General features: G+C 65.0%; 57 protein-coding genes (2 of these 57 only partly in view). 28 read left to right on the top strand and 29 right to left on the bottom strand.

Annotated features, from left to right (window positions below):
• From CIW53_RS13675 to CIW53_RS13665, 3 genes are all read right to left on the bottom strand, one after another.
• A protein-coding gene (locus tag CIW53_RS13675; protein ID WP_207105466.1) for an MBL fold metallo-hydrolase crosses the window boundary here: on the bottom strand, positions 1-369 show its 5' end (the start). It extends 552 nt beyond the left edge of the window; the window shows 369 of its 921 coding nt (coding positions 1-369); it begins with the start codon at positions 367-369; the stop codon falls past the left edge of the window.
• 154 nt (positions 370-523) lie between these two features.
• Entirely contained in the window at positions 524-1303 is a 780-nt protein-coding gene (locus CIW53_RS13670; RefSeq protein ID WP_242451913.1) for an alpha/beta hydrolase, read from the bottom strand.
• Between the two features lie 351 nt (positions 1304-1654).
• Positions 1655-2587: an MBL fold metallo-hydrolase gene (locus CIW53_RS13665; protein ID WP_149365258.1), complete on the bottom strand. Its 933-nt coding sequence runs from the start codon at positions 2585-2587 to the stop codon at positions 1655-1657.
• 347 nt (positions 2588-2934) lie between these two features.
• On the opposite strand from CIW53_RS13665, the gene CIW53_RS13660 reads away from it, so the two are divergent.
• From CIW53_RS13660 to CIW53_RS13645, 4 genes are all read left to right on the top strand, one after another.
• Positions 2935-4164: a hypothetical protein gene (locus tag CIW53_RS13660; RefSeq protein ID WP_149365257.1), complete on the top strand. Its 1230-nt coding sequence runs from the start codon at positions 2935-2937 to the stop codon at positions 4162-4164.
• A 437-nt stretch (positions 4165-4601) separates the two neighbouring features.
• A complete protein-coding gene (locus tag CIW53_RS13655; protein ID WP_149365256.1) occupies positions 4602-4847 on the top strand; it encodes a type II toxin-antitoxin system prevent-host-death family antitoxin in 246 nt (81 codons plus the stop codon).
• Positions 4837-5121, top strand: coding sequence for a type II toxin-antitoxin system RelE/ParE family toxin (locus CIW53_RS13650; RefSeq protein WP_149365255.1), 285 nt, complete (start codon positions 4837-4839; stop codon positions 5119-5121). Before CIW53_RS13655 ends, CIW53_RS13650 begins: the two co-directional genes overlap by 11 nt.
• A gap of 215 nt (positions 5122-5336) precedes the next feature.
• On the top strand, positions 5337-5678 hold the full coding sequence (locus CIW53_RS13645; RefSeq protein ID WP_149365254.1) for a YciI family protein: 342 nt from the start codon (positions 5337-5339) through the stop codon (positions 5676-5678).
• Positions 5679-6233: 555 nt separating this feature from the next.
• Here CIW53_RS13645 and CIW53_RS13640 read toward each other — a convergent pair.
• Positions 6234-7103 (bottom strand): hypothetical protein, encoded by an 870-nt coding sequence (locus CIW53_RS13640; protein ID WP_149365253.1) that lies wholly within the window; start codon positions 7101-7103, stop codon positions 6234-6236.
• 692 nt (positions 7104-7795) lie between these two features.
• On the opposite strand from CIW53_RS13640, the gene CIW53_RS13635 reads away from it, so the two are divergent.
• Entirely contained in the window at positions 7796-8533 is a 738-nt protein-coding gene (locus CIW53_RS13635) for a hypothetical protein (RefSeq protein ID WP_149365252.1), read from the top strand.
• Between the two features lie 199 nt (positions 8534-8732).
• On the opposite strand, the gene CIW53_RS13630 is transcribed toward CIW53_RS13635, so the two are convergent.
• Positions 8733-8954, bottom strand: a complete 222-nt coding sequence (locus CIW53_RS13630) for a hypothetical protein (protein WP_149365251.1) — start codon at positions 8952-8954, stop codon at positions 8733-8735.
• 186 nt (positions 8955-9140) lie between these two features.
• Here CIW53_RS13630 and CIW53_RS17690 point away from each other — a divergent pair, with 186 nt between their 5' ends.
• Positions 9141-9410: a hypothetical protein gene (locus tag CIW53_RS17690; RefSeq protein ID WP_172969675.1), complete on the top strand. Its 270-nt coding sequence runs from the start codon at positions 9141-9143 to the stop codon at positions 9408-9410.
• A 96-nt stretch (positions 9411-9506) separates the two neighbouring features.
• Here the strand turns inward: CIW53_RS17690 and CIW53_RS13620 are convergent, their stop codons facing one another.
• Positions 9507-10547: a cytochrome-c peroxidase gene (locus tag CIW53_RS13620; RefSeq protein ID WP_149365249.1), complete on the bottom strand. Its 1041-nt coding sequence runs from the start codon at positions 10545-10547 to the stop codon at positions 9507-9509.
• A gap of 449 nt (positions 10548-10996) precedes the next feature.
• On the opposite strand from CIW53_RS13620, the gene CIW53_RS13615 reads away from it, so the two are divergent.
• From CIW53_RS13615 to CIW53_RS18090, 3 genes are all read left to right on the top strand, one after another.
• A complete protein-coding gene (locus CIW53_RS13615; RefSeq protein WP_242451912.1) occupies positions 10997-11899 on the top strand; it encodes an alpha/beta hydrolase in 903 nt (300 codons plus the stop codon).
• Positions 11886-13031: a PAS domain-containing sensor histidine kinase gene (locus CIW53_RS13610; RefSeq protein WP_149365248.1), complete on the top strand. Its 1146-nt coding sequence runs from the start codon at positions 11886-11888 to the stop codon at positions 13029-13031. The genes CIW53_RS13615 and CIW53_RS13610 overlap by 14 nt, the downstream gene beginning before the upstream one ends.
• A gap of 162 nt (positions 13032-13193) precedes the next feature.
• The gene (locus tag CIW53_RS18090; RefSeq protein WP_277949640.1) at positions 13194-13328 is read left to right on the top strand and encodes a hypothetical protein; all 135 of its coding nucleotides are present in this window, start codon (positions 13194-13196) and stop codon (positions 13326-13328) included.
• A gap of 182 nt (positions 13329-13510) precedes the next feature.
• On the opposite strand, the gene CIW53_RS13600 is transcribed toward CIW53_RS18090, so the two are convergent.
• On the bottom strand, positions 13511-14518 hold the full coding sequence (locus tag CIW53_RS13600) for a zinc-dependent alcohol dehydrogenase family protein (RefSeq protein ID WP_149365247.1): 1008 nt from the start codon (positions 14516-14518) through the stop codon (positions 13511-13513).
• A gap of 93 nt (positions 14519-14611) precedes the next feature.
• On the opposite strand from CIW53_RS13600, the gene CIW53_RS13595 reads away from it, so the two are divergent.
• From CIW53_RS13595 to CIW53_RS13580, 4 genes are all read left to right on the top strand, one after another.
• Entirely contained in the window at positions 14612-15487 is an 876-nt protein-coding gene (locus CIW53_RS13595; RefSeq protein WP_242451911.1) for a LysR family transcriptional regulator, read from the top strand.
• Positions 15488-15970: 483 nt separating this feature from the next.
• The gene (locus CIW53_RS13590; protein ID WP_172969673.1) at positions 15971-18859 is read left to right on the top strand and encodes a PAS domain S-box protein; all 2889 of its coding nucleotides are present in this window, start codon (positions 15971-15973) and stop codon (positions 18857-18859) included.
• On the top strand, positions 18856-19248 hold the full coding sequence (locus CIW53_RS13585) for a response regulator (RefSeq protein WP_149365245.1): 393 nt from the start codon (positions 18856-18858) through the stop codon (positions 19246-19248). Before CIW53_RS13590 ends, CIW53_RS13585 begins: the two co-directional genes overlap by 4 nt.
• The gene (locus CIW53_RS13580) at positions 19245-22451 is read left to right on the top strand and encodes an EAL domain-containing protein (RefSeq protein WP_149365244.1); all 3207 of its coding nucleotides are present in this window, start codon (positions 19245-19247) and stop codon (positions 22449-22451) included. Before CIW53_RS13585 ends, CIW53_RS13580 begins: the two co-directional genes overlap by 4 nt.
• A gap of 249 nt (positions 22452-22700) precedes the next feature.
• Here CIW53_RS13580 and CIW53_RS17685 read toward each other — a convergent pair whose 3' ends face one another.
• Positions 22701-22907, bottom strand: a complete 207-nt coding sequence (locus CIW53_RS17685; protein ID WP_172969672.1) for a hypothetical protein — start codon at positions 22905-22907, stop codon at positions 22701-22703.
• Here CIW53_RS17685 and CIW53_RS13570 point away from each other — a divergent pair.
• The 3 genes from CIW53_RS13570 to CIW53_RS13555 all read left to right on the top strand — a co-directional run bounded on the left by CIW53_RS13570 (position 22906) and on the right by CIW53_RS13555 (position 25869).
• A complete protein-coding gene (locus CIW53_RS13570) occupies positions 22906-23415 on the top strand; it encodes a DUF1993 domain-containing protein (RefSeq protein ID WP_149365243.1) in 510 nt (169 codons plus the stop codon). The genes CIW53_RS17685 and CIW53_RS13570 overlap by 2 nt on opposite strands.
• A 499-nt stretch (positions 23416-23914) precedes the next feature.
• Positions 23915-25354 (top strand): diguanylate cyclase, encoded by a 1440-nt coding sequence (locus CIW53_RS13560; RefSeq protein WP_149365242.1) that lies wholly within the window; start codon positions 23915-23917, stop codon positions 25352-25354.
• A gap of 137 nt (positions 25355-25491) precedes the next feature.
• A complete protein-coding gene (locus CIW53_RS13555) occupies positions 25492-25869 on the top strand; it encodes a TonB-dependent receptor (RefSeq protein ID WP_149365241.1) in 378 nt (125 codons plus the stop codon).
• A gap of 265 nt (positions 25870-26134) precedes the next feature.
• Here CIW53_RS13555 and CIW53_RS13545 read toward each other — a convergent pair whose 3' ends face one another.
• Positions 26135-26374 (bottom strand): hypothetical protein, encoded by a 240-nt coding sequence (locus CIW53_RS13545; RefSeq protein ID WP_149365240.1) that lies wholly within the window; start codon positions 26372-26374, stop codon positions 26135-26137.
• Between the two features lie 395 nt (positions 26375-26769).
• On the opposite strand from CIW53_RS13545, the gene xth reads away from it, so the two are divergent.
• Positions 26770-27597, top strand: a complete 828-nt coding sequence (gene xth / locus CIW53_RS13540; protein WP_149365239.1) for an exodeoxyribonuclease III — start codon at positions 26770-26772, stop codon at positions 27595-27597.
• Between the two features lie 258 nt (positions 27598-27855).
• Here the strand turns inward: xth and CIW53_RS13535 are convergent, their stop codons facing one another.
• The 5 genes from CIW53_RS13535 to CIW53_RS13515 all read right to left on the bottom strand — a co-directional run bounded on the left by CIW53_RS13535 (position 27856) and on the right by CIW53_RS13515 (position 32357).
• Entirely contained in the window at positions 27856-28335 is a 480-nt protein-coding gene (locus CIW53_RS13535) for a VOC family protein (protein WP_149365238.1), read from the bottom strand.
• Between the two features lie 530 nt (positions 28336-28865).
• Entirely contained in the window at positions 28866-29447 is a 582-nt protein-coding gene (locus CIW53_RS13530; protein ID WP_172969671.1) for a DsrE family protein, read from the bottom strand.
• Between the two features lie 182 nt (positions 29448-29629).
• Positions 29630-30676, bottom strand: coding sequence for a hypothetical protein (locus tag CIW53_RS13525; protein WP_149365236.1), 1047 nt, complete (start codon positions 30674-30676; stop codon positions 29630-29632).
• Positions 30673-31683, bottom strand: a complete 1011-nt coding sequence (locus CIW53_RS13520) for a c-type cytochrome (protein WP_149365235.1) — start codon at positions 31681-31683, stop codon at positions 30673-30675. The genes CIW53_RS13525 and CIW53_RS13520 overlap by 4 nt, the downstream gene beginning before the upstream one ends.
• A complete protein-coding gene (locus tag CIW53_RS13515) occupies positions 31680-32357 on the bottom strand; it encodes a c-type cytochrome (protein WP_242451910.1) in 678 nt (225 codons plus the stop codon). Before CIW53_RS13515 ends, CIW53_RS13520 begins: the two co-directional genes overlap by 4 nt.
• 188 nt (positions 32358-32545) lie before the next feature.
• Between CIW53_RS13515 and CIW53_RS13510 the strand changes: the two genes are divergently transcribed.
• Positions 32546-33595 carry an NUDIX domain-containing protein gene (locus CIW53_RS13510; RefSeq protein ID WP_149365234.1) on the top strand — a complete coding sequence of 350 codons (1050 nt, stop codon included), beginning with the start codon at positions 32546-32548 and terminating at the stop codon, positions 33593-33595.
• Between the two features lie 17 nt (positions 33596-33612).
• Here CIW53_RS13510 and CIW53_RS13505 read toward each other — a convergent pair whose 3' ends face one another.
• From CIW53_RS13505 to CIW53_RS13480, 6 genes are all read right to left on the bottom strand, one after another.
• Positions 33613-34467, bottom strand: a complete 855-nt coding sequence (locus CIW53_RS13505) for a diguanylate cyclase (RefSeq protein WP_149365233.1) — start codon at positions 34465-34467, stop codon at positions 33613-33615.
• Positions 34468-34815: 348 nt separating this feature from the next.
• Positions 34816-35262, bottom strand: a complete 447-nt coding sequence (locus CIW53_RS13500) for an SRPBCC family protein (RefSeq protein ID WP_149365232.1) — start codon at positions 35260-35262, stop codon at positions 34816-34818.
• A gap of 68 nt (positions 35263-35330) precedes the next feature.
• Complete coding sequence (locus CIW53_RS13495) at positions 35331-35687, bottom strand: DUF1428 domain-containing protein (protein ID WP_149365231.1); 357 nt, start codon at positions 35685-35687, stop codon at positions 35331-35333.
• Between the two features lie 208 nt (positions 35688-35895).
• Positions 35896-36081, bottom strand: a complete 186-nt coding sequence (locus CIW53_RS13490; RefSeq protein ID WP_172969670.1) for a hypothetical protein — start codon at positions 36079-36081, stop codon at positions 35896-35898.
• Positions 36082-36160: 79 nt separating this feature from the next.
• Complete coding sequence (locus tag CIW53_RS13485) at positions 36161-36958, bottom strand: hypothetical protein (protein ID WP_149365229.1); 798 nt, start codon at positions 36956-36958, stop codon at positions 36161-36163.
• Complete coding sequence (locus CIW53_RS13480; RefSeq protein WP_149365228.1) at positions 36955-37446, bottom strand: RNA polymerase sigma factor; 492 nt, start codon at positions 37444-37446, stop codon at positions 36955-36957. Before CIW53_RS13480 ends, CIW53_RS13485 begins: the two co-directional genes overlap by 4 nt.
• Positions 37447-37567: 121 nt before the next feature.
• On the opposite strand from CIW53_RS13480, the gene CIW53_RS13475 reads away from it, so the two are divergent.
• From CIW53_RS13475 to CIW53_RS13465, 3 genes are all read left to right on the top strand, one after another.
• Positions 37568-38821 (top strand): S8 family serine peptidase, encoded by a 1254-nt coding sequence (locus CIW53_RS13475; RefSeq protein ID WP_149365227.1) that lies wholly within the window; start codon positions 37568-37570, stop codon positions 38819-38821.
• Between the two features lie 106 nt (positions 38822-38927).
• Positions 38928-39968, top strand: coding sequence for a hypothetical protein (locus tag CIW53_RS13470; RefSeq protein WP_149365226.1), 1041 nt, complete (start codon positions 38928-38930; stop codon positions 39966-39968).
• A gap of 280 nt (positions 39969-40248) precedes the next feature.
• Entirely contained in the window at positions 40249-42396 is a 2148-nt protein-coding gene (locus CIW53_RS13465; RefSeq protein WP_172969669.1) for a prolyl oligopeptidase family serine peptidase, read from the top strand.
• A 13-nt stretch (positions 42397-42409) separates the two neighbouring features.
• Here the strand turns inward: CIW53_RS13465 and CIW53_RS13460 are convergent, their stop codons facing one another.
• The gene (locus tag CIW53_RS13460; protein WP_149365224.1) at positions 42410-42757 is read right to left on the bottom strand and encodes a metalloregulator ArsR/SmtB family transcription factor; all 348 of its coding nucleotides are present in this window, start codon (positions 42755-42757) and stop codon (positions 42410-42412) included.
• Positions 42747-43220, bottom strand: coding sequence for an SRPBCC family protein (locus CIW53_RS13455; protein ID WP_149365223.1), 474 nt, complete (start codon positions 43218-43220; stop codon positions 42747-42749). Before CIW53_RS13455 ends, CIW53_RS13460 begins: the two co-directional genes overlap by 11 nt.
• 143 nt (positions 43221-43363) lie before the next feature.
• Between CIW53_RS13455 and CIW53_RS13450 the strand changes: the two genes are divergently transcribed.
• On the top strand, positions 43364-43936 hold the full coding sequence (locus CIW53_RS13450; RefSeq protein ID WP_149365222.1) for a TMEM175 family protein: 573 nt from the start codon (positions 43364-43366) through the stop codon (positions 43934-43936).
• Positions 43937-44030: 94 nt separating this feature from the next.
• On the opposite strand, the gene msrB is transcribed toward CIW53_RS13450, so the two are convergent.
• Both msrB and CIW53_RS13440 read right to left on the bottom strand, forming a co-directional pair.
• Complete coding sequence (gene msrB, locus CIW53_RS13445) at positions 44031-44486, bottom strand: peptide-methionine (R)-S-oxide reductase MsrB (protein WP_149365221.1); 456 nt, start codon at positions 44484-44486, stop codon at positions 44031-44033.
• 128 nt (positions 44487-44614) lie between these two features.
• Positions 44615-45418 carry an NAD-dependent protein deacetylase gene (locus CIW53_RS13440; RefSeq protein WP_149365220.1) on the bottom strand — a complete coding sequence of 268 codons (804 nt, stop codon included), beginning with the start codon at positions 45416-45418 and terminating at the stop codon, positions 44615-44617.
• 142 nt (positions 45419-45560) lie between these two features.
• On the opposite strand from CIW53_RS13440, the gene CIW53_RS13435 reads away from it, so the two are divergent.
• Positions 45561-45746, top strand: coding sequence for a hypothetical protein (locus tag CIW53_RS13435; protein WP_149365219.1), 186 nt, complete (start codon positions 45561-45563; stop codon positions 45744-45746).
• Between the two features lie 110 nt (positions 45747-45856).
• Complete coding sequence (locus CIW53_RS13430; RefSeq protein WP_149365280.1) at positions 45857-46939, top strand: DUF1615 domain-containing protein; 1083 nt, start codon at positions 45857-45859, stop codon at positions 46937-46939.
• A gap of 81 nt (positions 46940-47020) precedes the next feature.
• On the opposite strand, the gene CIW53_RS13425 is transcribed toward CIW53_RS13430, so the two are convergent.
• Entirely contained in the window at positions 47021-48127 is a 1107-nt protein-coding gene (locus CIW53_RS13425; protein ID WP_197736659.1) for an acetamidase/formamidase family protein, read from the bottom strand.
• Between the two features lie 161 nt (positions 48128-48288).
• On the opposite strand from CIW53_RS13425, the gene CIW53_RS13420 reads away from it, so the two are divergent.
• From CIW53_RS13420 to CIW53_RS13410, 3 genes are all read left to right on the top strand, one after another.
• Positions 48289-49011 (top strand): OmpA family protein, encoded by a 723-nt coding sequence (locus CIW53_RS13420; protein ID WP_242451909.1) that lies wholly within the window; start codon positions 48289-48291, stop codon positions 49009-49011.
• Positions 49012-49124: 113 nt separating this feature from the next.
• Entirely contained in the window at positions 49125-49274 is a 150-nt protein-coding gene (locus CIW53_RS13415) for a hypothetical protein (protein ID WP_149365218.1), read from the top strand.
• Between the two features lie 185 nt (positions 49275-49459).
• On the top strand, positions 49460-50164 hold the full coding sequence (locus CIW53_RS13410) for a glutathione binding-like protein (protein WP_149365217.1): 705 nt from the start codon (positions 49460-49462) through the stop codon (positions 50162-50164).
• A 44-nt stretch (positions 50165-50208) separates the two neighbouring features.
• Here the strand turns inward: CIW53_RS13410 and CIW53_RS13405 are convergent, their stop codons facing one another.
• Positions 50209-52431: a penicillin acylase family protein gene (locus tag CIW53_RS13405; RefSeq protein ID WP_172969668.1), complete on the bottom strand. Its 2223-nt coding sequence runs from the start codon at positions 52429-52431 to the stop codon at positions 50209-50211.
• Positions 52432-52683: 252 nt separating this feature from the next.
• On the opposite strand from CIW53_RS13405, the gene CIW53_RS13400 reads away from it, so the two are divergent.
• Positions 52684-53109, top strand: a complete 426-nt coding sequence (locus CIW53_RS13400; RefSeq protein ID WP_149365216.1) for a VOC family protein — start codon at positions 52684-52686, stop codon at positions 53107-53109.
• Between the two features lie 11 nt (positions 53110-53120).
• Here CIW53_RS13400 and CIW53_RS13395 read toward each other — a convergent pair whose 3' ends face one another.
• From CIW53_RS13395 to CIW53_RS13385, 3 genes are all read right to left on the bottom strand, one after another.
• On the bottom strand, positions 53121-54278 hold the full coding sequence (locus CIW53_RS13395) for a hypothetical protein (protein WP_149365215.1): 1158 nt from the start codon (positions 54276-54278) through the stop codon (positions 53121-53123).
• Positions 54275-55405 (bottom strand): YbdK family carboxylate-amine ligase, encoded by a 1131-nt coding sequence (locus tag CIW53_RS13390; RefSeq protein WP_149365214.1) that lies wholly within the window; start codon positions 55403-55405, stop codon positions 54275-54277. The genes CIW53_RS13395 and CIW53_RS13390 overlap by 4 nt, the downstream gene beginning before the upstream one ends.
• Before the next feature lie 207 nt (positions 55406-55612).
• Positions 55613-56167, bottom strand: the 3' portion of a protein-coding gene (locus CIW53_RS13385; RefSeq protein WP_149365213.1) for a DUF4097 family beta strand repeat-containing protein. It continues 282 nt past the right edge of the window; the window shows 555 of its 837 coding nt (coding positions 283-837); its start codon lies beyond the right edge, outside the window — the gene reads right to left on this strand; it ends in the stop codon at positions 55613-55615.

Raw genomic sequence — 56167 nt, 5'->3', positions numbered from 1 at the left:
GTGATCGAAAGCACCGATCCCGCCGAAGTGGTCGAAGTGCAGATGCGAGACCATCACCGTGACTGGAAGGCGCGTGAGGGATCTCACCACCTTGCCGATGTCGCGCGTTCCCGACCCCGAGTCGAACATCAGCGCGCGCTTCGTTCCGATGATCAGGTAGGAGTAGTTCTGCTGGTAGTAGCGTGGCTCGCCGATGGCGAAGGTTCCCGCGCCGAGATCCTGCACTACGAAATAGTCATCGAACATGCGGCCCTTGGCGATTCTGGCCGGCGTGGGATCGACGATCACGTGCTGCTCCAACCGGGGCATCAGCTCGGCGTAAACGAACGGCGCAAACGCCGCGGCCAGCACGGCACCGACCAGCAACACGCCGACGATGACACCCGCGGCGACCCATGCCCTGCGCCAGATGCGGGAACCGGTTTGTTTGCCCATGCTCGCTCCCGCTGTTCGACGTCAGACTGCGCCGTGTCCAGGCCACCGTCGCAATCCGGGACGCCAGAAATTGAACCCGACCCCGGTTCTATTTAGGCAACCCCGCCAGCCACGCCAGCACCGTGTGTGACAGCTCGATGCGCTTGTCCGAATAGGCGTGGTCGGTGGCGAAATGCCGGGTGGTCAGGTGCGTGTCGCCGGCGTTGCGCAAGGCAGCGGCGAAGGCGTTGTTCTCCCGGGTGAGGCCGTCGTCGGCCGTGAGGATCAGCGCGTTGCGGTTTTTCAGCGCGCCCACCTTGTCCAGGAACGGCCAGCTCATGGCGTGGTCCGCCAGCTCCCTGGCCAGCCCGTCTGGTGTGCATCCCGCCAGCGGCGCCATGCCTTCTTCGGCCAGTCCGTGGGCCATGGCGGCGATCGCGTCGGAGCGCTTTTCCATCGCCAGCATGGCTTGCATGCGCCCGGACATGTCGGCAGCCGAAATGGTGGCGAAGGCCTTGATCGCGGGATCCGCCGCAGCGGCCTCGACGGTCATGAAGCCGCCCATGCTGTGGCCGATCAGCACGATGCGGTTTGGATCCAGTCGCAACGACCGGGCCACCTCCGGCTGGCGCAGGTAGGCGATGGCGGCCACGGTATCCTCGATGCTGTGCGCGAACGAGAAGTCGCCCGGCGTACCCCACGAACCGCGGTAATTGAAGTACAGGACATCCCAACCGGCGCGTCGCATGTCCTGCGCCAGATCGAGGTTGCGCTCGTTGCCGGGAAACCCGTGCAGCAGGATCACCACCGGATGGGGACCCGCATCCGCGGCGATGTACACCAACGCATTCATCAGCTTCCCATGGCTGGGGATCTGCATGGTCTGCATGGATGCGCGATCAGGCGCGTGGGTCGCTGCCACTGCCGGATCTTGAGGCGTACCCGGAATCGGCGGCATCCCGGCGCGGACAGATCCAACGGCGAGCGCAAGACAGGCGCTGAGGAACACAACCCTTGCGTGCTTCATGGCATTCCCCTAAGCGGAATTGGACAAGTCTGGTACGGAAGGAGCGCCGAACGCCAACCTTGCCAGACTACTCCGCCGAACGGGGCCATCTCAATCCGGCCCCGTTCGTTTCTGTTTCCAAGGAACAAACCGCCGCGAGTCTGGCGAACTCGCGGCGGCCCGTTTCAATCGTCAGTGCAACCTACAGAACGAGGGTTGCCGGCCGAAAATCCGTCAGTAATCCCACTGCACCGGCACGAAACGGAAGCTCTCACCGTTCTTTGCAACGTGACCGATGGACGGGAACGCGATGTGCGCTGCGGCCAGCAGCGAGCCGGTTTCGGCGGCTTCGTTGAGCAGCGCGATGCGCGCGGTCGCCGCCACTTCAGGCTCGTGCTCGAAGCCGTTTTGCCATGTGGGGTGATCGAAGCCCACTTCGAAAATCATGTCGCCGACGAACGTCAGCTTTTCGCCTTGTGAAGCAACGTCCACGACGCAGTGTCCCGGCGTGTGGCCGCCCGTCACGCGCGCGGTGACGCCTGCGGCGACTTCCACGGTCCGATCGAACGGCACGATGTTGTCGCTGTAGAGTTCCACGAACCTGGCAGCGGCCTTGCGCAGCGCGGGCGGCACCGCTTCGGGCATCACCGTCCTGCTGAAATCCGGGTGCTTCCAGAACTCCACTTCCGCCGCGGCCACGTGGATACGCACGTCCGGGCGCAGCTTGGCCTTGATGCCATCCACGTTCAGCCCGCCAACGTGATCCATGTGCATGTGCGTGACCACGATGTCGGTGATCGCCGCCAGATCGATGCCGGCCGTTTCCAGCCGCAGCACCGAGCGACCGGCACGCGAGAAGTACTCGAAACCGTCGCCCACGCCCGAGTCGATCAGGATCAGGCGGTCGCCGCTGCGTACCAGCGCGATGTTCAGCGCCCAGTCGAACATGTCACGTTGCAGGAAACGATGGTCGAACCATTGGTTGCGCTCGGCTTCGCTTACGTTGGTGGACATGGTGGAGGTCGGCAGCGGCAAAATGCCATCGCTGATCAGCACGACGTCGACGTCGCCGATGCGCACGGCGTAGCGGGAAGACACCAGTTCGCCGGAATCGTCTTTGCCAATGTTGGCGGTAACCGCTTGCACGTTGCGGGCTGTAGCGCTCATTTTCAGGAGTCCTGTGGATTGCGTGGGGAAGGCCGCGGGGAAGGGCGCGATGCACGAACACGACCGCGAATGTCGCGCGCTTCGTCGTGCTCGCGCTTTCGACTGATCGTGTGATCAAGTCTAGTCAGGGGAGCTCACGCCGGTAGTACCGTGAAGGTCCTCAGCATGTTGCACTGGCGGCAACAATCGACAACGGCTTCCCGCGAGAAGCAAAAATGGTGCGGTGGAAGAGGTGTCTGGAACAATTCTTGATCCGCCTCCCTCGGTTGCTCGAATGGTCCCTGCCACCATGCTTGCTGCCTGTTCCTTGATGTAACCTCGCCAGAAATTGCGCGGGGAGACGGTCCATGAAGAGGGCAATGTTGCGCTACTTGCTGCTTCTGTTTGTGGCGCTGCCATGGGCCGCGAAAGCTGCGCCGGGTTCCAGCGATTATTTGTTCGTGTGGGCGATGGAAGCCCGTCATCCGCAGGCGGACACGATGGCCTTGAAGCCCACCGATCTGGCCGCGCGGCGCACGGCAATGGGGTTGGGCAGGGATTTCCTTGCGGTCTTCGATGTGCGGCCGGGCCCGTCGTTCGGGAAGCTCGTCGCGATGGTGCCCGCTGGCCCGGCGGCGATGGCTCACCATACGAACTATGCGGAACCGCCCGACGACATGCTGTATGCCAACGACTGGCTCGGCAACAGCACCTACGTTTTCGACCTTCGCAAGCCATTGCATCCGCGACTGGCGCGGACATTCGGCAGCGTCGGCGCACTCGGTTATCCGCACTCGTTTGCCCATCTTGCCAATGGCAACACGCTGGCGACCTTTCAGTATGCGGGTGGGTTCAACCATGCGGCGGGAGGGCTGGTGGAGTTCGATCCGCAGGGTCGGGTCGTGCGGACCGCCTCGGCCGAGGCGGCCGGATATCCGGACATCCGCCCCTACAGCCTGGCGGTGGTCGAGCAGGCAGATCGGGTGGTCACCAGCAGTGCCGACATGATGGCGGCGCAGGTGAGCCATGTGGTTCAGATCTGGCGGCTCGCCGACCTGAAACTGCTCCAGACCCTGCGACTGCCGCCGGAATCCGACTGGATTTACGACACGGCGGCCGATTCGTCGGAGCCGCGCGTGCTTGCCGACGGCCACACGGTTCTTGTTCCGACGTTCAACTGCGGCTTGTTCCTGCTCAAGAACCTGGCAAGCGACAAGCCGAGCCTGCAGCATGTCTACGACTTCGGCTACCGCACCTGCGAAGTGCCGATCGTGGCCGGCAATTTCCTGGTGGAAACCATGCAGAGCGGGCACGTCGTCGCCAGCCTGGACGTGCGCGATCCGAAGCATCCGCACGAAGTCAGCCGCATCCTGCTGCCACCGGATGAATATCCGCACTGGATCGCGATGGAGCCGGGTGGCGATCGCCTGGCGATCACGGGCTATGGCGCGCTTGCCACCAAAGTCCGCTTCGCCAGGATCGATCGCCATACCGGCGCCCTGACGCTCGAACCGGAAACGATCGATTTCACGCGCACCTGGCCCGATGGCTGGCAAGGGAGCGCCGTGCCGCATGGTGCCGTTTTCAGCCGTCCCTGAAGACGAAAACAAGACGGGTCCACCATTTCGCCATTCGGGTCAATAGGCACGCCAAAAAAACCGTCTCCGATCTGCGTCGGAGATCATGATGTCCCGTCTTGCCGCCGACCATCAGCCGTATGTTTCATGCGGCGCTGCTTGCCAAACACTCATCGGTCATCGCGGATCCCGTCCAGGTGCACGTCGTGCGTGGCACAGAATCACGGGCTCAAGGGCCACCTCTTGGTCGCTCGGTCCGCGTGCGGTCCTGCGTACAAGGTGCCGGCGAATGGGCACTGCTGAAAGTGACCGTGGCAGCGTCGGAGACGGGGCGGAAGGTGCATGCGGCGGCATGAGGTCGTTGCAGCGAAGTCGATCGCGTATTCAAGGCCCGGGTTTGCGCCGGTTGAAGCGTCCCGGGGTGTGTGCCATATTTGGTGCCAAATAAGGAGCCATATATGGAAACCATCCACGCCAGCGCGAGTGTCAGCATCACTGAACTCAAGCGCAACCCCAGTGCCGTGATCGAGGCTGCCGATGGCGAGTCGGTCGCCGTGCTGGTGCATAACAAACCCAGCGCGTACCTGGTGCCTGCAGAAACGTACAAGCGTCTGCTGGATCGGCTGGACGATCTGGAGCTGGCCGAACTGGTGCGTGCACGCAGCGGCGAGAAACGGGTCAAGGTAAAGCTCGATGACCTATAGCCTGGAGTTCGTCGAATCCGCGCTGAAGGAATGGCGCAAGCTTTCCCCCGATATTCGCCAGCAGCTGAAGAACAAGCTTTCCGAGCGACTGGTGCATCCGCACGTTCCGGCGTCCCGTCTGCATGGATTGCCGGATTGCTACAAGATCAAGCTGCGCGCCTCAGGTTTTCGCCTGGTCTACCAGGTGCACGACAAGGTGCTCGTGGTCACCGTGATTGCGGTAGGCAAGCGTGAAAAGCGCTTGATCTACCTGGCGGCGAAGAAACGGCTCTAGAAGGAAGCGGGGTTTGACCCCCGATGCGCTTGCACCATGCGTACGGCTCGCTCGCAGACCTCAGGTGAGAAGATGTTCATGGCTCCATCTTCTCAAGAGTTGCAGCCTTCAAAACCCGTGGCGATTCAAGCCGAAGCGCTTCGTGGCTCGACCTGGTGCACGCATTGGGCCGCATATAACCTTCACGACCGCCATCAATTCCCGGAAGGAGCACCATGGCCAAGTACCTGATCTCTTTTCCAAGCGCGGCGATGGTTGTGCCCGATGGCGAATGGGAAGCGGTGGGTCGCGACGCACACGCTGTGATTGATGAGGCGAAAGCTGCCGGTGTTTACGTCTTCGGCGGCGGAATCGACGAAGACGTACCGCCCATACTCGTCTCTGCTGACGGCGCGGTTGCAACGGGCGGCTATCCCTGGGCGCCCACGCTCGACGGCGGCTTCACCGTGCTGGAACTGCCTTCGCGCGAAGAGGCCATCGCGTGGGCGGCGCGCATCGCCAAGGCCTGTCGCTGCGACCAGGAACTGCGCGCCTTCGGGTTCGACCCGCAGTCCTGATCGCTCGATATCCTGACGAAAAAGGTTCAGGGACGAATGGCACTTACTCAGGCCGCCGCTCCCCTTCCGTTCACGCTGAGCGTAGCCCGCGCAGCGGGCGAAGTCGAAGCGCCGCCAATCGCGGACAGCCTGTCGCCGGCGTGCCCTTCGACTTCGGCCTACGCTCAGGGTGAACGGCCTCAAGTAAGTGTCATTCGGTTCAGGGACAATTTCGGGGCGGCAACAGGAGTCGTCAAAACAAAGCGCCAGCCACCGTTCTGGTCTGGGCCACGGCAGTGGCCCTTGCTGCTTGCCAAACACTCATCGGTCATCGCGGATCCCGTCCAGGTGCACGTCGTGCGTGGCACAGAATCACGGGCTCAAGGGCCACCTCTTCACGGCTCGGTCCGCGTGCGGTCTTGCGTGCCACACGGGTGCCGCTTGCGCGCGCGTTTGCGTTCGTAGGCGCGTCGGATCAGCGGGTCCGGGTGGAAACGTTATTGGCGGCGAACTGGATGCAAGGGCGAGGGCTAGGCGGGCGCCTTTATCGCATGGCCGCTTGCCCCTTCCGAAGGCTCAGAACTGGTAGCCAACGCCGAGGCCAATGCCGTTGGAGCTGAGATGGATGACGTTGCCGTCTTCCCGGCTGCGTTCGTCCTGCCCGAGATAGCGGTGGACGACGTAGGCGACTGCCTGCCAGTGCGGTGCGAACTTGTATTCCAGGCCCAGTTCCTCTTCCTCATTGGTCTGTGCAAGCCGCACTTCGCCCCCTTCGGTGCGCAGGCTGTTGACCCAGGGCAGCCGTCCCAGCGTGACGTCTGCCGTGAGCTTCAGCGCGCCGGTCAACGGATAGCGCAAGTGCAGGCCCAGCGTGGGCACGGGAAGCTCCTGCACGTAGAAGTCCTCCTTCAACTCGTGACCTGTGCTGTTGGCGGCGATGCTGCCGTCGAGCCGGAAGTTGAGCATTACGTAGGTTGCGCCCACGCTGCCCCACAAGCGGCCGCCATTGCCGAAGTCGGCCAGCCGGTGCCAGTACGACGCGTCGAACGCGGCGAAATCCTGAAAATGGGTGATGGTGTCCAGGCGCCCGGGAGCGATGGTGGTGCCGTTGTAATACGCCGGCGTGTCGATCAGCGTGCGGCCGCTCAGCCGGCTGGTGGAAAACCCGAAGTGCAGCTCGCTGGAGTCGGAAAACGGCTTCCAGGCGTCCAGCTTGATGGTCTGCATATGGCTGACGCCAAGCCCGTCGTGGATGGACAGCTGCGTGCCCTGGATGGTGTTTTCACGCACGCGGACCCAGCCGCCGGGCGTCGCTTGTTCGGCGCGGACCGCCACGTGCCAGCTGTCGTCGTCTGCGTGCGCGGGAAGGCTGATCAGTCCGGCTGCCCCGGCCAGCAAGGCAGCGCTGCCGAGAATGGACCGCAGACAGGATTTCTTTCTGAACATGGCTGTGTGGCACGGGGTTGCAAGCCGCCTCGACCCGACATGGATGCCCTGAACCTGTGCCGCCAGTTTACTCTCGGCCGAAACAACGGGGGTAGCGAATCAAAAGGCGAAACGTGGCTGATCAAGCCCTGTCCCCTCGTGCGGCAGAAACAAGATCCAGGGTCCGAAACTCAGGGCCAGCGTGCACTTCTCCAGGCCAACCCACCCACTGGGGTTCTGTCCCGTTTCGATGCGATCGCAAATGAACGCACCGGCTGTTCCGCGCGCATCCGCTTGCGGCCAGATCGCCATCCGGCACGACGGCGCAAGCGCGGGTGACAGGCGTGACGCAACTCGATCCTGCACCCATGCGGGAGAGGCTCGGTATCGAGGGTCGTCATCGCCGCCATCATGAAATAGCCATCCTTCGCAGAAGTGGCAGGCGTCGCAGTCATCTGCGATGCGCGCGTGGCGCGCTTGCTCACCTACAAGCGCGTCGAACGCCATTCGGCGCTGTCGCGCTGCATCCGGATGCCTCTGATCTGCGTAGACGCAAAACACCGCGCATCGTTACGACCAGAGCCAGCGTTCGATCAGCAACCGCGCAGCGTGATCGGCGCAGGGTTTTCAGCACACGCTCTCGAACGCATCGATGCGCCGATACGTCACAGGCACGGGCGCCCCGATTCGTGCCTCTCATTCAAGGAACTTTTGTGGTCAAGCTCGCGATTCTTCATCAAACATTGCCCGTCTACATGGAACAAGACCCTCCCGAGGAGAGCAAGCACCTCGAGGTGGTGCTCAAGGCATCGGATCTGGACGTCTTTCGAGAGGGACTGCGCGACCTGCGGCCTCGCGTTCTGGTGCTGGACCTGCCTTTGCTTGGCAGTGATCCGCAGGCTGTGGTGAAGGTGCTGGAGGAGGCCGTCAAGCCCGATTTGACGATGATCGTGTACGCATTCGCCAAGTGGGATCTCGTAGAGGCGTTGCGGGGCGACAGGCGGCATGTGCTGCGGGCGCCCATCAGCGTGCGCGCGCTGCGCGCGAATCTGATTCACCTCATCGTCCGCAGCCTGCTGGAACAACCGGAAAAGGCACCGGCCCCGGCACACGCCGCCGCTGAGCGCGCGCTGCCGACAGAGCCGGCCCCGCAGCGCCGTTTCGACGATGTGCAGCTGGCGCATTTGCAGGAGATCATTCCCAACGTCGACTGCGAATGTCCCAACCAGGTTGCGGACCTTGTGCTGGCTTTGAACGCATTCGAAAACTATTCGCACGAATGCAAGAACCGCAATGCCGATGACGCCAAGGTGCATGCCATGCTCGCCCGCGCCACCGGGCACGCACGCGCGCTGATGGAATTGGCAATGATCGAACTTTGCGAATTCGAAAAGATCGATATCAGGCAGCTCTCGCACCGCGAGGAAGCCGCTGCAGCGAACGAGGTGTAGGGGAAAAGGTATCGCCATTTCGCCCGAGCCCGCTTGGGAAGAGGCGCCCAGACACCGGGACGGAGGAAGTCAAGCCGAGCTGACTTCCTCCGTCCCTTTTGCTGGCCCCTTGGAAGTGTCGGGGCAATTTTCGCCCATCTGCCACGTCGCCCAATGGTGCTGGGGCCCTTGTCCTTTTGCGCTTTCTTTCGCGATGCACTTAGTGCCACCAGCCCAAGCTGTCCGGCGAACCCTCGGGATGCGCGAACCAGCGCACCTGATTGCGCCCGCCCGGACAGGTCGTGCCCTTCGCCAAGTGCACTATCGCGCCGTTGCTCGCACCCAGTTCACCGTGATAGCAGCTGCCGAAGTTGTCCCGGTAGTCGCTCGTGGTGCAGCTCTCCCAGCGCGGGTCCGGCTGCTGGCTGCCGTGCTTTTTCACGGATAGCAGCGGCTGCCGTCATGTGTCGTGAAGTGGCCAAGGCCGGATCGGCAGTGGTCGCCGTCAACCATGCGGCTCTGCAGCACCGTGACGCCGACGTGCGTATCGCGCCACTGGGCAACATCCGCGCATGTGCGGAGCGGGGCGAACCCGGCTATCGTGCCGGTCTGATCACGAATAGACACCATGACGAAAAGCTACGAGCCACCGCTCACCACGAATCCTCACGCACCCCTCTACCGCGTCGATAAAGCGATCAAGGCAGCGCAGCAACGGCTCGATGCCGCCATCGATGCAAAGCGTCATCACACCAGCCAGAATCTTGCCCACGAGGTGATCAAGGAGGCGCGCGAGGGACTCAAGAGGTCTGAGCAGTTGCGCGTGCTCAAGATCAGGGAACTCGCGCAGGGCGCGGTGGAGGCTTGGGGGAGTCCGGCTAAACCGGGGTCAAACTAGACTCATGTCGCCGCCTTCGTTCCTGCCCATGCCCGGCACGACTGCCGGCAGACGCCTCTGGATTTCACGACCATGCGAGCATCCTCTTCGTACAGGTTACGGCTTGGGCCGAGGGGTGGTTGCCACGCTGGGTGGCAGGGTCGGCAGCGTGACCTTCGGCTGATCGCCGGTCAGGGTCCCGAGGAAAACCTCGATCTTGCCGACCTCCTCGTCGCTCAGCTTCGCGCCGAGCTGGCTGCTGCCCATGATCGCTACGGCTTGGCGAAGATCCCACACCTTGCCCGTATGGAAATAGGGCGCGGTCAGCGCGATGTTGCGCAGTGAGGGCACCCGGAACACGTATTCGTCGCTGGCCGTCTTGGTCACCGCGAAGCGCCCCTTGTCCCCCGGCGGGAGAATGTCGGCACCGGGCCGTTCTACCACGCCGAACGGGGCGTACATGCCCCCGCCCACGTTGATGCCGTTGTGGCATGCCGCGCAGCCCTTGTTGATGAATAGCGCCAGGCCTTCCTTCTGGTTCGCGTCGAGCGCTTTCTCGTTGCCTTTGAGGTAGCGATCGAACGGCGCGTTCGGTGTGATCAGGGTGGCCTCGAACAAGGCGATGGCCTTGCGCACGTTGTCGAACGTGATCGGATCGGACACGGCCGGATAGGCCTTGGCGAACACGGCGGCGTAGCCCGGAATTCCCTTGAGCTGTTCGACTACATGTGCCTCGGTGGTGTCCATCTCGACCGGGTTGACCAGCGGACCGCCGGCCTGCTGTTCAAGGTCCTTGGCACGCCCATCCCAGAATTGGGCGACGTCGAATACCGCGTTGTAGACGGTCGGCGCATTGCGACCGCCATGCTGCCAGCGATGACCCAGCGAAGTCTCCTGCAGGTCGACCCCGCCCATGCCGACCATGTGGCATGAATTGCAGCTGATGGCGTGGCTTTCGGACAGCCGAGGCTCGAAGTAAAGCATCTTGCCGAGCTCCACCTTGGCCGGGGTCGCCGCATTGCCCGGCAATGGCGGTGCGTTGGCGGGTATCGGTTTGAACAGGCCCTGGGCCTGCTTCATCAATGCGGTTTGCGACCATGCCTGGCCTGTTGCCAGGGAGGCGAGAACCATCAGCGAAACCAGCTTGATCGACGACATGCGCTGACCCTCCGCAGTTGGGTGGCAATCGAAATCATCAACGTCTGTGGCGTATCCAGGAAAACCTGGTGATGCGGGAACGCGGCGCGGGCCAGACGACCCGGGTGGATGTACCCGGGATCGTCGCCACGCCCGTCGTCCTGGCTCAACCGGAACCGTCGGCCGTGCCTGTCGATGCCGGGTCGCGCTGGCAACACCCGGATATTCGGTTCATCGGCACGGGTGGCTGTTGACCGAGATCAACAAAAGCAATGCCGAAACGAAGGTCGGCATCCGGCCTGCGACGATCGCCCGTCCTGCCCGCAACGAGGGCTTGTGAAATAAGGGGACGGAAGTAATTAAATTCGGATAATTGCCTCGTTCCCAATGCGCAAATTCCCGCGCACGGAGTGGGAGCCTGGCCGCGGTGACTGGCAGGGTGATCATGCGGCCCCGTTCATGGAACGGCCATGGCAGTCATGGTGAAAGTCGCTTTGACGCTCGGTCGCAATGAGGGCTGCTATAAGTACAGATCAGTCCTTCAGGTAGCTCCAATGCACGCTCTGCAACGCAACAATGTCCAGGTGCTCGGAGACGGTGCCGCAACGCTGGTCTTTGCGCATGGTTTTGGCTGCGACCAGAATATGTGGCGGCTCGTCGCTCCGATGTTTGCCGCCCGATTCCGGGTGGTTCTGTTCGATCTGACCGGATCGGGAAAGTCCGACCCCGCCGCCTATGACCGCAAGAAATATGACTCGCTTCATGGCTATGCGGAGGACCTGATCGAGATCATCCAGGCAACGACCGAGGGCCCCGTCATCTTCGTCGGCCACTCGGTCAGCGCCATGATCGGCGTGCTTGCGGAGAGCCGGGCGCCGGAGCTTTTTGCTGCGCACATAATGATCGGGCCGTCGCCTTGCTACATCAACGACGGCGACTACGAAGGCGGTTTTTCCCGTGAAGACATCCTGTCCCTGCTCGACACACTGAGCAGCAACTACCTCGGCTGGTCCAGCACGATGGCGCCGGCCATCATGGGTGCACCGGATCGGCCTGAGCTGGGCGAAGAACTGACCAACAGCTTTTGCCAGGCCGATCCCGAGGTGGCCAAGCAATTCGCGCGCGTGACGTTTCTGTCCGACCATCGCGCCGACGTGGCCAAGGTAACTGTCCCCACCCTGATTCTTCAGTGCAGTGACGACCTGATCGCCCCGGTGACGGTGGGCAAGTTCCTGCACAAGGCCATACCCGGCTCGACCCTGCGCGTCATCGACAACATCGGTCACTGCCCGCATCTCAGTGCGCCCGAGGCGAGCGTCCTGGCCATGGAGGACTTTCTCGTGTCGCTGGACCCGCGCCGTGTCAGCGCCTGAACTGCCTGGGCTGCTCGGGGAAATCGGGAGCAGCCCTTTCTACGACGAGGCTCCATGCGGCCTCGTGCTGACGGATGGCCATGGTCTTTTTCTGGGAGCGAACGCCACGTTCCTGAGGTGGTTTGGCTACGAACTCGGCGAGCTCGTCGGGCGCCAACGTTTCCAGGAGCTTCTCAGCGTTGGCGGCAAGATCTTTTACCAGACGCACATCGGCCCTCTGCTGGAAATGCAGGGATCGGTGGCCGAAGTCAAATTCGACATCAAGCAACATGACGGCCAGACGTTGCCCATCCTGGTCAATATCGTGGATCGTTCGAGCGGGCACGGCAAGGTTCGTCAGATCGCCGTTTTCATCGCAGAGGACCGCGCCAAGTACGAGCACGAACTCGTTCTGGCCCGGGATCGTGCCGAAGACCTGCGCGATCAACTCACGCGGGCGCGGGAGGTCGCCGAAGACCGCGCGCTTTTTGCCGAGCAAATGGTTGCCATCGTCAGCCACGATCTGCGCAATCCGTTGGCGGCGGTTTTGCTGGGCGTCGACTCGGTGCAGATGGATGCCGTCACGCCCCGGCAACAGCGGCTGCTTGCCCAGATGAGAGCGGCGGCCAATCGCGCCTCAAGGTTGGCCAACGACCTGCTGGACTTCAAGCAAGCCCGCGTCGGTGGCGGCATTCGAGTTCACCCTGTGCCGCTGGATGTGCATGCCTGCACGCGGGGAGCGCTGGCGGAGCTGCGGCTTGCCATGCCGGACCGCCAGCTCGTGCACATCGAAGAAGGTCCGGCACATCAGCTCGCGGACGCCGACCGGGTCACGCAGTTCATCGGGAACCTGGTTGGCAACGCCAACGCGTATGGCGATCCGATGCTCCCGATCACGGTGTCGTCGATCGGAAAAGCGAATGGCTTCGAAATCCGCGTACACAATCACGGCTCGCCGATCCCCGAGCATCTCCTCGGCAAGATTTTCGAACCCATGACTCGCGGCGAGCAGGCTTCCGAAGGTATCGGTCTTGGCTTGTTCATCGTCAGCCAGATCGTCAACGCCCATGGCGGTCGCATGGAGGTTCACTCCACCCGCAGCGAAGGCACGACCTTTCGGGGCTTTTTTGCCGCAGGCGAAGTTGCTGGCTAGCGGCGCAAGACCGCCAATTAAGAATGCCAAGGTATTCAATTCCCGATGGCCGCGTTTGGTCGGGCTGACGTTCTCGGTGGAAGCTTCGAAGCTTCCGTCCCCTTGTCGTTATTATCGACAAGGGGATCCTCGCGCCCCACGCCCTCTCAAGGAATCCAGGTCATGCGCGGCAGCTGCCTGTGTGGCCTGGTCGGGTACGAGATCGCCCAGCTCGACTCGCCGATCGAACATTGCTCGTGTCGCTATCCCGCAAGGCCCGCTTCGGCGTTCCATACCGCCGCCTGCGTGAAGCACTAGCACTTCCGCTGGCTGCGCGGCACCGACGTGATCAAGTCGTACGAGTCGTCGTACGAGTCGTCGCCGGGCAAGCGGCGCTATTTCTGCGGCCACTGCGGCAGCCGGCTGATCGTCCAACGCGACGGCTCGATACGATCATTGTTCGAGTCGCCACGCTCGACGACGCTCCCGGCCTTGTGCCTTCAGCCGGCCACGTCCACCACGACCTTGCCGGTGGCTGTGGCGTTCTCGATCACTTGGTAAGCCTGCTCCGCCTCGGCCAGCGCAAAACGGTGCGGGTCGAGGTGGGTGCGCAGCAGGCCGAGGTCGGCCAGCCGGGTTGCCTCGCGCAGGATCTCGCCATGATGCGCCCGGCCTTGCCCGGTCAGCAGCGGACGCAGGGTGAACACGCCGGAGTAGGTCGCGGCGCGGAACGACAGCGGTGCCAGCGCGTGGGTGCCCCAGCCCAGCGCACTGACCACGTGGCCGTGGTACGGCCTCACCGCTTCGAACGAAGCATCCAGCGTGGCGCCGCCGACGGTGTCGTAGATGACGTCGAAGCCTTCGCCGCCGGTGTGCGCCTGCACGTAGTCCGCCACGGGCGTGGCGCCGTAGTCGATCGCGGTGGCGCCGTAGCCTTCGATCATCGCCTTCTGCCTGGCGCTGCCGGTGGCGAACACCTGGGCGCCATTCGCGCGGGCAAGCTGCACGGCCAGATGGCCGACGCCGCCGGCACCGCCGTGCACCAGCACGCGCTGCCCGGCGTGCACCTGCGCCCGATCGACCAGCCCTTCGTACGCGGTGATGAAGCCCAGCGGGAGCGCGGCGGCCTCGCGCATCGACAGAGCCTTCGGCTTCAGTGCCAGCAGGGCGGCGTCCACCGCTGCGTATTCGGCCAGTGAACCCTGCACGCCGCCGACGCCGCCGGTCATGCCGTACACGTCGTCGCCAATGTGCAAACCGTCCACGTCGGGCCCCAGCGCCACCACGGTGCCGGCCAGGTCGATGCCCAGCACCGCCGGCAGCGGGTGGCGCGCGTGGCCGGCGCTGCCGGCGCGGATCTTGGTGTCCAGCGGATTGAGGCCGGCCGCGGCCACGCGCACCAGCACCTGGCCCGGGCCGGGCACCGGCAGCGCGAGTTCGCTGAGGCGAAGCGGCGCGCCGACCTGTTCCAGCACGGCGGCTTTCATGGTGAGGGGAAGGGTGTTCATGACGAGGTGTCCAGCAGGGAAGGTGCGTCCACGGTAGACCCGGGAGCGGTGCATGGAAATCGACGTTTTCGTTTTCTTTCCATGCAAAAATGCATGAACCGGAATTACGGGAGCAGGGCCGTGGAGTGGAGCGACGTACGCATCTTTCTCGCCATCGCGCGCGAGGGTTCGCTTGGCGCGGCCGCGCGCGTGGTCGGGCAGACCCAGCCGACGATGGGCCGGCGTTTGCGCGCGCTGGAAGCCGCACTTGGCCAGGCCTTGTTCCAGCGCACGGCCGATGGCTTCGTGCTCACCGACGAAGGCGCGGCCGTGATGGCCAGCGCCGAACGGATGGAGGAAGAAGCGCTCGCCTTCGAGCGCCGGCTCGCAGGCCGCGAGAGCACGCTCAGCGGCCAGCTGCGGCTGGCCGCCTCGGACTGGTTCGGCAGCTACGTACTCACGCCGGTGCTGGCCGAGTTCGCCCGTCGGCATCCTTCGGTCGCCGTGGAACTGCTCACCGACGCGCGCCTCTACAGCCTGGCGCGCCGCGAGGCCGACCTGGCGTTCCGCATCAAGGCGTTCGACGAACCGGACGTGATCTCGCGCCGCCTGCTGCGCATGCCATATGCGCTGTATGCCCGCCGCGGCCTGCCGCGTCCGCGCAAGGACGGCCGCGGCACCCGCCTGGTCACCATGAACGCCGCCTACGGCGGCATGCCCGACGTGACCTGGCTGAAGAAGCACCTGCCGCAGGCCAGCGTCGCGTTCACCAGCAACAACCGCGAAGCGCAGGCGCGCATGTGCGCCGAAAACATCGGCGTGGCCGTGCTGCCCACGGTACTCGGCGACGCCTTTCCCGAGCTCAGGCGGGTCGACCTCGGCGATCCGCCGCCATCACGCGACACCTGGCTGGGCTATCACAAGGACCTGAAGCGGCTGAACCGGCTGCGCAGCCTGCTGGAGTTGCTGGCCGAACGCTTTGCCGAGTGAGCTTTGCCTCTTCGCGGCATGGGCCATCGTGGGATTCAGTGAGTCGGAGTCGACTTTTTCCGGCCGTGCTCCACGTTGCGGCGCGAAACCCATGCCGAACACGGAAGTAATTCGACGGCCCATCCCTGCGCAGCCGTGAGCGGTTCCCCGCAGCCATCCTGGCGGGGAAGCGGGCCGGGTCGAGGCCCGACCGCAGCAGACCGGCATGATGCATGCCTCAAGCACATGGTGCACGACCGCTTGCCAATCGAACGCATGCGTGCATGATTGAGTTGAATGTCACGGTCCGTGCCTGTGGCTTGCCCTTCCGAAAAGGGGCATTGCAGTCATTACGGCCGGCGGCTTGCGATGACGGGATCCAGCAGGGGGAACTGGGAACGTGGTCCCAACAGGCTTGACCGAAACCATCAGTGTGATCCGGGCAAGCCGCATGGGGCTCCGGCCGCCTCCACGTCGTCGGCATGGACGACCCGGGCTGCGCCCATGCGCCTGCCGCCGGTCTCCGCCATCCAGCGAGGTCGCCGCATGCTGACGGCCAAGGCCTTGCAGCCCCGGGGATGGGCATCATGGTGGGCCTATCCGTACACGGTGGTCCTCACCCTGACGGCATTGTGGCTGCAGCTGGCCTTGCGCGCCGGTGAGGACCCCTCGCCCATGCTGATGGCCTTCGTGGTGTCCATCCTGCTGGGCACCCATGCCGGCGGATGGCGCACCGGCATGCTCGCAACCCTCCTGGCGTGCCTGTTGGCCGCGTATTGCCTGCTGCCGCCCCTGCACCGACCTGCCATCGGAACGACGCCCGGACTGTGGGCCCTTGTCTGGCTCGGGCTGAGCGGTGCGATCGCCAGTGCACTCCTTGCGGCGGCGCGCGGTAGCGGAACAAGCACCAATCCGGGCGCCGGGGAGGCGCGGTTCCGGGCCTACGTCGACCAGGCGGCCGATGCGATGTTCGTGCACGACGCCGCGGGGCGCTTGACCGACGTCAACCGCCAGGCCTGCGTTGCCCTGGGCCACACCCGCGAACAACTGCTGCGCCTGGACCTGTCTCAGGTCATGCAGGGATTCGACCTGCCGCGCGCCAGACAGGCATGGCAAGAGATGCAACCCGGCCAACTGCTGACCCAGCAGGTGCGGCTGCGGCGCCGGGACGGCAGCGCCTTCCCGGCCGAGGTTCGGGTCGGCTGCATCGAACTCGATGACCAGCGCAGCTACCTGGCCATGGCACGCGACACGACCGAACTGCACCGGATGACGCGTCTCTACGACGCGCTGAGCCAGGTCAACCAGGCCATCGTGTGGTCGCGCAACCGGCAGGAATTGCTCGACAAGACCTGCGAAGTACTGGTCCGTCACGGCAAGCTGCACATGGCATGGGTGGGCTGGGAGGATCCGGCCACCCATCGCCTGGTGCCGGCAGCAGTGTTCGGGGATGAATCGGCCTACGTGCAAAGCGTCGAGGTCTACAGTGACGACCGGCCGGAGGGACGCGGCCCTTCGGGCACGGCGTTCCGCAGCAATCGTCCCTACATCAGCAACCGCATGCTCGACGATCCACTGGTGCGGCTCTGGCGGGCGGACATTGAACGTCGTGGTTTCCGGTCGTCGGCGTCCTTTCCGGTGCGGATGGGGGATGAGGTCTGCGCCGTCCTCAGTGTCTATTCCGACGAACCGGAGTTTTTCCAGGACAGGGAAATCGCGCTGCTGGAGGAGACCGCCGGCGACCTGTCGTTCACGCTGGACACTCTGGCGCGTGAAGAGCAGAAACAGGCCGCGGACGCCAGGGCCCGGAGCGAGAAACTCTTCTCCGACAGCATGATCGACAGCATGCCCGGCATTGTCTATTTCTACGACGAAGCCGGGACGTTCCTGCGCTGGAACAAGAACTTCGAACGTGCTTCCGGCTACAGCGCCGAGGAAATCACGGGGATGCGACCGCTGGAGTTCTTCGCTCCGGAAGACCGTGCGCTGCTGCAGGAGCGCATCGCCGAGGTCTTCGCGCATGGCGAGTCGTCGGTCGAAGCGCCATTCCTGAGCAAGTCCGGGGCATCGACCCACTACCTCTTCACCGGTCGCCGCGTCGTGCTCGAGGGCAAGGCCTGCCTGGTGGGCATGGGCATCGACATCACCGAACGCAAGCGCGCCGAAGCTGCCTGGCGCGAGGCCGAGGAGCGGCTGGAACTGGTGGTCGAACACCTGGGCGAAGGTCTGGTGATCGCTGCCCCCGACGACAGCCTGCTGCATTGGAACCCCGAATCGCTGCGCCTGCTGGGCTTCACCGACCTTCACGAAGCCCGACGCCGCCAGCGTGAGTTCGGCGACATCTTCGAAACGTCCACCCTGGATGGGGTACGACTTGACCCGGCACAGTGGCCGCTGGCGCGCACCCGACGTGGTGACCCGGTCGAGGGCCTCGAACTCCGGGTCCGGCGCCGTGACATTCCCTGGGACCGCCTGATCAGCTTCAACGGTCGCCGGGTGGAGTACGGCGAGGGCAAGTACCTGGCCTTCATGACGCTCAACGACATCACCGACCGCAAGCAGGCCGAGCGCGCGTTGCTCGAATCGCACGACGAGCTCGAAGTGCGGATCGCCGAGCGCACCCGCGACCTGCAATCGGCGCTGGTCGCAGCCGAGGCCGCCGACCGGGTCAAATCCGCGTTCCTGGCCACGATGTCGCACGAATTGCGAACACCCCTCAACTCGATCATCGGCTTCACCGGCATCCTCCTGCAGGAGCTGGCCGGGCCGCTGAACGAGGAACAGACCAAGCAGCTGGGCATGGTCCGCGGCAGTGCGCGCCACCTGCTCGACCTGATCAGCGACGTGCTGGACATCTCCAAGATCGAGGCCGGCCAGATGGAGGTGCGCAACGAAACCTTCGACCTGCACGAGTCCCTCGAGCAGGTGGTGGCATCGGTACGACCGATGGCCGGGAAGAAGCAGCTCAGCGTGGCGCTCGACATCGACCCGGCATTGCGCGAGATGACCAGCGACCGCAGGCGGGTCGAGCAGGTCCTGCTCAACCTGCTCAACAATGCGATCAAGTTCACCGAGCGTGGAGGAGTCGCCCTGCGCGCCCGGCTGCTGCCAGCGACGGCAGCAGCCGATGGCGCAGCGCGCATGGCTCAGGTTTGCATGCAAATCAGCGATACCGGCATCGGCATCCATGCCGATGACCTGCAGAAGCTGTTCCAGCCATTTCATCAGATAGACTCGGGACTGACCCGCCAGCACGAAGGGACCGGGCTGGGACTGGCGATCTGCCGGCGATTGAGCTTCCTGCTCGGCGGCGACATCGATGCCAGCAGCATATGGGGAGAAGGCAGTACGTTCACTGTCACGCTTCCTCTGAACAGGACGGGCCGGACATGAATCGCACGGTTCTGCTGATCGAAGACAACGCACAAAATCGCTACCTCGTGACTTTCCTGCTCGAACGCAGCGGCTATCGGGTGATCACGGCCGTGGATGGCCCGGAAGGCATCCGGAAGGCGCTCGAGCTGCTCCCCGACCTGATCCTGCTCGACATCCAGCTACCGGCGATGGATGGCTATGCCGTTGCCCGCGCGCTGCGGGCGATACCGGCACTGCAGCAGACGCCGATCGTCGCCGTGACCTCCTACGCGATGGTCGGCGACCGCGAGAAATCGCTGGGGGCAGGCTGCAACGGTTACATCGAAAAACCCATCAACCCGGACACATTCGTGGCCGAGATAGGCCGGTTCGATCCAGGTCCTGCGACGGACCGGGGAGCCACATGAAGCCTGCACTGCTGAAACATGTCCTGCTGGTCGACGACAAGGAGGAGAACCTCTACTACCTGGAGGCGCTGTTCAAGGGCCACGGCTATGCGGTGACGACGGCCCGCCATGGCTCCGAGGCCCTCGTCAAGGCGCGGGCCTCGCGGCAGGACATCGTCATCTCCGACCTGCTGATGCCGGTGATGGACGGCTACACCCTCCTGCGCCACTGGAAGATGGATGCGCGCCTGGCAAAAATCCCGTTCATCGTCTACACCGCGACCTACACCGAGGCCGAGGACGAGCGCCTGGCGATGAGCCTGGGCGCGGACGCCTTCATCCTCAAGCCGGCGGAGCCGGAGGCGTTCCTGGCCCGTGTCCTTGAGGTGGAGGCCGAAATCGATACGCACCCGGAGCGCAGGTCGCCATCGGCACCGGAGGCCGATGGCGATCTGATGAAGGTCTACAGCGAGACGCTCATCCGCAAGCTGGAGCAGAAATCGCTGCAGCTGGAAGAAACCAACCGCGCACTGCAACTGGACATCGAGGCACGGATCCATACCGAGGAAAAGCTGCGGCTGCTCAACTCGGCGGTGATGCAATCCAAGGAGGCGATCCTCATCACCGACGCGCAGCTGGACCTGCCGGGGCCGCGGATCGTGTTTGCGAACCCCGCGTTCACCCGGCTGACCGGCTATGGCACCGAGGAAGTCATCGGGAAAACCCCGCGCATCCTGCAGGGCCCGGGCACGGACAGGCAGGTGATTGATCGCCTGCGCGAGCAGCTCGGGCGCGGCGAGGTGTTCGATGGCGAAGCGGTCAATTACCGCAAGGACGGCAGCGCATACGACCAGGAATGGCAGATTGCCCCGATCCGCGACGCCGACGGAGCCGTGACCCACTTCGTTGCCCTGCAGCGTGACATCACCGAGCGCAAGCGCGCCGCCGACGAGCAGCAGCAACGCGGACAGGAGCTGCAGCGCCTTACCGTCGAGCTCGAATCGGAACGGTCGCGCCTGCTCGACGCACAAGCCGTGGCGAAGCTGGGAAGCTGGGAGACCATGCTTGATACCGCAGCAGTGACCTGGTCGGCGGAGAACCATCGCATCTTCGAGACCGACCCGGCGACCTTCAGGCCCACGCACGAAGCGTTCCTGGCACTGATCCCGCCCGACCAGCGCGACCTGGTCGATGAAGCGTTCAAGCGATCATTCGACAAGGCCGACCCCTTTTGCGTCGAACATCGGCTGGATTTCCCGGACGGGCGGGTCAAGTACATCGAGGAACGCTGGCATGTCGTGTTCGACCAGCACGGCAAGCCGGTCAGGGCGCGAGGCACCAGCCAGGACATCAGTCAACGCAAGCTGGCCGAAATCGCCCTGCAAGACAGCGCGCTGCGGATCGAACGGCTCAACCGCGTGTATACCGTGCTGAGCCAGATCAGCGCGCTGAACACCAAGGTCCGAGACCGCGACGAGCTGTTCAACGAGGCCTGCAGGATCGCCGTGCACAAAGGCCGGTTCCGCATGTCGATGGTCTGTATCGCCGAACCCGGCTCGGGCCGGATCATGCCGGTCGCGTCCGCCGGGAAGAGCCCGGTCATCCTGGCCGCGGTGCAGGACCTGCTGTCGTCCGAGGAAAACGCCGCCAACACGCTGGTCGCCCGGGTCATGCGCGACAAGGCTCCGCAGATCGTGCATCAGATGCAGGGCTATCCCAGGGTGCTGCTCGACGAGCTTTACGCGGTTTACGGGGTCGGCTCGCTCGCCGCGCTGCCGCTCGTCGTGGACGACCAGGCCATCGGCGTCATCGTCCTGTACGCGCATGACAGCAATTTCTTCCAGAGCGAGGAAATGGGCCTGTTGCTCTCGGACCTGGCCCGCGAGGTGGCATTTGCCATCGTCCATATCGACAGGCAGGACCGGCTCGACTACCTGTCCTACTACGATCCGCTGACCGGGCTGGCCAACCGGACGCTGTTCCTGGAGCGTATCGCGCAGATGATGCGCAACAACCAGGACGACGGTGACAGGCTCGCCCTTTTCGTCTTCGACCTGGAGCGATTCAACAGCATCAACGAAACGCTCGGCCGCGATGCCGGCGACATGCTCCTGCGCCAGGTCGCGCAGTGGATGATCGACAACACGCGGGACGCCAGCCTGTTGGCCCGCATCGGCACCGACCATTTCGCCTTCGTGCTGCCCAAGGTCTCGCCGAGCGGGAACATCGCCGTCCTGTTCGAAAAGACCATGGAGCGGTTCCTGCAGCACGAGTTCAAGCTCGATGGCCACGTCTTCCGCATCTCGGCCAAGGCCGGGATCGCGGTCTATCCGAACGATGGCGAGGCCACCGACATTCTCTTCAAGCACGCCGAAGCGGCGCTCAAGGCTGCCAAGACGCGGGGCGAGCGTTACCTGTTCTTCAACAAGGCGATGACCGAACGGACCGCGGTGAACCTGGCCCTGGAAAACCAGCTGCGGCGCGCCCTGGACAACAACGAGTTCGTGCTGCACTACCAGCCGAAACTGGACCTTGCCACCGGCGAAATCATCGGCGCCGAGGCCTTGATGCGCTGGAACAGCCCGCACTCCGGGCTGGTGCCGCCAGACCAGTTCATCCCCGTGCTGGAACAGACCGGCATGATCCAGGAGGTCGGCCGCTGGGCGCTGCGCCAGGTAATCCAGGATTACCTGGACTGGTGCGACGCCGGCCGCGCTGCCTGGCGCATCGCGGTCAACGTATCGGCATTGCAACTGCGCAACCGCGACTTCGTCGACGAGATCGCCCGACTGGTCTCCGTCGACCCGCGCGCCGCCGACGGGCTTGAACTGGAAATCACCGAAAGCATGCTGATGGAGGACATCGACCACGGGGTCAAGACCTTCCAGGGTATCCGCGCCCTGGGCGTGCATATCACCCTGGACGACTTCGGCACCGGTTTTTCCTCCCTGGCCTACCTGACCCGATTGCCGCTTGACGTGCTCAAGATCGACCGATCGTTCATACACGACATGACCCTGGGACCCAATGGCGTTTCCGTCGTTTCCAACATCATCAAGCTTGCGCACTCGCTCAATCTCAGGGTGGTCGCCGAGGGCATCGAAACGCAGGAGCAGGCCAGGCTGCTTGGCATCCTCGAATGCGACGGGGTACAGGGCTTCCTGTACAGCGGGCCGGTGCCGCGTGACGTCCTGGAAGACAGGTTCATGCCGGTGCCGACCTGAGCTGCGGGCCAATCCAGGCACATTTTTCCCCGCACTTCCTTTGCGCTCCTGACCACTCGTGGCAACGACTGCTATCGTGCAGAGCCCATTGAATCTGGCTATCGTGCCGTTCCGATCAGGGAAGGACGCCATGACGAAACGCTACGATCCACCGCTCACTGCGGATGGGCACAGCCCGATCTATCGCGTCGATAAAGCGATCAAGCTGGCCCGGCAACGTCTCGGTGCCGCGATCGACGCAAAAGGCCATCACACCACCAGAATCTGGCCCACGAGGTCATCAAGGAAGCACGCGACGCCCTCAGGAAGGCCGAGAAATTGCGTGTGTTGAAGATGGCGGAACTCGCCGCTTCGACCAAACCGGGGGCAGCGCCGCTTGACCCGTAGCGCCGCTCGATCGCGCGGGCCGGTTTCGCCGGATACCATGTCGTTTCCCACAACCGCGGAACCGCCCATGTCCCTCTCGATGCACGCCGCGTCCGTTCCCTTGTTCCAGCAGATGCTCGCCGCGCTGGGTGGCGTCCTGGCCAAGGCGGACTCTTTTGCCGCCGAACGCAAGATCGAGCCTGCCGCGCTGCTGCAGGCGCGGTTGTTCCCCGACATGTTCCCGCTGGCGCGCCAGGTGCAGATCGCCTGCGACTTCGCCACCAGCGTGTCGGCGCGGCTTGCTGGCGCGGAGGTTCCTGCCTTCGAGGGTGGCGACCAGACGTTCGCCGACCTGCAGCAGCGGATCAATGCGACGCTGGCCTTCATCGACGGCCTGGACGCGGCGCGCTTCGAAGGCAGCGAGGCACGCGAACTCGTGTTGCGCCCCGGCACACCCAAGGAACGCCGCATCGGCGGGCAGGCCTACCTGCTGGCCTACGGGTTGCCGCAGTTCTTCTTCCATGTCACCACCGCGTACGACCTGCTGCGTCACAACGGCGTGGAGATCGGCAAGAAGGACTACATGGGCGCGTACTGACGCACCTGTCGGGATACTTGCAACCAGAGGCGAGCTGGCGTCGGCCGGCTTGTGCAACAAGCGCGAGGTACATCGCTCCCATCCCGCCATCGATGCGGTACTGCGCGCCGGTGCCGAAGGTGCTTTCGTCGGAGGTCAGGAACAGCACCGGGTTTGGCTGCCGATGAGGTGTTGATCACGCTGCCGAAGCCAGCCGGGTATATGTGCGACAGCGCATGCTTCTTCGCTTCCTCCTGACCGGGTAGGTCGGGGCGCTCAAGGAGCGACATGGGGCGGTGGCAGTCGGTGGACAGGGCGACGGATGCAAGGGCACGTCCTGGCTCGGACGAGGCTTGAGTGCTGCCCCTGGCGCAGATCGCGGAGCCAGTGCGTCCGGCTTGCTCTCTCTGGGTTCCACCACGCGCGTCGCGCTGTATGATCATGAAGCGTACGTACGCCATGGAGACTCACTCGCCGTCATCGGTGCCGAATGGGCACGGGCGCAATGCACAGGTACTGCATGTCAGACGCTGAGAAGACCGCGATACCGCAAGTCCACGCATTCCGGGTCACCCGGACGTTCCAGGCGCTGTTGCGCCTCGGCCTGGCGCTGGTGCCGTTCGTTGCAATCGCCTACCTGCAGCTGTTCCAGGATCCGTCGATGACCTTCCGGAACCATGGTATCCACGAACTGGCCATCGCGGTGTCGACGCTGCTGAGCGGCTTCATCACCTACGTCACCTGGGTCTGTTACCGCTCCTCCGGCGAGGTCTTCCTGCGCTGGCTGGTGCTGGGGCTGCTGGGGTTCACCCTGTTGTACGCACTGCATGGTCTGTTCACCGGCCTGAGTGAGCACCACCCGTATCTGTTCGCCATCTACGGGCCAGTGTCGCGGCTGGCGATGGCCGCCTGCTGCCTGGTGGCGATGCGGCGCTTCGGCGTGCCTGCCGAGGAGCCCGGGGATCGACGCCTTGGGTGGTTCTGGTGGACCGGCCTCGGCGTCTTCGCGGCGGCCGCGGTGCTCGCCGGCGTGGGCGCGCTATTCTTGCCGGGCTGGATGAATCTGGTCCGGAAGGGCGTGGAGACGCTGGCGCTGGTGACCAGCGCACTGGCGATCATCGCCTTCCAGATCCGGCCAGCCCGCTCGCCTCTGATGATGGCGTACATTTTTTCGCTATCGCTGTTCGCGCAGTCGTCGCTGTCGTTCCTGCTGGCGTCGGAATGGAGCCACCAGTGGTGGCTGGCGCATGCGATCTTTGCCGCCGGTTTCTTCGTGCTGAGTTACGGCATCATTCAGGCCTACCACACCACTCGCTCGTTCTCGGCGGCCTACAGCCAGGAAGAGGTAATGGAGCAGTTGCGGCTGGAAAAATTGCGTGCCGACCAGGCGCTGGTGAAGTTGGAGGATGCGAACCAGCGGTTGCTGGCACTGGCCGCGACCGATGCGCTGACCGGCGCCGCAAACCGCCGGCAGTATGGCGACCGGGTGGTGGCCGAAGTGGCGCGTGCGCAGCGAAAGGGGTTCCCGCTGGCCCTGCTGGCGCTGGACGTGGACCATTTCAAGCAGGTCAACGACGCACACGGGCACCCGGCCGGGGACGCGGTCCTGAAGGCTTTCGTCGGCGTGATGCAGGCGATCGTGCGACCCAGCGACCTGGTTACCCGCACCGGCGGTGAGGAGTTCAAGATCCTGTTGCCTGATACCGGCCTGGAGGAAGCCGTCGCCATCGCCGAGCGTGTTCGCTCGGGTGTGGCGGCCATGGAGGTGCGCCTGGATGCCGACGCGGCCCCGATCGGGGTCACCGTGAGCATCGGCTGTGCGCTGCTGGTCGGTGACATGGCCTCCACCGAGACGGTGGCGGACGAACGCCTGTACCTCGCGAAGACGCAGGGTCGCAACCGTGTGGTCTGGCGCGATGCCACCACCGGCGCGGAAAATGGTGTCAGCGACAATTCCTGATGGTGAGTCTTCGGTTGCGAGGCCGGATGCCCGTGCCGCGCCTCGAACATCTGTAGCACAATCACCCGGCGGCGATGTGCAGCCGGCAGTGCATCGTTCGGTGTCGATGCCGGTCACTGGCTAATGGGGGAAACGACATGACGCTCGATCGGAGGTTTCTGCTCTGCGGTTTTGCCTATGCCATCGCGGGCATGGGGCTCGGCATCTACATGGCGGCTTCGCACAACCACGCATTGTTTGTTGCGCACGCGCATATCCTGCTGGTGGGCTTCGTGGTGTCCTTCATCTATGGGCTGGTCCACAAGCTGTGGATCGCCGGCGCACGCACCCGGCTCGCCGTCTTCCAGTTCTACCTGCACCAGCTGTCGACGCTGTTGATGAGCGTGGGCCTGGTACTGCTTTACGCCGGCCTGGTTCCCGATCCGACGATCGGGCCGCTGCTCGGCCTGGCGTCCGTGGGCGTGCTGATCGCCGTGGTGTTGATGGCCTGGCTGGTCATGCGATCGCCCGGCTGAGCGAAAAAAGGAAAAGGTGTCAGGGACAAATTCGAAGCGGCCAAGGAAGTAGTCAATTGCCCCTGGCACCATGCTTCATCGTCATCCGGATATCAGCCTGCGGCATCGCCTCCCGGCCGGCCGTCCGCGTCGATTGCTGGTGGCAACCATCAGCCACGCGCCAACGAGCCGAAAGTCTGGTCTACCTCGAGGCGCTCGCTGGCCGAGGTGTTGCCCGACGACAACCGTGCGTTGCCGCGCCTGATCAGGAAGCAGAAGCTCCACTTCATCCGGAGCAGCCGCCGCAGCATATGGTCGGCAACTGCACCACCTGTTCCGGTGCCACTGTCCAACCGGTTCGCCGCAGTACCTCGACCAGGTCCTCCACGGCCACGTAGGAGGATATCCGCATCACCAGGCCACTCATGTCGAGATCGACCACCGTGTTCGGATCGACATCGAACATGGCATCCTGGACGACGTCGGAGCCGGGACACGCCTCGGTGAGTGCGATATGGAATTCCATCGTATGGCCTCGTTTCATGCATACCGTTGTGGTGCTGCGATATCACATGTTTGCCGAGCAGCGCGGTTGTCGTCTTGATCCTGGTCAGGCATCAGGAACATTTGGCGCTTGTCCGGGTCCGTTGGATCCACGTCTCCGAGCCGAGTTTCGTCAGCCGATCGAAGCCGCGCCAGTAAACGCCGCAATTGAGCGGTCAAAGCGCGCTTGTAAAAAGGTGTCGGACAATTTCGGGGTGGTCCGGCATTGGGCGAGTTGTCCCGGACACCTGTTCCCCCAGGTAGTGGAGCGTCCCTGCCTCTGCCAACGTTGCAACCGGCTTCAATGTGTCTGCGGTTTTCACCGCGCAACGAGGTCCTTGCGCCTAGGCTGGGTTTGCGCTCCAACGCGAGGCTGCCATGGCATCCAGAAAGACGCTCAAGCTGGCAACCTACAACGTCAACGGCATCGCCACGCGCCTGCCGCACCTGCTTGAGTGGTTGCAGGAAGCGCGGCCCGATGTCGTCGCGTTGCAGGAGCTCAAGGCGACCGATGAGGCGTTTCCCGTCGGTGCGCTGGAGCATGCCGGTTACGGCGCGATATGGCAGGGGCAGCGGTCGTGGAACGGCGTGGCGCTGCTTGGCCGCGGCGTCGTGCCGTTGGAGAGCCGGCGCGGCCTGCCAGGCGATGCGAAGGACGAGCAGAGTCGCTACATCGAGGCGGCGATCCACGGCATCGTCGTCGGCGGGCTCTATCTGCCGAACGGCAATCCTCAACCGGGCCCGAAATTCGACTACAAGCTCCGATGGATGGCGCGTTTGCACAGGCACGCGCAGACGCTGGTCGGGTTGTCGCATCCGGCGGTGCTGCTGGGCGATTTCAATGTCATCCCGACCGATGCGGATGTCTACGACACGAAGGCCTTCCGCAAGGACGCGCTGATGCAGCCGGCGGTTCGCGAAGCGTACGCGGCGCTGCTCGCGCAGGGTTGGACGGACGCGCTGCGCGACGTGCTCGGCGACGCGCAGGTCTACACGTTCTGGGACTACTTCCGTCACCACGCAGAACGCGACCGCGGCCTGCGCATCGATCACCTGCTGTTGAACCCGGTGTTGGCCGCGCGGCTCAAGTCCGCCGGCGTGGATCGCTGGGTGCGTCTGAAGGACAAGGCCAGCGACCACGCGCCCACGTGGATCGAGGTTGAAAAGAGGTCTGAAAAAGGAAACCTCGGGGGCGGAGGCAATTGAACGGTTCAACCCGCTCTTGGTCGGCACCACTGTCGCCAGGCGAGCCTCGTCAACGACCTCAGGCTGGTGCCCATTCGCAATGGAATGAGGAGTCGGGTGCATTTAATTCAAAAACAGCGAAAGCGTTCGAAATTGATGTCAGGGAAGACTTCTGCAAGTAAATCTTCCTTGACGCACTTGTTCCTGTCGACTCGAGGATTTTTCCATGGCGGATGTTGTGCGGTGGAGCCGGTCGCTCAACTCCGGTGCGGGCGGTTTTCAGCCAAGCCGCGCAGCCTCGATCGCGGCGATGTCGATCTTCGTCATCGTCATCATCGCCTCGAACGCGCGCCTGGCAGCGGCGGGATCCGGATCGGTGACCGCCGCCATCAGGGCGCGCGGGGTGATCTGCCACGACAGGCCCCACTTGTCCTTGCACCAGCCGCACTCGCTGGCCTGGCCGCCGTAGTCGATGATCGCATTCCACAGGCGGTCGGTTTCGGCCTGGTCGTCGGTCGCCACCTGGAACGAGAACGCATTGGTGTGCGGGACGCCGGGGCCGCCGTTCATGCCCAGACAGGGGATGCCCATGACCGTGAACTCAACCATCAGCACGTCGCCCTGCTTGCCCGCGGGATAGTCGCCCGGCGCGCGGTGGACCGCGCCCACGGCGCTATCCGGGAACGTCTTGGCGTAGAACGTTGCGGCATCCAGGGCGGTGCCGTCGTACCAAAGGCAAATCGTGTTCTTGCTGGCCATCTTGGTTCTCCTGGTTCAGGGCGGCGAGGATGCCCTTCATTGCTTCGACGAACGACGGATGCCCGGATCGACACGCGAGACAAGGGAGCGGAGTGATCAGGCTCAGGTTTGGCGCTTGCGGCGTTCCGGCTTCAGGGCAGACATTTGGCCGCTGCAAACGTCGTCAACACTTTATCCGGCAGGGCGCCGTCATGGAAAAGAGGAGTCCGGCGCAGATCGAATGGGGCAAATGAACCCGCACTTCTGCTTCGGCTCGCTACTTCATCCGGGTATCGGTCGCCAGCCAGTTGATCTCCCAGGTCTTGCCGCCGTCGTCCGAGAAGGGCTGCGCGAAGCGGATCGTGTCGGCGTCGAGCGGCGTGATCACGAAACGGACGAAGATGGCGCGCGATGCGCGTAGAGATTTGCACTTCGTTGTGATGTGCAATCCCCTGGCGAACCGCCGACATTCCCCCGGTAACAGAGCGCGGCCAGTAAAAAACAAGCGCTCGGAATAGGCGTCAGGTTATGGACTTTTCTGTAAGAACGAATCACGGTGCTTCCGTCGGCACCGTACCGTAACCGGCAGCCTGCAATTCTTCGCGCGCGGTCAGAGCCGACAGTGCCAGGGTCACGCCGGAATCCACCTCGTCGGCGGTGATGCCCTGATGCCCCATTGCCTGGTCGCACGCCACCATCTTCACATGGGCCTTGCGCAATTGCGAAAGCAACCTGGCGTTCGGATTGGCGTGACCGAACCTGTGCCGGTATTCCTCGTCGGACAGGACCAGGTTTACGCCGGTGCCGTAGAAAAGCACCACCATGTGCACCTTGTCCGAGGGCACGCCGGCCAGTGCATACAGATTGAGTATCTTGGCCGCCGTATTCAGGCGCGCGTTGACCTTGCCGTGCATCACCTGATCGTTGTCGATATCCACGAGTACGCGATGCACCGCTTGCGCAGACGGCATCGTCGCACTCCGATCCACCGGCAGCACGCCGCCGGCGGCCTGCACGCGCGGGAACACCAGGTTCGGATTGGTGCGGCCGGAGCGGTATGCCATCAGCGCGAACACGCATCCCATCAGCAGCACCACACCAGCGCCTGCCCACAGGATCAGTCGGCGTGGCAAGCGGCGAATCGTTTGGCCCGAGGGCGCGGTTTCACTTTGGTAGAGCATCGTTATTCTCCGGTTTGTCCCTGGTCTTCATGCGTTACGGTCGGCCGTGCAGGGCGCTGGCGTGCCTGCGGTCAGTGTAGACATCGAGTGTGAAGCAGCGTGCAGATCGCGGCGCCATTGGACGCGAAATGCGCTCAGAATCCGATCTGTGCCCACAAGCCGAGTCCGTTGAAAGTGGCCAGGCCCATGCCGAGGTGTTTCAGTCGCTCGCGCTTGTACACGGCGGCGATCCGCAGCTTCCTGGCGATGTTCCATTCGACGCCGAGATTTTCATAGCGGTCGTGCCGGGTCGGATCGAGCAATTCGCTGGTGTCGGCCTGATCGTGGCGCACGAACACAGCCCAACGCGGCGTCAGCTGCACGCTGCTCCACATCGACCAGCCGCTGGCACGATTGCCCTTGGGCGAACGCACCTCATTCCAGTTGCTGGCGCGGAAGTATTGCGCGCCGAGGCGCCAGCGTTTGCTCGCCCACGCAGCCAGTGCGTCCCAGCGCCGCGCGCTGTGCCAAGTCAGATGGTCGCCGCCATCAAGCGCGCGCTTGCCGTCGTAGCCGGCCAGCGCCAGCACCGCTTCGGCGGTCGGCTGCCACGCCACGAGCATCTCCACGTTCGGGCTGTCGCCGGTGCGCGGCTTCTTGTAGCTGGAGCCGCTGACCACCGACGTGGCGTACTGGAACTGCCCGTGCGCGCCAACCGCACCGAGCACGTGCACGCCCCAGTCCGCCGCATCGCCGTACTTCAGGCGGGTGACCAGCTCCTTGTCCACGTAGCGGTAGCCTGACCAGCGGTTGACGAGGCTGGCCCACGGCATGTCGGCCGCGCCCAGACGCAGCGTCAGCGCCTTGTCGAAAGCGCCTTGCAGATACGCGCGCTTGACCCACAAATCGCTGGGCGACTGGTCGCGCAGCCAGTTGATGTCGGTGGTCAGGTGTGCCGACCAGACCTGGCTGAAACGGTGGTCGATATCGATGTAGAAACGCGTGAGATCGACGCCGTTGCGGCTCACGTCGGTGCGCTCGCCGTTCTTGTACTGACCGAGGTGCGAGGCATTGACGAAAATCTTGCCGCCGAAGGTCGTTTCACCGATCGGCGTGTCGGCCGCGAGGGCGCTCGTGACGGTGCCCATCGTCGACATGAGCACCAGCAAGCAGGCGATGGATGTTCCGTACGACGCGCTCATTTCTTCATCGGCTGCGAGCCGAGAAGGTGGCCGTTCACTTCGGTGCCGTATGGCGAATTCGGATTGTCGTGGAACGCCTTGCGCGTGGCCGCCACGTTGCCGGTGAAGCGCGGATCCTGCGGGCGTTCATGGCCGTCCATGTACATCGCGACATCCCACGCATCCTGATCGCTCAGGCTGCCGCCGCGACTGAACGGCATGTTCGCCTTGATGAAGCCGGCGGCGGTATCCACGCTGTGCATGCCGGCGCCCCAGTTGAACGAATCCGGCCCCCACAGCGGCGGAAACACGTACGCGCCGGCGACCTTCTGGCCTTGCCCGTCGGCGCCATGACATAGCGCGCAATGGCTCTCGAACACCGTCTTCCCGCGTGCGAAATCCGGTGCCTGCGCCGGCTTGGGCAAATCCGGATAGCCAGCGCCGGGCAGCTTCGTGCCGGCCGGCGCGCCCTTGGCCATCCAGTACGAATAGGTCTCCAGCGCGATCAACTCCTTGCTGTCCAGCGGTGGCGCCTTGCCGTTCATGCTGTACATGAAACAACCCTGCAACCGTTCGCCGTAGCTGTTCACGTGCTTGTTCTTCTTGCGATAGGCCGGATACATGCCCCAGGCGGCCCACAGCGGAGCGGAATCCGCGAGACGGCCGGCATCGAGGTGACAGTTGCTGCAGTTCAAGCCGTTGCCGACGTAGGCGCCGGCGTTCTCCCGCGTGTGCGTGAAGATCGCGCGACCCAGGCGCACCATGTCGCCGTAGGGGCCTTCCGGAATGGTGCTTTCCGCTGGCGGCACGAAGGCCGTTTTGCGAGCGGCATTCGCAGCGTCGTCGGCGCTCGATGCAGCGGCAGCGCTGGATGCGTGGCTGACGCTGGACGGATGGGGCAGAGGCGCACTGGCCGCGGTGGCCGGAAGTCCGCCGACGGGCTTGCCCGAGCACGCGCCGAGTACGGCAGTCACGCCGAGCGCGAGCAAGCGCGGCCCAGGCACCGAACCGAACGGTCGCAACTTCATGGCGTGGCTCCCCTGGCGCTCAACGGTTGCGCGGCAAACCACGCGGACACTTCGTCGATGTCGTTGTCACTCAATGCGGCGCTCAGATGCTTCATCAAGTCCAGCGGGTCGTTGTGCCGCGTGCCTTGTTTCCACGCCTTCAGCTGATTGCGGATATAGACGTCCGATTGGCCTGCCAGAGGTGGAAAATGTTCACCCACGCCGACGCCGCCGGGACCGTGGCACTGTTCGCAGCCGGGCACCTGTTGCGACCAGCGTCCGCGCGTGGCGAGCAAGGCGCCCGGACTGTCGTCCTTCGAATTTTCGGTCGCCGGCTTGGCCAGCACGGCTGGAATCGGCAGTTTGGCGTAGTAGTCGGAAATGGCCTTGCGTTCGTCGGCATCGAGTGCCGTCGCGATCGGCTTCATCACGGCGTTCTCGCGCGCCCCGCTGGCGAAATCATCCAGTTGCTTGCGCAGGTAGGCGCCGTTCAATCCCGCCAGCCGCGGAAAACCCGCTGCTGCCTGACCTGCGCCATCGGCGCCGTGACACGAGGCGCACGGCGCCACGCCGTGAGCGTCGCCCAGGTTGGCGAGCGTGGATGCGTCGACGGCCGCGCCGAGCGGCGACCAGCCCAGCAGCAATGCACTGGCGAACATGCCGGCCAAGCGGGCGAAGGGTGCTGCCGTGCGCATCAGCGTTTCTCCAGTGTGGGGCGTGAATCGGTTTCCCGTTGCGCGCCCAACCGTGCCAATGCAACCTGATGCGGGCGTAGAAAAAATAGGCACCCGGGTGTGCACAGACTGTCAATCCGCGAACCGTCGTCTCGATGAGGTACCGGGATCACATCGATGTCCTATAGTTTCGGGCGGAAGGGGCTGCCATGTTCAAGCTCATCGAGTCGCCGATCTTCGAGCGAGTCGTGGCTGCTGCGGACGGCGTGATCGCCGTGCCGATTCCAACGCATTTTTCTTCGACGGCACCGCGCTGTTTCCCGAAAGGAATCTTCATGCTCGACTTTGCATTCTGGGTACTCCAGAAATTGTGTGAGTACTGTTTTCCGCCTCTGATGAAGAAGCTCAGGAGAGGCGAGATCAGCACGTGGAACGATCTTGCATGCAAGCAGATCAACAGGCATCTTGAGCACCAAGCGGTGACGCATGGCCCTTATCCGCATGAACCGGTTCTGGTCGTTCAGCCGAGGCAGCCGCCAGCGCCGGAGATCCGCGATGCCGTGGAGCGAAAGCGTGCGGCTCTTGGCGTGGCCTCGCCGAACGATCCGCATGCGTTGGTGACGAACAACGTGGCGTGGGGCGACGATCCTCTGCAGTTCACCTTGCTGCCGATGGATTACGCGCAGTTGTGTGTTCTGCGGGAGACCGGATCCAGGGAGACTCTCCCACGGGTGCTGAGCGCGAACGCGTTGATCGTCTGTGCCGAGCGCCGCACGATCATGCTGCATCGACGGTCGGATACCTCGGCGACCTACCCGGGGTGTCTGCACACGATCGGCGGCGGCTACTGGCCGCCGGGACTGGATGGCCGGGACGGAGATGGGCGTTCCCTGCGGTATACGGTGGTGCGCGAGGTCCATGAAGAGACGCGCGTCAATATCGTGGTCAGGGACTCGATCCCTGTACTGGCGCTGGAGGAACTCCAGACCGGTTTCATCCAGATGGCGTTTCTCGGCTGCACCATCGATGAGGAGGCTTGCCGGCATGCAGAGGCCAACAAGGAAGGGCATGTGGTTTGGGTCGGATTCGACGAACTGGAAAAACGACTCTTGAACGATGACGACTGGGTGCCCACCGCCAAGGCCAGCGTTTTGGCGTGGTTGGCGATGGCGGCACCGGGTGCCGGAGACCGGCCGCGTTTCGGTGGGAAGCGTCCGGGTGACCTGTTCCGCACTGTCGTGGCAAGCGAATCGGATTGAATAATGGAAGTCGTGCGTCAGCTCGGCTTGACCAAGCGCTTGGCCGCGTACATCGCGCGATCGGCCTCCGCGAGCAGGGCGTCCGGATCGCTTCCGTCGGAAGGGAAACAGGCGATGCCGACACTGGCATCCAGCCGGAACGAACCATCGGGCAGCGTGTAGGGCGGGCTGAGGCAGGCGCGGAGGCTGTCGGCAACGGCGCGGGCGGCCTCGGCATTTGCGCAACCGGGCAGCAGCGCCACGAACTCGTCGCCACCGACGCGGGCGACCAGGTCGCCCTTGCGAAGGCCTTGCTGCAGGCGCTGCGCGACTTCACGAAGCAGGCGGTCGCCGGCCTCGTGTCCGCCACGATCGTTGACCTCCTTGAAGCCGTCTAGGTCCAGGTAGAGCACGGCCAGGCCATCGCCGGTCTGCGCCGCGTGGGCGATGGCGTATTGCAGTTCGCAATGCAGATGGTGGCGGTTGGGCAATCCGGTCAACGGATCGTGGCTCGCACGGTGTTCGAGTTCGCGTTCGGCACGGCGCAGTTCGGTCACCTCATGCGCCACCCCGATACGCACGCCATGATCGGGCAGCCAGCGGGCCGACCACTGGATGTCCACGGTGCGACCGTCCTTGTGGATGTAACGATTGCGGAAGTGGCGCTGGAGCGTGCCATCCATCACCTGTTCGGCCTGCTGCATGGTCGTCGCGCGGTCGTCGGGATGAACCAGCTCGAATATTCGTCGGCCAAGTATCTCGTCGGAGGTGTAGCCGAAGATGCGTTCGAAGCTTGCGCTGACGTACAGGAAGCGGCCGTCGGCATCGACAACGCAGGCGGCATCAGGCAACAGGTAGAGCACATCGGCAAGGGGAGGGAGTCTGGGGATCATGCAATGACCGATTCGTCGCTCCCGTGCAGGCGCAGAGTCGGTATGGTACCGCCTGAAAACTTGTGCCGTCAGCTTGGAGGAGACTTCACGACCATGCCACGACTGGACAGCAACACCGCGAAACACGGGTGCTGGCAGGCTGACGACGGATTTCACGCTCGTTCCATGACGAATTTCGCAATCACGACCAACAGGTACGCTTGTACGGCGACGCGGCGTTGATCGTCGGCATCACCAGCACCCGTGGCTGCACCGGCGGCAAGGCATTCACCGCCGACTTTCGCTACACGGACCGCCGCGACGGCCAGTGGCTGCTGGCGGCAAGCCGCGCCAGCCGCCTGCCCCGGGTCAGTCCGGGATTTCCGGCTCGACCAGCTTGCCAAGCAGCACCAGCGATTCCTGCCAGCCCACGTAGCACTGCTCGACCGGGATGACCGCGGGCAGGCCTTCCTGCACGATCTGCAGTTCGGTGCGGCAGGACACGGCGCGCAAGATGATGGTGGTGGTCATCTCGCCGGGCAGGTTGGGGTCGTCGAAACGGTCGTTGTAGCGGATGCGTTCGCCCGGCACGAGCTCCCGGTAAATGCCGCCGAAGCTGTGGCCATTGCCGGTGGAGAAGTTGGTGAACGACATCCGGTAGCTGCCGCCAACCTGTGGATCGTGCTGATGCACCTTGCAGGTGAAGCCATTCGGCGGCAGCCACTTGGCGAGGGCATCGGCATCGAGGAAGGCGCGGTAGACCCGGTCGGGTGGGGCGCGCAGCACGCGGTGGAGGCGGAGTGTGTTGGTGGTCATGGCGGGTTCCGTTGCGGTCGGTCGATGCTTGTCTTGCATGGTGGGTGAAAGGAGGCGGCCTGTTGTGACTATGCCGGCAGGCTGACCACCGGCGCGAAGCCGCCGAAGATCATGCGCTTGCCGTCGAACGGCATGTCGCCGGCGGCTTCCATGCGCGGATCCTTCATGAATTTCTCCATGCCGGCATCGCGGGTGGCCTTGTCGGGCCATTCCACCCAGGAGAACACCACCGACTCGTCCGGCTTCGCCTGCACGGCGCGACGGAAATCGGTGAGCTTGCCCTCGGGCACATCGTCGTTCCAGCACTCCACCACCCTGGTGGCGCCGAACTCGACAAAAATGGCGTCAAAGGTATTGGCGTGCCCGATGAACTGCTCGCGGTTGGCGTTGGGTACGGCGATCACGAAACCATCGATGTAGGACATGGCTTTCTCCCTGGCAGGGATGGCGGCCGGTATGGGCGCCTTCTCGTATGCGACGAACGAGTGCGTGGGGGATCGACAAGGTGATCCGCATGGGCCGATATCGCTTTCTCATGACGCGAGTCGCATCGCCTTGTCAGCCTGGCGCGACCGATCACGGAAGCGCGTTTGGGCCGGGGCCACCACACTGTGGCAGCCTCGACTGCCTTCGCTACTGATCGCGGCGGCGACGGGATCGGGCCGCGGGCCGGCGATCGCGGCCGTCGAGCGCGATGTCCGCGCACATTTTTTCGACGTTCGACGGTGGGAGCATGTCGTCACCTTCGAGGAAGTCCCAGTCCAGCGCTTCGGCCAGCGCCTGCCTGAAGCTGGATTTGCCGCTGCCCGACACGTCCATCACCACGCTCATCATCGACCTTCATCGTTCAACGTGCGCTCCGGGTCGCGCTTGTTTCGTGGCCGATGATCGAGGCCCATTACCGCGTTTTTCCTGCTCCTCGACGCGAAGGAAGCTGGCGCCAGCCGGCATCGCGCGCCGCGCGTTCCTGCTGTGCATCGAAGACATTGCCGCGCAGACGCGCGTCGACCGCGGCCTGCACCTCGGGTGGCAAGTCACTCGCCGCCCGGCGCAGTTCGCCGCCACCTTCCGGCGGAGTCACTGCGCTCAGCACGGGCAGCGACCAGCCCGCATCGCTGTGGCAGGCAAGGCCGGCTCGCGCCGGCGGGGAGCGCAGGACGAAGGTGCGGCAGATGCGCCCGTCGGTGCTGCGGAAACTCAGGCCGATGGCGACCGGGGCATGCGCATCCGGTTCGCTGGCCAGCGTCTCATCGAGCGCGTGAGTCAAGGCGCCCGCGGCGAATGACTGTCCGCCCTGCATGCGCACCAGGTCGTCGCCGGGCTGCCACCACCACAAAGCCACAGCGAGCAGCGCGACCGATGCAGCCAGCGCGGCGCCCGGCACAAACCAGCGGCGGGTCGCGCGACGTCGAGTCGTGCTGATGCCACGCCCGCCCACAGGCAGCACGCTTGGCGCGGCCGGTATCTCCGTCTGCGCGGATCGCGGCTGCAACAAGGCGGACAGACGCGCCGGCGCCGGTTCATCGAGCACCGGATCGAACGCGGCGCGTAACTGCGCTCGCAAGTCGCGCGCCTGCTGCACGCGGCGGGCGAGCGCGGCGTCGTGCGCGAGCGCGGCGTCGATCCGTGCGGCACCCGGCTTGTCGAGTTCGCCGTCCACATAAGCCTGCAAGGTTTCGTCGTCGATCGGGTTCATGCGTCTTTCCCAAGATGGGCCTGCAAGGTGGCGCGGGCGCGGGCCAGGCGGCTGGTGACGGTGCCCACCGGCACCTCCAGCAGCTCGGCGGCCTCGCCGTAGGACATGCCCTCGACCAGCACCAGGGCCACCACTTCGCGATGGTCCGGCGGCAACGCCGCCAGCGCCATCGCCAGTTCCAGCTGCTGCGCGGGCTGTGCGCTGGCGCGGTCGGCGGCCATCTCGCCGGACTCCTCGGGTGCGAACAGATGCTGCGTCCTGCCACGCGCACGCAACTCGTCGCGCCAGGCGTTGCGCGCGATCGCGAACACCCACTTGTCCAGCGCGGCATCCGGCCGCCACTGCGCGGCGCGAGCCAGTGAGCGTTCCAGCACGATCTGCACCAGGTCGTCGGCGTCTGCGACCTGTCCCGCCAACGCCCGTGCGAGGCGACGCAGGCGTGGCAGCAATGGGATCAATCCTTCGCGCACGGCGTCGCTCGAATTCACGTATCACCTTACATTACGTCTGGAGGGGAGGATTCCTTCCCTCGGGCGCATCGGCGCGGTTCGAGGGCGTAAAGCGGGGCCATGCTAGCATCCGGACCCGTTGCTCCCGAGGCCGTTGGTCATGCCCCTGCGCCGTCCACCCGCCATGCTCGTTCCGGTGTTGGCCATCGCGTTTGCCGTGGTGGGTTCGACGCCTCCGCCTGCGCAGGCGCAGGTGCTCGGCCCGTTGCAGGGGTTGCCCAACTTGCAGGTTCCCGGCGTGGGCTTGCCTGTTGGCGCTCCTGCACGGCCCCTGCGCAGCGTCGACGATCTGCTGCGTGGGCCGCTGGCTGCCACGCGAAGATTGCAGATCGACGCGCTGCTGCGCGAAGAACCCAGGCGCGTTGGCGTCGATCCCCACGGTGCGCCGATCCTGCGTGGCGAATTTCTCGCCATGGGTCTGGCGGGTGCACAACTCGATGCGGTGCGGGCGCTGGATTTCCGTGTGGATGGCGCGACGCCAGCGGATGCGACGCTGGGGCTGGACTTCGTGGTGCTGCATGACAGCCGCCGCCGCAGCGCGGTCAAAGCCATGCGCGCCTTGCAGCGGGCCGCGCCGGACGCGACGTTCACCTACCAGCACGTTTACCTTCCCGCGGGCCATGGCGATGTGGCTCGTGCAACAAGCTCGGCGACCCCCTCGTCCGCTGCGCCGGCGCGACGTATTGGGTTGATCGATGGCGGTGTCGATCCCGCCGATCCCGCGCTGGCACGCGCGCACATCGAGCAACACGGGTGCAAGACGGCCACCGTATCGCGGCACGGCACCGCGGTCGCCGCACGCCTCGTCGACGGCGATCCGGACACGTTGTACGCCGCCGACCTGTGGTGCGGTGACGCGGTCGGCGGTGCCACCTCGAATCTTGTGGACGCACTTGCGTGGATGGCGCGCGAGCGCGTGGCGGTGATCAACATCAGCCTGGTAGGGCCCGACAATCCGGTGCTCGCACGCGCGGTGCAGGTGATGATTGCGCGCGGCCACGTGCTGGTCAGCGCGGTCGGCAACGACGGGCCCGCGGCACCGCCGCTGTTCCCGGCAGCCTATCCGGAAGTGATCGGGGTCAGCGGCGTCGATGCACGCGAGCGCGTGTTGCCCGAATCCGGCAGTGGCGATCAGGTGGACTTCTGCGCGTCCGGAGTAGTTGGCAGCGGTCGCGACGCGCTGCGTGGCACCTCGTTCGCGGCCCCGATCGTGGCGCGAAAAGCCGGCGAGTTGCTTGACGCGCCCCGCAAAGGCGCCGCGGCCGAAGTGCAGCAGCAACTGGCCGGCGAAGCACGCGACCTCGGTCGCCCGGGCCGCGATCCGCGCTACGGCGACGGCCTGCTGTCGCCCTGAATCTGAATAAATCCCGACCGCCGCCTGCCGGCATGGAAGGATCCCCGGGGCGCGAACGTACAGGACCCCGGAAGCCGCGGATTGGCCGCAGGCAGGAGGTCCACTCATGCGAAACACGACGCTCAACAACAAGACTCTCGGCATCACCCTGTTCGCCGGTGCCTTTGCCCTGGCTGTGATGGCTTCGGCGCAAGCCCAGGTTCTGGGTGGCGGTGCGCTTCCCGGTGGCATCACTGGCGGTGGCGGATTGGCCGGCTCGCTCAATTCAACGATGGGTCAGATGGGCGGCCGGTTCGACGGTGCCGCACGTGGCATGGGCAGCCTCCATGCTCCCGACATCAACCAGCGGGCTGCCGCGCGGCGTGCGGCGCGGCTGCATCAGCGCGCCACTTCGGCCGCCACTTCGGCAACAGGTACTGCCGAACGAACCACTCGCCAGCTGAATGGCCAGGCGGCCGCTGATGCCACTGCCGGTCTCACCGGCGCGGTGGGTGCCGACACCCGCAACGGCAACCAGACCGCTGTGCTCGGTGGTGTGGCCGGAATGGGCACGTCCGCAGCTGGCGGGATCGACTCGCCCAGTGCGCGCAATGCCGCGGTGGGTACGGCGGGACAGGCCGCCGGCCATGCGCGTTCAGCCGTTTCGGCGGCCAAACGCGGAAGCGGTGAAGAGCTTGGCCGCGTGCAGGATGCGGCAGGCAGCGCGTCGGCGAACGCCGAAGGTTCGGCCACGGCCGGCCTGAGTGCAGTCCGGCAAATCACCGCCACGGGTGCGCAGCCGGCTCATGCCGTCGGCTCGCTCGGCACGGACGCCACCGGCAGCGTGTCGCAGGCTGGCTCAAACACCACAAGTCACCAGTCGGGCACCCGACAATCGGGTACCGAAACGGCTCCCCATCCGGGCCTGCTGTCACAGACATCCAGCGCCATGCACGGTGCCGGAAACAGGACGGTCGACGTGTCGGGCTCGGGCGCAGCCCATGGCAACGCGAATGCCAAGGCCGGTTCGCCATCCGGCACGCGTGGCTCGGCCAACGCCAATGGCCAGGCCGGTGCCCGGGCGGGTGCGCATGGTTCGGCCCGCGACGGCATCTCCACTTCGGTGCAGCCTGGCGTCAACGCCGGTGCGAATGCGCAACAGCACTGAATGATCAACACGGAAAAAGCCGGAGCCCCCGCCTGCGGGGGCTCCTTCGTTTCCAGCGCGCCCGTGCACAGCTTCGGCTGTGGCCCTTCAGGCCAAAGTGATCGACCGCGGCCGCGGGCAACGTATCGACCTGGCTGACGCCAGCAGCACTCCGGCAAATCGACCGCTGTCGATCCGTGCACATCCGCGGCTGCACACGTGCCGGCAATGACCTGCGGCACTTCCGATGTGGCTGGCGGTCGTGTATCAGCGGCCAGGTGTCTTCCGGGAGTGGATCACCATGCATCGTCTTCGTTGTCTTGCCTGTGTCGCAATTCTCGTGCTCGGCGGCACGTTCGCGCCGGCGGCCTGGCCGCAGCCGGCCGATTTCAGCATCGCGCAGGTGCTCGACTATGCGTATCCGAGTGGACTGGTTGCTACCCGGGACGGCAAGCGCATCGCCTGGGTGATCAACCTGCGCGGCGCGCGCAATGTGTGGGTCGCGTCGGCGCCGGCGTTCGTGCCGCGCCAGCTCACCCGCTTCGACAAGGACGACGGCCAGGAAATCACCCAGCTCACGTTCTCTCCGTCGGGCGACACGCTGGTGTTCGTGCGCGGCGGCGACCACGACGCGAACTGGCCGGCCGAAGGCGACCTCGCGCCCGATCCGGCCGCGAGCCCGGAGCAGCCGAAGGTGAACCTGTGGGCTGTCGCGTTGCCGGAAGGCACGCCGGTCGAAATCACCGAAGGCGATGCGCCGGCGATCTCGGTGCAGGGTCGGCTGGCCTACATCAAGAAGGATCAGGTCTGGACCGCGTCGCTGTCCGGCAAGGGCAAGGCCAAGCCCACACGCCTGTTCTTCGACCGCGGCAAGGATCGCTCGCTGCGCTGGTCGCCCGACGGCCGGCGGCTCGCCTTCGTATCCGATCGCGGCGATCACAGCTTCATCGGTATCTATGCCGACGCGCATACGCCATTGCTCTACCTCGCGCCGTCGACCGGCCTGGACGACATGCCGCGCTGGTCGCCGGACGGCAAGCGCATCGCGTTCGTGCGCCAGCCCGGTGACGGCGGCCCGCCGAAACCGATCCTCGAACAGACGCCGCAACCGTGGTCGATCTGGGTCGCCGACGCAGCCGGTGGCCAGGGCCACGCGCTTTGGCAGAGCCCGGATACGCTGGAGGGCTCTTATCCGCAGACGGCTGGCGAGGCGAACCTGGACTGGGTCGCCGGTGGACGATTGATCTTCCTGGCCGACCTCGATGGCTGGCCGCACCTGTATTCGATCGGCGTCGATGGCGGCGCGCCGCTGCTGCTGACACCGGGCAAGTTCATGGTCGAGCATGTCGCGCTCAGCCCCGACCGTCGTTCCGTGATCTACGACGCGAACACCGGCAGCACCGCGAACGACCAGGATCGGCGCCATCTGTTCACCGTGCCGGTGGATCGCGCCGAACCGGTGGCCGTGACCCATGGTGAAGACCTGCAGTGGCAGCCGGTCGCGGCGGGCGGGCAGGGCGTGGCGTTCATCGATGCCGGCGCAAAGCGACCGCCGATGGTGGCGCTGGTCGGCACCGACGGACGCGGCCAGCGCCTGCTGCAGGCCGATCTGTTGCCGAAGGATTTCCCGACTGCGCAACTGGTGGTGCCGAAGGCGGTCACGTTCACCGCGGCGGACGGCCAGCTCATCCACGGCCAGTTGTTCCAGCGCGACGACGGTCGCGCCGCGAAACCCGGGATCATCTTCGTGCACGGCGGGCCACCGCGCCAGATGCTGCTCGGCTGGCATTACATGGATTACTACTCGAACAGTTACGCGGTGAACCAGTATCTGGCGAGCCGCGGATTCGTCGTGCTGTCGGTCAACTACCGGCTCGGCATCGGTTACGGGCACGCGTTTCATTACTACCCGCCGCACTGGGGACCGACCGGTGCGGCGGAATACCAGGACGTGGTCGCCGGGGCGCACTTCCTGCAGAAGACGGCGGGCGTCGACCCGAAACGCCTCGGCATCTGGGGCGGCTCGTATGGCGGTTACCTGACCGCGCTCGCGCTCGCGCGCGATTCGGACCTGTTCAAGGCGGGTGTCGACATGCATGGCATCCACGACTGGTCGCGCCTGATCGACCCGTGGTTCGGCAAGGCGGCGTCGCGCTACGAGAAGGGCGATCGCGAGCAGGCGCTGAAGGTGGCCTGGCAATCCTCGCCGGATGCAGACATGGCGCACTGGACCTCGCCGGTGCTGCTGATACAGGGCGACGACGACCGCAACGTGCATTTCCTGCAGATGGTCGACGTGGTGCAGCGGCTGCATAAGCACAACGTTCCGTTCGATCAGCTCGTGCTGCCGGACGAGATCCACGGCTTCCTGCGCCATCGCTCCTGGTTGCAGGCGGACCAGGCGACCGTGGATTTCCTGGCATCGAAGCTGCTCGGCGGCCAGCCATGACGATCACGCAGTGTCACTCCTCCACGAAGGCCTTCAATCGCGACAGCGCGGCGTCCCACTGGCTGGATACCAGTTCGATGTAGTTGCCGAGGTCGGCGATCGGCTGCGGGTTGAGGACGTACAGGTTTTCCCGGCCTGCGCGCTCGCTGCGCACGATCTGTGCGTCTTCGAGTACGCGCAGGTGCTTGCTGATCGCCTGCCGGGTCAGCGGCTGGCCATCGCTGAGCTGGGCGATCGAGCAGCGCGACCCATCGCAAAGCCGGGTCACCAGTGCCAGCCGCGTGCGGTCGCCGAGGGCAGCGAACACGGTGGCCGCCCGCGGCGACCGTCGGGCCAGCCGGGCCTGCGCGCTAGCGGCCATGCCCGGCCTCGGCGCCGGCCTGCCCGACGTGCTGGCGGATGTTCTGCATCTGTTGCGTCCAGCCGTTGTCGTTCATGCGCCACGCCTCGTCGCGACGCCCGGCAGGAAGGCTGTCGAAGCCCGATTCGGTGAGGGTCAGCAAGGTGCCGTCGCCGCTGGGTTCGAGGCGGAACTCGATCAGGGTCTGCGGTTCGGCGGAATAGTCGACGGCCGGGTCGATGGCGTAGGGATGCCAGGAAAGCGCGAACAGCCGCTCCGGTTCCATCTTCTGCACGACGGCCCGCCAGGTGACATGTTCGTAGCCCGGATGCGTGACCTGGCCCACGGCCTCCTTGCCGGGTTCGAACGGCCCGGCCAGCTTGACGCGGAACCACTCGCCGAATTCGCGGTAGTCGGTCAGTGCACGCCAGACGCGCGCCACCGGGGCTTTCAGCTCAATGCGTTTCTCGATGCGATCGCTCATGGGCCATCTCCTTGTTGCACACGAGCATGCACCCGCCACGAGGTGAAATGCAACCATTAAGTTGCACATTTCGACCGTGCAGGCGGGCAGGTCCTGAGGCATGCTGCACCCGAACGAACAGCGATGAACCGGGGAGACGTCGGATGGGCAAGGGCAGGCTGGAAGCGTTCAGCGATGGGGTCATCGCGATCATCATCACCATCATGGTGCTGGAGCTGAAGGTGCCGCACGAGCATTCGCTCGCCGCACTGCTGCCGCTCGTACCGGTATTGCTCAGCTACGTGCTGAGTTTCGTGTACGTCGGCATCTACTGGAACAACCATCATCACCTGCTTTCCACCAGCCACCGGGTTTCGGGCACGGTGTTGTGGGCCAACCTGCACCTGCTGTTCTGGTTGTCGCTGTTTCCCTTCACCACGGCGTGGATGGGCGAAAACCACTTCGCCGAGTCGCCGACGGCGGTGTACGGCGTGGTGTTGCTGATGGCCGCGCTGGCGTACTGGATACTCCAGCAAACGCTCATCGCGGCAGAAGGTTCCGGTTCGGTACTCCAGCGCGCGATCGGCTCGGACTGGAAAGGGAAACTTTCGCCGGTGCTTTACCTGACCGGAATCGCGCTGACGTTCTGGCGGCCATGGGCTGCGCAATTGCTGTACGCGCTGACGGCATTGTTGTGGCTGGTCCCCGACCGGCGCATCGAGGCGGCCCAACACTGAGTCAACTTCGCGGAACCCGACCGGCGCCACGTTGCTTTTCCCTGGACGACCCGAAAGCCGCCGTCGACGAGGATGGCGCGTTCGACCGGTGCGGTTACGATGCCTGCGGGGTATCGAACAACTTGCGGTAGTCGCCGTAGCCTTCGCTTTCGAGCTGGTCGAGCGGTATGAAGCGCAGCGAGGCCGAGTTGATGCAGTAGCGCAGGCCGCCGGCATCGCGCGGCCCGTCCGGAAAGACATGACCGAGATGGCTGTCGCCGTCGCGCGAACGTACTTCGACGCGGCTCATGCCGTGGCTGTCGTCACGATGCTCGATGACGCGTTCGGGCTGCACCGGCCGGGTGAAGCTCGGCCAGCCGCAATGGCTGTCGAACTTGTCCAGCGAGGTGAACAACGGTTCGCCCGAGACGATATCCACGTAGAGGCCGGGATCCCGGTGGTCGTTGTAGGCGTTGTCGAAGGGGCGCTCGGTGGCGGCCTCCTGGGTGACGCGATACTGCTCGGGCGTGAGCCGCGAAAGGGCTTCGGGAGTCTTGCGGTAAGTCGACATGGACTGCCTCCGTGGGATGGGTCGCACTGCTGCCGGTGGCGACGTCGCATACATGGGGCCCGTCGACGCCAGTCCAAGGCACGACGGGAATGCCGACGAAATGCGGCCGGGCCCGCGACCCGCTGGCGCTACTCGTGCAGGAAGGCCAGCGCCTCGCGGCAGCGTGCGTCGACTTTCAGGGCAAGCAGGGCATCGGCGCGGGTGCGGCCCAGGGTGACGGCGGCAACCGGTTTGCCGGCTCGCGCCGCGGCAGCCACGAAGCGGTAGCCGGAGTAGACCATCAGCGAGGAACCCACCACCAGCACCGCGTCGGCAGCCTGCCATGCGCGCCCGGCGGCTTCCACGCGTTCGCGCGGTACGTGTTCGCCGAAGAACACCACATCGGGCTTCACGATCCCGCCGCAGTGAAGGCACGGCGGCACATCGAAGCCTGCGAAGTCCTGGCCTTCCAGATCGGCGTCGCCATCCGGCGCATCGGCGGCATCCAGCGATACCCAGGCCGGATTGCGCTCGACCAGCATCTGCTGGAACGCATGACGGGACAGGCGCCACTCGCAGCTCATGCAGCGCACTTCGTCGAGACGTCCGTGCAGGTCGATCACCTGCTCGCTGCCGGCACGCTGGTGCAGGCGATCCACATTCTGTGTCACCAGCAGTTCGACTTGCCCGCGGCGTTCGAGTTGGGCCAGCGCATGATGTGCGCCATTCGGTTGCGCCCTGCCGAAACGCCGCCAACCGACCAGGCTGCGCGCCCAGTAGCGCTGGCGGGCGCCCGGTTCGCGCATGAAGGCGGCGTAGTCGATCGGCGGCGCGCGCTTCCACTGGCCGTCCCGGTCGCGATAGTCGGGGATGCCCGAATCGGTACTGCATCCCGCGCCGGTCAGCACGAACAGGCGCGGGTAGGTCTGGATGAATTGCTGCAGCGGAGTCATCGGCCATATGTAGTGCCGATGTGCCGGGAAAAACAGAGGGTGTCGCGTCCAATCCTTGAAATCGGTTGTCCCGGCGGAATTGCGCCGTGTGTCCCGAGCGGTGATGATGCTCGACAACACGTATCGCTGAAAGGACATCCGCATGGATACCGGGAACGCCGAGAGTGTGGACACAACGGGGGACTCCGCCGCCAAGGCAGCGCGCAAGTTGGCGCACCGATTCTGGAACGAAAAGCCGGCCACGAGGTTCTGTGTGGGTTTCGTCGTGTTCGTGGTGGCCGAGGTCATCGTCTACGTGACGATCCACTGGCTTATCCCGATCATCTGATGTTCGATCGCGTTGGCTCCGGCTTCGTCGCACTCCCCATGGGCGAAAGTCCGCAAAAGACGGCATCCCGGATCCTCTTGCGCCATCGTCTCGTTGCCATACTGCTGGTCATGCCTGCCGTGCTTGCAGGTTGCGTGCGCCAGCGCACGCAGGAGGCGCCGCCCCGACCGGCGCAGGTACGCGCTCAGATCGTGCGGTTGATGCCGGCCGGCGTCACCGATCGCGACGGCTGGGCGGCCGATATCCAGGTCGCATTTTCTTCACAACAGATCGCGCCGACCCCCTCGAACCTGTGCTCGGTGCTGGCCGTGGCCGAGCAGGAATCGGGGTTCCAGGTCGACCCGGTGGTGCCGGGCCTGGCGGAGATCGCGCGGCGGGAGATCGACCGCCGTGCCGCAGCGAAACATGTGCCGGGCTTCCTGGTGGATGCCGCGCTGTGGCTGAAATCGCCCGATGGCCGGCGCTACAGCGAACGGTTGCGTGCGGCGCGTACCGAGAAGCAGCTCAGCGGGATTTTCCAGGACTTCATCGGCATGGTCCCGCTGGGCAGGCGCCTGTTCGGCGATTTCAATCCGGTGCACACCGGCGGGCCGATGCAGGTAAGCATCGCGTTCGCCGAAGCGCATGCACGGGACTATCCGTATCCGGTCGACGGTTCGATCCGCCACGAGGTGTTCAGCCGGCGTGGCGGCGTGTACTTCGGCGTCATGCACCTGCTGGGCTATCCGGTGGACTACCCGCAGCCGTTGTACCGTTTCGCCGACTTCAACGCGGGCTGGTATTCGAGCCGCAATGCGGCGTTCCAACATGCGGTGAGCCTCGCGTCGGGAATCCCGCTGGCACTGGACGGTGACCTGCTCCGACCCGACGCGGGGCTAGGCGACCCGGCGGGGGCGACCGAACTGGCCGTGCGTTCGCTGGCTGCGCGACTGGACTTGAGCGAGTCGGCGATTCATCGCGACCTCGAGCGGGGCGACAGTCGTGATTTTGCCGACAGCAGACTTTACGTCCGCGTCTTCGCCCTCGCCGAAAAAATTGAACGCAAACCCCTGCCGCGTGCCGTGCTGCCGGGCATCACGCTGCACAGCCCGAAGATCACCCGCAAGCTCACCACCGCGTGGTTCGCGACGCGTGTCGACCAGCGCTGGCAGCGCTGCATGGCGCGCACAAGGCAGGCGAAGGGTCAGCCGTAGGCGCTCAAGAGGCTGTCCGCAAGACAGCCTCCCGCGCCGGCACTCGTCTTTCGATGGCCTTGCGGGCGAAGGTGCAGCCTGTCATCGATCATGCATCGCCTTGTCTTCAGGCCCTGGCTTGAAGATCGCCTTGGGCAGCATCACGTGCACGCCCTTGTTGTGGTCGACCAGTTCGGTGATGTCGATGTCGCCGGCCACGCTGATCAGCATGTAGGCATCGTCGCGGCTCATGTGCTTGTGCTCGACCAGGAAATCGATCATGCCGGCGACCGCCTTGTGCGCGGCAACGGTCAGGTCGTCGTCGAATCCCATGCTGATGTAGTGGGTCGGCGTTTCCGCGCGGGGGTACGGGCCGGTCTTGACGCCCTTGTGCACGATGAACTGCAGCGTGCCCACCAGCGAGGTCTCCATCGCGGTGATGTCCACTTCGCCGTTGCCCTGGCCGGCGTGGCCGTCGCCGAGCTGAAACAGCGCGCCGGGCACGAATACGGGGTAGTAGACGGTCGAACCTTCGACCAGCTCCTTGTTGTCCATGTTGCCGCCGATGATGGTGGGCGGCGCACTGTCGTAACGGCCGAACGCCGGTGGCGGGGCGACGCCCATGCTGCCGAAGAACGGGTGCAGCGGGATGTCGATGCCGGGCGCGAAGTGGGCGGTGCGCGTGGCGAGGTCGAGCGGGATGATCTTGATGCGGGCGTACGGAAAGTCGTCGGTCTGGAAGCCGGCACCGTAGCGGAAGGCGTTGTAGGCATAGGGAATGGCTAGATCGATCTTGCGGACCCGCACTTCCAGCGTGTCGCCGGGCTCGGCGCCATCGATGTAGACCGGGCCGGTGAGGATGTGGCCGCCCGGCCCGCGATCCTTCTTCGGTACGCCGTCGAAGATGTCGCGCAGATCCTGCTCCACATCGGCCGGTTTGACGCCCGCCTTTTCAAGCCCGTCCGGACTGTTGGTAAGCACGGTGTGGAATATCACCGTATCGCCGGAGTGGATGCGCAGTACCGGTGGCGTACGCGCGTCGTAATGTCCCCAGGCCACCGTTTTCGGCGTGGCGGGCAACACGTAGGTTGTGGCGCCGGCGGGTACAGGCTTCTGCGCATGAGCGATCGTCGGGTGGAGCAACATGCCACTGGCAAGCGCGGCGACGCACGCCACGCGCGTGAGAGAGTTGAGCTGGATCGTCGACATGTCTGCGTGTCCCCTGTGTGTCCGGCGGTGTTGCCTCAGTCCGTCGATACTCGTCATTCATCGAACCGCGCGCAAGTTGCGGTCGGCGCGAAGAGGTGCCGGCTTCCAGCTGCTTCGGAACACGAGGCGCGGAGCAGAAGTGCGTCAAGGCTGAATTCCGCGTGAATTCGGCGGTGTCGAAAACATGTCGTGGTTTTCGGAATGTGCACGTTTCGCGAGGCATGCTCGGAAGGTGGCTGCGCATCATTCCTGCGCGTGGTCACCGCATTCCGATCCGAAAAGAGGAGAGTTCCATGTCCAACCGATTGCCTCATGCCCTTTGTTTCGCTGTTGCCGTGGCCGCCGTGACGTCATTGGCGGGCTGCAGCAGTTACGTCAAGCGCACCGAGTTTGATGCTGCCATCAGCAAGTTGCAGGCTACCGACGCACAGATGCAGCAGCAGATCGATTCGCTCACGGCCGACATGCGCCAGCACTTTTCGAAATACGACGCCACGCTGACACAGATGCAAGGGCGTTTGCGTGTGGACACGGTCGCGCACTTCGATTTCAACAAGGCCGATCTGAACGAACAGGACAAGACCATGCTGCAGGACTTTGCCCAGGTCATGCAGTCGCATCATTCCGACGCGGTGGTCACCGTTGAGGGCTTTACCGATCCGGCCGGCTCCGCCAGCTACAACCAGCGCCTCGGCAAGAAGCGCGCCGAGGCGGTGCGCGACTATCTTGTTTCCACCGGCGGCATGGCGGCCAATCAAGTGCGCGCCGTCAGCTACGGCGAAGCACGCAATCGCCAGGTCGAACCCGGTGGGACGCGTGACAGCGGTGCGAACAACCGTCGCGTCGCCCTGGTAATCGACTTTGCCGGCGCCGGCGCCGGCTGAAGCCGGAAGCGCTTGTCGCGGCGGCGACGGAACCGGCGTGATTGCTGCCGGGTTTCATCCATCACCTTTCCGCGACCCTGCCGGTGTGAGGGTTCGGAAAGGAGGTGGTCGCGATGATCCGCAAACTGAAATCGGGCGAGTACCGGCTCTATTCGCGCAAGAAGAATCCGGACACCGGCAAGCGCCGCAACCTCGGAACATTCAAGACGCGCGAAGCGGCGGAAAAGCACGAACGCGAAGTGCAGTACTTCAAGCGGCACTGAAGTGTTCTTCCGATGATGGTCGTTTGTCCAATGGAATCCCGCGGCCGCGCCGGCAACGGCGCGTTGCAGACGGTCCGCGTGCGGCCGCCACTCGATGCCATGGCGACCGGAGGGTTGTGCGGGCGGGATTGAACCCGCGCTGCGGACGCCCCACCTAGGCACGATCACCCTTGCAGGAGCAAACCGTGTCCGGTCTTTCCGCTTTCCCGATAGCCAGCCGCTGGCCCGCCGCACATCCCGAGCGCATCCAGCTCTATTCCTTGAACACGCCGAACGGGGTAAAGGTATCGATCATGCTGGAAGAAACCGGGCTGGCTTACGAGCCGCACCTGGTCGATATCACGAAAGACGAGAGCCACACGGCGGAGTTCCTGTCGCTGAACCCGAACGGCAAGATTCCCGCGATCATCGACCCGCGTGGCCCGGGCGGCGCGCCGCTGGCCTTGTTCGAGTCGGGTGCGATCCTGCTGTACCTGGCGGACAAGTCGGGGCAGTTCATCCCGGTCGACGCAGCGCGGCGCTGGGAGACGATCCAGTGGGTGTTCTTCCAGATGGCCTCGATCGGGCCGATGTTCGGCCAGGTCGGTTTCTTCAACAAATTTGCCGGCAAGAGCTATGAGGACAAGCGCCCGCTGCAGCGCTACGTCGACGAATCGAAGCGTCTGCTCGGCGTGCTCGACAGCCGCCTGGAAGGCCGCGACTGGATCATGGGCGACGACTACACCATTGCCGACATCGCCACGCTGGGCTGGGTCAACAACCTGATCACGTTCTACGAAGCGCGCGAACTGGTGCAGTTCGACACGTTCCCCAACGTTGCAGCCTGGCTCGATCGCGGACTGGCCCGCCCGGCGGTGCAGCGCGGGCTGAAAATTCCCGCGCGCGGTTGAGCGATGGCGACCACCATCCTGGCCCGACAAATGCCAGGAGTGTGTCACGAACCGGGGTGATAGATCCGTTCGGTATGTCCTTTGAGCTGCTCGGGCCAGTAGTAGACCGTGCGCAGGTTGCCGGTGGTGTAGCGTTCGGCTTCGTCGTTGAAGTGCGGCGAGTCCGGGTGACCGCTTTCGCCGCCGGCGGTGATCGCGCGGGCGTGCACTTTCGGGCCGAACTCCACCACTGCGACGAAGCTGTTGCCGCTGGTGCCGTAGTAGCGTTTCGTGCCCGGCCAGCGGTGCGCGCCGAACGAGGCCAGCGAGCCCCAGCGTGACGAGACGAAGGGGACCGGGATGCTGGGTTTGGCATCGTCGAACGGTTGCACGATGTCGCCGTTGACGCGCTGGAAGCGGTTGATCTCGCCCCACGGCGTACCCCAGTTGCCGAAATCCTTTTGCAGTCGATCGGACGCTTCGGCCAGCGCCTGCAGGCGCGCTTTCGCGCCGGCTTTTTCGGCCATGTAGTCGTAGATCGACAGGCCTTCGGCGGTATCGGCCTTGCTGGCCTTGTCCCACAGCGTGTCGCCCCAGAACACCGCCAGCGAGGTCGGTATCGAGGCGATGCCCCAGCGGTAGTCCCAGCTGCGCAGCACGGCGATCTGGCCTTTCAGGCGGGACTTGAGCGGGTCGCTGGCGGGCAGCGCGTCGTAGTCGGCGATCAGGATCGGCAGCTGCCGTGCGAACGCCGGCAGGTACGAGTCGAAGGCCTTGGTGATCAGCGAGGCCATCGTGACATCGTGCGCGCCGGTGAGCAGGCTGGTGGCGTGGATGCCGCGCGGGTTCTCGCCGAAGGTGTCCATGTAGCGCGGGTAGTCCGCGCGCTTCGGGCTGTACTTGCCAGCGGCGGAGTAGGGCCAGTCGTTGGTGTTGAAGACCCAGCCGTTGGGCGGATCGACCACGTGCGGTGCGGCGTCCAGCGGCAGCAGTCCCTGCCAGTCGGTGGCCGGATTGCTGCCGTCGACCGGCTTTGTATAGTCGAAGCGGTCGTCGCGCTTGGGGATGAATTGCGGGTGCAGGTAGGCGATCTCGCCCTTGTCGTCGGCGAACAGGGTGTTGTTCGACGAGTTGGCCTTCAGCTCGGCCACCTTCATGTAGCTGGCGAGGTCGCTGGCCTTGGTGCGCAGCCAGCTCTGTTCGAGTGCGGCCATCGGCTTGTTCATCAGCGCGGTGGCGATCCACTTGCCGTCGGCTTCGCGCACGATCGGACCGTGATGGGTGAAATAGGCGGTGAAGCTGCGCGAGGCCATCGAGCCGTCCTTCGCCCGATACGGCACGCTAATGGTGCGCGTGGTGACCGGCCGCAGCTGCTTGCCGTAGCGATAGAACAGCTTGCCGTCCTTGTGCACGATGGTCTCGGCGAACTCGTCGACCACGTCGGCACCGGTCGAGGTGTGCATCCAGCCGATGTGGTGGTTGAAACCCTGGTAGACGAAGAACTGGCCCCAGGTGACCGCGCCGTAAGCATCGAGCCCGGCGTCGCTGGTCATCTGCAATTCGGAGCGGAAGAAGAACGAGGTGTGCGGGTTGATCAGCAGCAGCGCGTGGCCGTCGGCGGTGAGCTTAGGCGCGATCGCGATGCCGTTCGAGCCGGTGGGTTCGGCCCAGCTTGCCGGTGGCTCGACTCGCGCGACGGCCGGCGTATCGTGGCCGTAGAACGCTTCGAGCTGGTCCAGCGATACGCGTTCGATGTCACCGCCGATGCTGCCCTCGCTGAAGCTCAGCGCCATCCACGGCTCGAAGTGTTTGATCACGCGCGGATGCACATCCGGATGCGTGGCCAGGTAGTAGTTGAGACCGTCGGCCCAGCTGTTCATCAGCGCCTGCAGCCAGGTCGGGCTCTTCGCGTAAAGCGTCTTGAGCGTGGCCGGATCGATGAACAGCTTCTGTCGCAGATCCTGCCAGATCGCGGATTCGCCCTCGGTTTCGGCGAGCCGGCCCATCGCGTTGAGGTAGTTGGTCTCGACCCGGTTGAAGTCGTCCTCGGCCTGCGCGTAGCTCATGCCGAACACCGCGTCGGCGTCGGTCTTGCCATGCACGTGCGCGATGCCCCAGTCGTCGCGGGTGATCGTGACCGCCTGCGCTTCATGCTGCCAGCGTGCCTGATCGGACGATGGCGCCTGTGTCGCGGTGGCAGCGCCTGACGCGAGCAAGGTCGCCGCCAGCAGCAGTCGCACCCATTGGCTTGCATGGTGCGCGGAGGGGAGATTTATCGCAGTGGGCATGGTCGCAATTCCCGTAGGGTGGATGGCGCTGCCGTCCCGCGTTCGAACACCGGAGCGGACCACCCCCGGTCGATTCGCAGGCACGACATGGCCGGCCAACATTAGCAGGCTCCCGCCGTTTCGGTTGAGACAAGCGCCGTCCGGGCGAGGATGAAGGCGCATGCCGCGCATGTCGAAATCGCCCGATGCCATTCGTCGCATGCAGGAGATCCGGGTTCCCCGGTTCCGTTTCCCCACCAGGAGGACATCCCCATGCAGATCCAGCCCTATCTGTTTTTCGACGGCCGCTGCGAAGAGGCCATCACGTTCTATCGCAAGGCGCTTGGCGCCGAAGTGGTCATGCTGATGCGCTACGGCGACAGCCCGGCAGGCGAGGCGACATGCCCCGATGGCACGCAGCCGCCGGCCGACAAGGTGATGCACGCCTGCCTGCAGATCGGCAGCGACCAACTGTTGCTGTCGGACGGTTTCAGCGGCGGACACCCCGAGTTCAAGGGCTTCTCGCTTTCGTTGTCGCCGGCCGACGATGCCGAGGCCAGTCGCGTGTTCGATGCGCTTGCCGATGGCGGGCAGGCGAAGCAGCCGCTCGGCCCGACGTTTTTCGCGTCGAGCTTCGGCATGCTGGAGGATCGTTTCGGCGTGTCGTGGTTGATCGTGGTGGCCACCCGGCCTGCGTAGATGCACTGGCATCAGCCGTCGTCGCCGGTGTCGAAGTACAGCAGGGTCATGCCTTCGCCGGGGACGGACTGCCGCCCCGTCATGGTGGCGATGCCGTTGGTCGAGCAGCGCAGGATCCACGCCATCACCCATGGTGCCCGGTTCGGCTGCAGCCCCAGCATGCAGCGCACTTCGCCGAACAGCGCCTGCCCGGTAAGCGGGTGCCGGCCGATCGGGACTTGCCGGAACCGGTTCTGCACGATCCACTGGCGCGGCGTGGGCAGCGTGGCCAGCTCCGCCGCGGTCGGGGCCAGCAACAGCCCGGCGCCCGAATGCGCGCTGACGGATTTGGCCACCCATCTTTCCGGATTCGCCCATTGCGCGGCGCGGGCCGGACTTTGCTCGACCCAGTGGCAAGCCTCGTGCGGCGCCAGTGGAACATCCGCCAGGCTGCCTTTGTGGATGCCTTCGTACCAGGCCGGATGGCTGTGCCAGCCGACCCGGTTGGCGGCCACCAGCACGGCTTTGGCCACCGGCTGGTCGACCGCGGAAAGGTCGGAAAAAATCAGCCGGTTCCACACGTGGCTGTAGCGCCGTGCCGTGCCGGGGCACCACAACAGGCCATCGGCAGGCACCACGTCGCGCCAGTCGTGCACGGCCACTTGCCACCAGTGCCGCGCGGCATCCAGGTCGGGCCATGTGGCGCGCGCGCGCGGTCGATCCTCGATCAGCACGGTCGCGGCATGCGGCGCGACCCACTGGCGCATGTGTTCGAGCCATGAGGCGTTGCCTGGCACCGCATCGTGCGGAAGCCAGTTCGCCCTGCCGTGCAGGCGGCGCTGTGCCAGATGCAGGGTGTGGAACGTCGGCAGCATCGAAGTGAACGCCTGGATCTCCACCCAGGCCAGATCGAAAGGTTGCTGCGGGTGTTCGACGAAGGCCAGGTCCAGTGCGAGGACATCGGCCCGTGCGCCCGGCCATGCGACGCGGGCCGGGTGCAATTGCGGGGCGAGCGCATCGACCAGGTGCGTGACCTTGGCGGCGAGGGCCTGGCGAAGCGCGTCGTTGCCCACGGCGCAATGGTCGGACATCCCGCTCTGCGGGAGGTGCGGCGCGCCGACATCCGCCAGCGCCGTGGCCAACCGGTCGGCACCCAGATACTCCAGGCGAAGTTGCGGCCAGGCGTTCATCGCCGTTCTCCCGCGTGCTGGGGAATCGTGGTGTCGTCGAAGGCCAGGTTGGCCATCCATTGCAGGGTGGTGCGCCAGTCGCCATGCCGACGGACCTGGCCGCGCAGCACGTCGGAGAACGTGCCCTGGCTCAGCGCATCGGCCAGATGCCGCTCCCAGTAGGCGCGTTCCGCCGCGTCGGCCGCGCAAGCGGCGATGCGCGACCACCATCGTTCGAAATGCAGCGTGGTATCGCAGACTTCGTCGCGGTCCCATTCGATCCATCGGGCGTCCAGCCCATGCCGCCGCGCGCGCCATTTGTTCTCGTCGATGCATGCGCGCGACCACACCGGGCCTTGCCGTCCGCTGGCCAGCTCGCGCAGCAGGGTTTCGGCCTCCCACTTCAGCAGCGTGGCGACCAGGCCGATGCGGCCGAGGTCGGGATGGGTATCCATGATGCGCACTTCGAGGGTGCCGTAGCGATGATGCAGGCGCAGGTCCTGCCACAGGCCCTGGTCCTGGTGCAGGCAACCCGCCCGCTGCAGTCGACGCACGTGCGCCTCGTAGTCTTGCGTGCTTTCCCACGGATCGGGCGTGCCCATGCGCGGATAACGGTCCAGCAGGCTGTGCCGCCACGAGTGCAGGCCGGTATCGCGGCCCTCCATGAACGGTGAGCTGGCGGACAGCGCCAATACCTCGGGCAACACGTGCCGCAAGCGGTTCATCACCGCCATGCGCGGTGCGTCGGCGGGGAAACCCAGGTGCAGATGCATGCCGAAGCTCAACGCGCCGCGCGCGATGTCCTGGTATTCGTCGACCAGCCGGGCGTAGTGCGGATGGTCGGCATCGTCGTGCATCGACTGCTGCTGCCACGACGCGGTGGGGTGGAGCCCCGCGATGAGTATCCGCTGGCCCTGTGCCGCCGCCTTGCGCCGCGCCTGCATGCGCAGCGTGCGCAGCGCAGCGAGCAGGGCCGGCACACCCGTGCAGATGCGTGTCTTGATCTCGATCACGCAGCGGTGGATTTCCTTGTCGATCAAACCCTCTGGCGTGACGAATTCGGACAATCCCGTCGCGTAGTCGTGCGCGACCAGCTGACCGTACTCGTCGATGACCTGAACTTCTTCCTCCATGCCCAACGTGACCATGTGCCCGCCTCCAGTGGAAAAGAGGTCGAGCGTAGTGGGCTTGCGGTGCCCGCCATGCAGGGGCGTCAGCTCCTCGCAAACGCCATCGGAAGGTCAATCCGGCGAAGACTGGCGTGGCGGCAGCCACAGGCATGCAGGGAAGGATGCCGTGGCGGATGGCGATGGAATGCCGGCCCCGGCCAGGGGCCGGCATTCCGTCCGGAGGGTTCAGTCGTCGCTGGATTTCGGCACGCTGACCGTGCCCTTGACGCCTGCATGATGGATGTCGCCGCTGCCGCTGGCGGCGACCGTGAAATTGCCGCCCACGCCATTGGCATCGACGTCGCCGGACCCGGTGCTGCCGACCTTGACGTCGCGGCCGACGTGTTCGAGCGTGATGTCGCCGGAGCCGGTATGGCCGATGTCGACGGAGCCGCCGACATTGCTGAAGGCCAGGTCGCCGGAGCCGGACCGTCCGGCATGCACGTTGCCTTTCACGCCATCGACGCCGACATCGCCGGAGCCGGTCTGGCGCAGGTCGACGCTGCCGACGCGGCTGGCTTTTGCATCGGCCGATCCGAGCTTCAAGGTCAGCATGCCGGCGATGTCGGCGGCGACCAGATCGCCCGAACCGGAGTCGAAATCCAGTGAGGCAAGGTTGGCGGCCTGCACATCGCCGGATCCGCTGCCGATGCCGATAGCGAGCGACGCCGGCACGCGTACCTGCAATTTCAGGTAGGCATAGCTGGAGCCGAACAGGCCGGAGTTCATGCCGTCGTGATT

This window comes from Rhodanobacter sp. T12-5, from assembly GCF_008329435.1.
Classification (GTDB): domain Bacteria; phylum Pseudomonadota; class Gammaproteobacteria; order Xanthomonadales; family Rhodanobacteraceae; genus Rhodanobacter.
This window is presented reverse-complemented; position numbering and strand designations above follow the sequence as displayed.

Bases quoted from the DNA above. Each gene is read 5' to 3' on its own strand.
- CIW53_RS13585 (WP_149365245.1), top strand. From the start codon at position 18,856: ATGAATCGCACGGTTCTGCTGATCGAAGACAACGCACAAAATCGCTAC.
- CIW53_RS13600 (WP_149365247.1), bottom strand. From the start codon at position 14,518: ATGAACACCCTTCCCCTCACCATGAAAGCCGCCGTGCTGGAACAGGTC.
- CIW53_RS13400 (WP_149365216.1), top strand. From the start codon at position 52,684: ATGCAGATCCAGCCCTATCTGTTTTTCGACGGCCGCTGCGAAGAGGCC.
- CIW53_RS13640 (WP_149365253.1), bottom strand. From the start codon at position 7,103: ATGTTCAGAAAGAAATCCTGTCTGCGGTCCATTCTCGGCAGCGCTGCC.
- CIW53_RS13555 (WP_149365241.1), top strand. From the start codon at position 25,492: ATGACGCTCGATCGGAGGTTTCTGCTCTGCGGTTTTGCCTATGCCATC.
- CIW53_RS13485 (WP_149365229.1), bottom strand. From the start codon at position 36,958: ATGAACCCGATCGACGACGAAACCTTGCAGGCTTATGTGGACGGCGAA.
- CIW53_RS13435 (WP_149365219.1), top strand. From the start codon at position 45,561: ATGGATACCGGGAACGCCGAGAGTGTGGACACAACGGGGGACTCCGCC.
- CIW53_RS13500 (WP_149365232.1), bottom strand. From the start codon at position 35,262: ATGACCACCAACACACTCCGCCTCCACCGCGTGCTGCGCGCCCCACCC.
- CIW53_RS13535 (WP_149365238.1), bottom strand. From the start codon at position 28,335: ATGGCCAGCAAGAACACGATTTGCCTTTGGTACGACGGCACCGCCCTG.
- CIW53_RS13525 (WP_149365236.1), bottom strand. From the start codon at position 30,676: ATGAGCGCGTCGTACGGAACATCCATCGCCTGCTTGCTGGTGCTCATG.
- CIW53_RS13615 (WP_242451912.1), top strand. From the start codon at position 10,997: ATGGCAGTCATGGTGAAAGTCGCTTTGACGCTCGGTCGCAATGAGGGC.
- CIW53_RS13440 (WP_149365220.1), bottom strand. From the start codon at position 45,418: ATGACTCCGCTGCAGCAATTCATCCAGACCTACCCGCGCCTGTTCGTG.
- CIW53_RS13495 (WP_149365231.1), bottom strand. From the start codon at position 35,687: ATGTCCTACATCGATGGTTTCGTGATCGCCGTACCCAACGCCAACCGC.
- CIW53_RS18090 (WP_277949640.1), top strand. From the start codon at position 13,194: ATGCGCGGCAGCTGCCTGTGTGGCCTGGTCGGGTACGAGATCGCCCAG.
- CIW53_RS17690 (WP_172969675.1), top strand. From the start codon at position 9,141: ATGACGAAAAGCTACGAGCCACCGCTCACCACGAATCCTCACGCACCC.
- msrB (WP_149365221.1), bottom strand. From the start codon at position 44,486: ATGTCGACTTACCGCAAGACTCCCGAAGCCCTTTCGCGGCTCACGCCC.
- CIW53_RS13590 (WP_172969673.1), top strand. From the start codon at position 15,971: ATGCGCCTGCCGCCGGTCTCCGCCATCCAGCGAGGTCGCCGCATGCTG.
- CIW53_RS13595 (WP_242451911.1), top strand. From the start codon at position 14,612: ATGAACCGGAATTACGGGAGCAGGGCCGTGGAGTGGAGCGACGTACGC.
- CIW53_RS13515 (WP_242451910.1), bottom strand. From the start codon at position 32,357: ATGCGCACGGCAGCACCCTTCGCCCGCTTGGCCGGCATGTTCGCCAGT.
- CIW53_RS13560 (WP_149365242.1), top strand. From the start codon at position 23,915: ATGTCAGACGCTGAGAAGACCGCGATACCGCAAGTCCACGCATTCCGG.
- CIW53_RS13665 (WP_149365258.1), bottom strand. From the start codon at position 2,587: ATGAGCGCTACAGCCCGCAACGTGCAAGCGGTTACCGCCAACATTGGC.
- CIW53_RS13670 (WP_242451913.1), bottom strand. From the start codon at position 1,303: ATGCAGACCATGCAGATCCCCAGCCATGGGAAGCTGATGAATGCGTTG.
- CIW53_RS13580 (WP_149365244.1), top strand. From the start codon at position 19,245: ATGAAGCCTGCACTGCTGAAACATGTCCTGCTGGTCGACGACAAGGAG.
- CIW53_RS13510 (WP_149365234.1), top strand. From the start codon at position 32,546: ATGTTCAAGCTCATCGAGTCGCCGATCTTCGAGCGAGTCGTGGCTGCT.
- CIW53_RS13570 (WP_149365243.1), top strand. From the start codon at position 22,906: ATGTCCCTCTCGATGCACGCCGCGTCCGTTCCCTTGTTCCAGCAGATG.
- CIW53_RS13455 (WP_149365223.1), bottom strand. From the start codon at position 43,220: ATGAGCGATCGCATCGAGAAACGCATTGAGCTGAAAGCCCCGGTGGCG.
- CIW53_RS13545 (WP_149365240.1), bottom strand. From the start codon at position 26,374: ATGGAATTCCATATCGCACTCACCGAGGCGTGTCCCGGCTCCGACGTC.
- CIW53_RS13645 (WP_149365254.1), top strand. From the start codon at position 5,337: ATGGCCAAGTACCTGATCTCTTTTCCAAGCGCGGCGATGGTTGTGCCC.
- CIW53_RS13660 (WP_149365257.1), top strand. From the start codon at position 2,935: ATGAAGAGGGCAATGTTGCGCTACTTGCTGCTTCTGTTTGTGGCGCTG.
- CIW53_RS13490 (WP_172969670.1), bottom strand. From the start codon at position 36,081: ATGGACGTGTCGGGCAGCGGCAAATCCAGCTTCAGGCAGGCGCTGGCC.
- CIW53_RS13475 (WP_149365227.1), top strand. From the start codon at position 37,568: ATGCCCCTGCGCCGTCCACCCGCCATGCTCGTTCCGGTGTTGGCCATC.
- CIW53_RS13620 (WP_149365249.1), bottom strand. From the start codon at position 10,547: ATGTCGTCGATCAAGCTGGTTTCGCTGATGGTTCTCGCCTCCCTGGCA.
- CIW53_RS13465 (WP_172969669.1), top strand. From the start codon at position 40,249: ATGCATCGTCTTCGTTGTCTTGCCTGTGTCGCAATTCTCGTGCTCGGC.
- CIW53_RS13650 (WP_149365255.1), top strand. From the start codon at position 4,837: ATGACCTATAGCCTGGAGTTCGTCGAATCCGCGCTGAAGGAATGGCGC.
- CIW53_RS13520 (WP_149365235.1), bottom strand. From the start codon at position 31,683: ATGAAGTTGCGACCGTTCGGTTCGGTGCCTGGGCCGCGCTTGCTCGCG.
- CIW53_RS13430 (WP_149365280.1), top strand. From the start codon at position 45,857: ATGCCTGCCGTGCTTGCAGGTTGCGTGCGCCAGCGCACGCAGGAGGCG.
- xth (WP_149365239.1), top strand. From the start codon at position 26,770: ATGGCATCCAGAAAGACGCTCAAGCTGGCAACCTACAACGTCAACGGC.
- CIW53_RS13390 (WP_149365214.1), bottom strand. From the start codon at position 55,405: ATGGTCACGTTGGGCATGGAGGAAGAAGTTCAGGTCATCGACGAGTAC.
- CIW53_RS13395 (WP_149365215.1), bottom strand. From the start codon at position 54,278: ATGAACGCCTGGCCGCAACTTCGCCTGGAGTATCTGGGTGCCGACCGG.
- CIW53_RS13425 (WP_197736659.1), bottom strand. From the start codon at position 48,127: ATGTCGACGATCCAGCTCAACTCTCTCACGCGCGTGGCGTGCGTCGCC.
- CIW53_RS13415 (WP_149365218.1), top strand. From the start codon at position 49,125: ATGATCCGCAAACTGAAATCGGGCGAGTACCGGCTCTATTCGCGCAAG.
- CIW53_RS13450 (WP_149365222.1), top strand. From the start codon at position 43,364: ATGGGCAAGGGCAGGCTGGAAGCGTTCAGCGATGGGGTCATCGCGATC.
- CIW53_RS17685 (WP_172969672.1), bottom strand. From the start codon at position 22,907: ATGGGCGGTTCCGCGGTTGTGGGAAACGACATGGTATCCGGCGAAACC.
- CIW53_RS13505 (WP_149365233.1), bottom strand. From the start codon at position 34,467: ATGATCCCCAGACTCCCTCCCCTTGCCGATGTGCTCTACCTGTTGCCT.
- CIW53_RS13460 (WP_149365224.1), bottom strand. From the start codon at position 42,757: ATGGCCGCTAGCGCGCAGGCCCGGCTGGCCCGACGGTCGCCGCGGGCG.
- CIW53_RS13470 (WP_149365226.1), top strand. From the start codon at position 38,928: ATGCGAAACACGACGCTCAACAACAAGACTCTCGGCATCACCCTGTTC.
- CIW53_RS13655 (WP_149365256.1), top strand. From the start codon at position 4,602: ATGGAAACCATCCACGCCAGCGCGAGTGTCAGCATCACTGAACTCAAG.
- CIW53_RS13405 (WP_172969668.1), bottom strand. From the start codon at position 52,431: ATGCCCACTGCGATAAATCTCCCCTCCGCGCACCATGCAAGCCAATGG.